Source organism: Microlunatus kandeliicorticis (genome assembly GCF_014137855.1).
GTDB classification, from domain to species: domain Bacteria; phylum Actinomycetota; class Actinomycetes; order Propionibacteriales; family Propionibacteriaceae; genus Microlunatus; species Microlunatus kandeliicorticis.
The window spans coordinates 573,178-630,026 of sequence record NZ_JACGWT010000002.1; the positions used below are offsets into that span (position 1 = coordinate 573,178).

Consider the following 56,849-nt stretch of genomic DNA (forward strand, 5'->3'; position numbering starts at 1 on the left):
GAGAGCAGCAGCTGGTCGGCGAGCTGCAGGCCCTCGACGCCCGCAAGAACGCGTTCGTCTCGATGGTCTCGCACGAGCTGCGGACGCCGCTGTCGTCGGTGATCGGGCACCTCGAGATCATCCGCAACGGCGACCTGGGCCCGGTCGACGCGCGGGTGGACCGGTCCCTCGGCGCGGTCGAGCGGAACACCCGCCGGCTGACCACGCTGATCGAGGACCTGCTGCTGCTGTCGCGGATCGAGGAGAACACCACCCCGACGGTCCGCAAGCCGGTCGACCTCGACCTGCTGGCCCGCGAGTCGGTGCAGCTGCAGCAACCGGTGGCCGACCGGTCCGGGATCACCCTGCGGCTGCTGAGCGGAGCGTCGGTGCCGATGATGCTCGGTGACCCGAACGAGATCGAGCGGGTGATCGACAACCTGCTCAGCAACGCGATCAAGTTCAGCCCGCGCGGCGGCGAGGTGCAGATCGCGGTCGGCGGCGACCCGACCGGCGAGGCGGTCGAGCTGCGGGTCACCGACCACGGCATCGGGATCTCGCCCGAGGACCAGCGGCGACTCTTCACCCGGTTCTTCCGGTCGACCAATCCCGCGGCCGAGGCCATCCCCGGGACCGGGCTGGGGCTGGCTATCTGCAAGCTGATCGTCGAGCGCAACCGCGGCCGGATCTCGGTGCAGTCGGAGCTCGGCCGGGGCACCACGATGCGGGTGGCGTTCCCGGTCACCGACCGGCCGGCCGAGCGGGCGGCGGCCGCCGTCGCCGGCTGAGCGCGGCGAGCCGCCGGCGCCCGGTGTCAGGCGAGCGCCTCGGCGGCGGGTGTGTACGGCAGGTCGTGCGCGGCGGCCACCGGCTCGGAGGTGAGCCGGCCGGCCAGGGTGGACAACCCGGCGGCGAGCGGCGGGCTGGTCCGGGCGGCTTCGGCGACTCCGCGGCCGGCCACGGTGACGAGGTAGGGGAGCGTGGCCGAGGTGAGCGCCAGCGTCGAGGTGCGGGCGACCGCGCCGGGGATGTTGGCCACGCAGTAGTGCACGACGCCCTCCTCGACGAAGGTCGGGTGCGAGTGCGTGGTCGGCCGGCTGGTCTCGAAGCAGCCGCCCTGGTCGATGGCGATGTCGACGACCACGCTGCCCGGCCGCATCGAGGCGACCATCTCGCGGGTGAGCAGCTTGGGCGCCTTGGTGCCGGGGACCAGCACCGCACCGATCACCACGTCGGAGTCGGCGACGTAGTCGGCCAGCCGGGCCCGGTTGGGCACCACCAGGTCGGCGCGGCCCTCGAAGATGTCGGAGAGGTAGGCGAGCCGGGCCGGGTTGGTGTCGAAGACCCGGACGATGGCCCGCATCCCGAGGGCGATCTTGGCCGCCTCGGTGCCGGCCACCCCGCCGCCGATGATCGTCACCTTGGCCGCCGGGGTGCCGGGGACCCCGCCGAGGAGCAGCCCGGCGCCGCCGGCGGGCGACTCGAGGTGGTGGGCGGCGGCCTGGACGGCCAGCCGGCCGGCGACCTCGCTCATCGGGGTGAGCAGCGGCAGCTTGCCGTCCGCGGTCTGCACGGTCTCGTAGGCGATGGCGTCGATCCGGCGATCCATCAGGAACCGGGTCAGCTGCGGGTCGGCGGCCAGGTGCAGGTAGGTGAAGAGCTGCTGGCCCTCGCGAAAGCGGTGGTACTCGGCCTCCACCGGCTCCTTGACCTTGACGATCAGGTCGGCCGCGGCGAACACGGCGTCCGCGTCGGGCAGGATCTCCGCGCCCGCGGCCGCGTAGACCTCGTCGTCGAAGCGCGACCCGGCCCCGGCGCCCGCCTGGACGACCACCCGGTGGCCGTGGTGGGCCAGCTCGGCCACCCCGTCGGGCTGCATCGCGACCCGGTTCTCGTTGTCCTTGATCTCGGTGGGGACTCCGACCACCAGCGCCATCTGCTCCTCCTCGGTCCGGTGCTGCGAATCTAGGACATCGCGCCGCGTCGTGCGCGTCGGCACCGGGCAGCAAACGACCGCTCGACCGGCCCGGGCTGCGTCGCCGAGCGTGGCGTCGCGGTGCGGGACCGGTCGAGCGGTCGTTTCCTGCGGTGCAGTGTCGGCTCGGTCAGCCGGCGTGGCGGCCGAGCTCGCCGAGGATCCGGTCGCCCGGACGGGCCACCGCGCTGACCGCGGTGATCTCGGCGTCCCGGAGCAGCCGCTCGGTCTTGTAGCGCCGCTGCCGGGTGGTCAGCGTGACCACGGTGCCCGGACGCCCGGCCCGGCCGGTCCGGCCGGCGCGGTGCAGGTAGGTCTTCGGGTCCTCCGGCGGGTCGGCCTGGACGACCAGGTCGATGTCGTCGACGTGGATGCCGCGAGCGGCGACGTCGGTGGCCACCAGCACCTGCACCCGACCCTCGTCGAGCAGCTTGAGGTTGCGGGTGCGCTTGGCCTGGGTCAGGTCACCGTGCAGGCTTGCGGTGGACAGGCCGCGCTCGGTCAGGGCCTCGGCCAGCGTCTCGGCGTACATCCGGGTGCGGGCGAACACCAGCGTCCGGCCGCGCGGATCCACCAGGTCGTTGATCACGTCGACCTTGTCCCGGTGCTCGATCTGGAGCAGCCGGTGGTCGATGGTGGCCGAGGCCTGGTCCTCGCCCGGCACCTCGTGGACGCTCGGGTCGGTGAGGAACTCGGCGACCAGGGCCTCGACGGCGCGGTCGAGGGTGGCGGAGAACAGCAGCTTCTGACCGCCCTCGCTGGTCTGCCGGAGCAGCCGCTGGACGGGCTCGAGGAAGCCGAGGTCGCACATGTGGTCGGCCTCGTCGAGCACCGTGATGCCCACCTCGGACAGGTCGAGGTGACCCTGCTCGATGAGGTCCTCGAGCCGGCCCGGGGTCCCGATCACGATGTCGGTGCCGCGGCTGAGCCCCTGCACCTGCTTGTACTGCGGCACGCCGCCGACCACCACGGTGGTGAACAGCCGGGCGGTCTTGGCCAGCGGGGTCACCGTGCGGTTGATCTGCATGGCCAGCTCGCGGGTCGGGGCGAGGATCAGCGCGCGCGGACGGCGGCCGTAGGACTTCTTGGCCCGACCGGCGGCGGCGATCCGGGACACCAGCGGCGCCCCGAAGGCGAGCGTCTTGCCCGACCCGGTGCGGCCGCGGCCGAGCACGTCGCGCCCGCTCAGCACCGCGGGGATGGTGGCGGCCTGGATCGGGAACGGGGTGGTCGCGCCGAGCGCGGTGATCGCCCCGACCAGGTCGCGACCCAGTCCGAGGTCGCCGAAGGTGGTGGTCTCGGCGACCGGTGCGGCCGGCTCGGCGGTGATCCCGACCGAGGCGATGCCCTCGTCGCGGGTCTCGACGACCCGCTCGCGGCGCGGCCGCTCGGCTCGGTCGTCGCGGAATCGGTCGTCGCGGAACCGATCGTTCCGGAACCGGTCCTGACCGGCACGGTCCTGGCGCGGACGGTCGTCGCGGGGACGGTCCTGGCGCGGACGGTCGTCGCGGAACCGGTCGTCGCGCGCGGGCCGGCGGGCGGCGCGGTCGGCGTCGGTCCAGCGGTTCTTGGCCGGACGTCCGGTGGAACGCGCGGACGGGCGCTCGTCGCGGCGCTCGTCCCGCCGGTCCTCCCAGCGGTCGGACCGTCGGTCGTCCCGGCGGTCGAAGGAGCGGTCGTCGCGCCGGTCGAAGGAGCGGTCGTCGCGCCGGTCGAAGGAGCGATCGGAGTAACGGTCGGAAGAACGCTCGGAAGAACGGTCGTCGCGGTCGCCCCAGCGCTCGGTGCGCTGCGGACGGGTGTCGCGACCCCAGGCGCGGTCACCCGAGCCGGTGGTCCGCGAGCCGGAGCGGAAGCCGCCGGGACGCGAGCCGGTGTTGCGGGGGCGGTTCGGGCCGCCGGCCCGGCCGGTGCCCCGGTTGGGGGTGTTCTGGGTGTTCTGCGGACGGCCGGAGCCGCGCGAGGGCGTGCGGGACGAGGACCTGCTGGCAGGCATGAAGGAAGAACGCTCGATTCGATCGAAACGGGTGCTGCGTGGACGTGCCTTCTGGGCTGGGCCCGAGCGGATCGTCGACGATCCGGGGCCGGCGGCCGAGAAGCCCACGTCACCCGATCTCGGAGCGTCAGGTGTGAGAGGTGGTCGAAAGGCCGACAGATCATGATAGGCCGTCGATGGGCCTGCGCCCAAACCCGGACGTCGTCGCCCCACAGGCTCGTCGACGAGCGACCGGTGCCGCGGTGCTTGTCAGCGGGCCGCCCGGCCTCCAAGCTTCGTCCATGGCCCTGCCCGCACCCGGTGAGACGGTCCGCCCCCCGCACCGCACCCGCCGCGTCCCGATCGGTGACTACGGCTTCCTCAGCGACGGCGAGGTCAGCGCGCTGGTCGCGCCGGCCGGGTCGATCGACTGGATGTGCCTGCCGCGCTTCGACAGCCCGAGCATCTTCGGCCGGCTGCTCGGCCGGCACGCCGGCAGCTTCCGGGTCGCGCCCGCCGACATCAGCGTCCCCGCCGACGTCCGCTACCTGCCCGGCACGATGATCCTGGAGACCTCGTGGGGCACCCCGTCGGGCTGGGTGATCGTCCGCGACTGCCTGCTGATCGGGCCCTGGCACCACGAGGACGACCGCTCGCGCACCTACCGGCGGACGCCCAACGACTACGAGGCCGAGCACATCCTGTTGCGCACCATCCGCTGCGCCTCGGGCGAGGTGCAGACGACCATGGACTGCGAGCCGGTCTTCGACTACGGCCGCACCCACGTCCGCTGGGAGTACACCGGCGAGTCCTACCACCAGGCGGTGGCCCGGGCCGAGGGCAGCGACGTCGAGGTCACCCTGACCAGCGACATGCGGCTCGGCTTCGAGGGCGGCCAGGCCAGCGCACGGACCCTGCTCAAGGAGGGCGACGTGCGGTTCGTCGCGCTCTCCTGGAACGGCGCCCCGCCGCCCACCACCTACCAGGACGCCTACCGCCGCCAGGTCTGGACCGCCCACCACTGGCAGCACTGGCTGGCCCGCGGCCAGTTCCCCGACCACCCGTGGCGCAGCTACCTGCAGCGCAGCGCGCTGACCCTCAAGGGGCTGACCTACTCACCCACCGGCGCGATCGCCGCCGCCGGCACCACCTCGCTGCCCGAGACGCCCGGCGGGAACCGGAACTACGACTACCGGTTCACCTGGATCCGGGACGCCACGTTCGCGCTCTGGGGCCTCTACTCGCTCGGCTTCGACTGGGAGGCGATCGACTTCTTCTCCTTCATCGCCGACCTGGTCGCCGGTGAGGACGAGATCCAGATCATGTACGGGATCGGCGGCGAGAAGCAGCTGACCGAGACCGAGCTCGACCACCTGCCCGGGTACGCCGACAGCCGTCCGGTCCGGATCGGCAACGCCGCCTACGGGCAGAAGCAGCACGACGTCTGGGGCGCGCTGCTGGACTCGCTGTTCCTGCACTTCAAGGCGGCCAACCACCTCGACAACCGGATCTGGCCGATCATCGACACCCAGGTGCAGCAGGCGCTCAAGCACTGGCGCGAACCGGACGCCGGCATCTGGGAGGTGCGCGGCGAGCTGCAGCACTTCACCTCGTCCAAGATCATGTGCTGGGTGGCGGTCGACCGCGGAGCCCGGATCGCCCGGATGTCCGGGGAGGACGACAAGGCGGCCGAGTGGGAGCTGGCCGCCCAGGAGATCAAGGACGACATCCTGGCCCACGGCGTCGACGAGCGCGGCGTCTTCACCCAGCACTACGGCACCACGGCGCTCGACGCCTCGTTGCTGCTGGCGCCGTTGCTCCGTTTCCTGCCGCCGGACGACGAGCGGATCCGAAAGACGGTGATGGCCATCGCCGACGAGCTGACCGTGCACGACCTGGTGCTGCGCTACAAGGTCGACGAGATCGACGACGGGTTCAGCGGCGAGGAGGGCAGCTTCACCATCTGCTCGTTCTGGCTGGTCTCCGCGCTGTGCGAGATCGGCGAGTTCGAGCGGGCCCGTCGGCTCTGCGCCAAGCTGCTGTCGTTCGCCGGGCCGCTCCAGCTCTACGCCGAGGAGATCGACCCGCACACCGGGCAGCACCTGGGCAACTTCCCGCAGGCGTTCACCCACCTGGCCCTGATCAACGCGGTGCTGCACGTGATCCGGATCGAGGAGGAGCACCAGCTGTTCCTCACCGCCGAACCCGCGGCCCTCAACGCGGGGGAGGTGCTCGGCCGCGACGGGGACGACGGCGCGGGGGAGAGCGGCGAGGCGGCCGTGCACACCACCACCGCGCACCCGGACGACGTCGACGACGTCACCCGCCCGGTCGCGCCCTGAGCCGGGCCTCCCGCGCGGTCTCGCGGGACCGATGAGTTCGTCCCGGTCGCCGGGTCGGTAGCAGTGGGGCGGCGGGCCGTCGCCGGGCGGCTGGGGGACCACCCCGGTCCCGACCCGGAACGGCCACCCGATCCGGTCCACCGCGACGGGAATGCGGATGACACTGTCTGTGCTGAGGCTTAGCGTGACGGTGTCTCCGGCACTCGTCCGGGTTCCGTCGGGCACGCCGTCGTCCCGCGCCATCCGCCCTGCACCACCGAAGGACTGATCGACGTGTCTGCCCCGACCCGACCCGACGCGACCGGCACCACACCCGGAACCATCCCTGGCCCGAGCACGGGCGGCCCCGGCGCGGCCGCGGCCGCGCCCGGCAAGCTCGCCCGGCAGGACCGCCGGATCATCGCCACGCTGCTGGTCGCCACCGTGGTCGTCATCCTCAACGAGACGATCATGGGTGTCGCGCTGCCGCGGCTGATGACCGACCTGCGGATCCAGGCCAGTACCGGTCAGTGGCTGTCCACCGCATTCATGCTGACCATGGCCGTGGTCATCCCGACCACCGGCTTCCTGCTCCAGCGGCTGAGCACCAAGACGGTGTTCACCCTGGCCATGAGCCTGTTCTGTGCCGGCACCCTGCTCGCCGCGGTCTCGCCCGGCTTCTGGCTGCTGCTGCCGGCCCGGATCATCCAGGCGAGCGGCACCGCGATGATGCTCCCGCTGCTGATGACCACGATCCTCACCCTCGTGCCGGCCGAGGGCCGCGGCGCGATGATGGGCAACGTCAGCATCGCCATCTCGGTCGCGCCCGCGCTCGGGCCGACCATCTCGGGCATCATCCTGCACTTCCTGCCCTGGCGGTTCATGTTCGTGCTCGTCTTCCCGATCGCGCTGGTCGCGCTGCTCTACGGCCGCCGCCGGATCACCCAGGTCGGTGACCAGGGCAGCCAGCGGCTCGACGTGCTCTCGGTGGTTCTCTCGGTGCCGGCCTTCGGCGGCATCGTCTTCGGGCTGAGCAAGTTCGGCGAGTCCGGCGACGGCGGGATCGTCCTCGGCGTCGTCGCCGTGGTCGTCGGGCTGGTCTGCCTGACGCTGTTCGTGCTGCGGCAGCGGGCGCTGCAGACCGGCGCCGGTCCGCTGCTCGACCTGCGCACCTTCGGCTACGTGATGTTCCGCCGCAGCCTCGGGTTGCTCTGCGTGGCCATGCTCGGGCTCTTCGGCGTGGTCATCCTGCTGCCGATCTATCTGCAGAACATCCGCCGGCTCGGCGCGCTCGAGACCGGCCTGCTGCTGCTCCCTGGTGGCCTGCTGATGGGGTTGCTCGGCCCCGTGGTCGGGCGGATCTTCGACCGGCACGGACCCAAGGCGCTGGCCGTCACCGGGGCCACCCTGCTCAGCGCGACCATGTTCGGGCTGCGCACGGTCGGGCCGACCACGTCGGTCTGGTTCCTGCTCGGGCTGCACCTGGTGCTGTCGGTCGGGCTGGCCTGCATCTTCACCCCGGCGTTCACCACCGGTCTCAACCCGTTGCCGCCGCACCTCTACAGCCACGGCAGCGCGATCCTGTCCACCCTCCAGCAGGTCGCCGGCGCGGCCGGCACCGCGCTGCTGGTGACGATCATGGCCGGCCGGATGGTGACGCTCGAGAACGACGGGGCCGCCCCGCTGGTGGCGCAGAACGCCGGCATCAACACGGCGTTCCTGGTCGCCGGGTTCGTCGGGCTGGTGGCGATCGTGCTCGCCGCGCTGCTGGCCGACCGCAAGCCCGTCGGCGCGCCGGGCGGGCCGCGACCGGTCGCGCACTGAGAGCACCGTCCAGGGCGCGTTCGACACGCTCAGGGCCCTTCGACAGGCTCAGGGCACCGTGGCCGTTTCGGGTGGCGTGAGCGACCCGACCACGGTGCCCTGAGCCTGTCGAAGGGCTTCTGAGTACTCGACGGCGGCTCAGCGGGCGTTGAGCCGGTCGATCAACGCCATCGCGTCGACCGGGGCGCGGACCTTCATGTCGTTGTCGAAGTAGACGAAGGCGTCGAGCCCGGCGGCGGTCCAGTCGCGGATCCGGGCGGCCCAGGCGTCGAGCGCGGCGGAGTCGTACCCGCTGGCGTAGAGCTCGGTGGCGCCGTGCAGCCGCGCGTAGCAGAAGTCGGCGGTGACGGCCTCGATCCGCGGCCAGTCGCCGGCGGCGTCCGCGAGCACGCAGGCCGCGCCGTGGTCGGCCAGCAGGCTGACGAACGCGGCGTTCGCGAAGCTCGGGTGACGCACCTCGAAGGCGTGCCGCAGCCGGAGGTCGGGGTCCGGGCAGCTGGTCGACCAGCGGTCCTCGGGCCGCAGCGACTTCGAGGGGCGGTCCTCGTGCTCGGCGGCCAGGGCGGCCGCCTCCCCCGCGGTCGCGGGCAGCAGCGCGAGGAAGTCGGCGACCACCGCCGGGTCCCAGGCGAGCTGCGGCGGCAGCTGCCAGAGGAAGGGCCCGAGCTTCGGGGTCAGCTCGAGCACGCCCGAGGCGAAGAAGTTGGCCAGCGCCGGACGGACGTCGCGGAGCCGCTTGAGGTGGGTCAGATAACGCCCGCCTTTCACCGCGAAGACGAAATCGGTCGGCGTCTCGTCGCGCCACGAACGGAAACTCGACGGGCGTTGCAGGGAATAGAAAGTCCCGTTGATCTCGATCGACCCGAGTCGCTCGGCGGCATAGCCGAGCTCGCGGCGCTGGGTGAGCCCGGGCGGATAGAACGGGCCGCGCCAGGCGGCGTAACGCCAACCGGAGATGCCGATCCGGGCCGTCCCCACCTCACCGGTCACGTCCGGCAGCGTCTCACCCGGCGCCCTCGACGGCGTCGCCGCGGGGTGGGTGTTCGGACACCACGGAAACGGACGGAGCGTGACGGTGCCCCGGAATCCGGCGCCGGTAATTGTACGGTTAGCACATGCCGGACACGCAGGAGCGACGAGTCGCCGTCATCATCGAGGATGACGCCGACATCCGGAACCTGCTCGCCGCGCTGCTCAACGAGGCCGGCTTCGAGACGCACCTCACCGCGTCGGGTCTGGAGGGGCTGGAGGCGGTCCGCGAGTTCGACCCCATCCTGACCACCCTCGACATCAGCCTGCCGGGGATCGACGGCTTCGAGGTGGCCCGCCGGCTGCGGGCCTTCAGCAGCACCTACCTGATTATGCTCTCGGCGCGCACCGAGGAGATCGACACCCTGATGGGGCTCGACGCCGGTGCCGACGACTACCTGACCAAGCCGTTCCGGCCGCGCGAGCTGCGCGCCCGAGTGGAGGCGATGCTGCGGCGCACCCGGCTGCAGTCGGCCAGCGCGGCCACCGCGCTGTCGGCGCAGTCGGCGCACTCCCCGGCCGACCCGGTCGCCCGCACGGCGAGCGCCACCTCGGCGATGCCCCGGCACCCGTGGACCTCGGCCGGCGACACCACGGTGGCCAACGCGATGTCCCCGGGGGTCGCCGACGGCGACGGGGACGGCGATGCCGGCTGGCTCGAGCACAACGGTCTCCGGCTCAACCCGGGGATGCGGATGGCCGAGCTCGACGGCGAACCGGTCGAGCTGACCCGCAGCGAGTTCGACCTGATGCTGGCGATCATGCAGCGCCGTCGGCGGGTGATCAGCAAGAACGAGCTGGTGCTCGAGCTGCGGGGCGACACCGACGTCGGTGGGTACGTCAGCGACAGCGACCGACGCTCGGTCGAGGTGCACCTGGCCAACCTGCGCCGCAAGCTCAACGACCCGGTCAGCTCGCCACGGTTCGTCCAGACCGTCCGCGGGGTCGGCTACCGGCTTGCGAGTCCGCAGGCCTGATCAGTCGGTCAACGCGTCGAGCAGCCGGTCGCGGACCCGGTCGGCGGCGGTGACCAGCGCGCGACGGCCCTCCTCGACCCCGGCCAACCGGCCGACCTGCAGGTCCCGACGCAGGGCCTGGGCGGCCAGCGAGACCTCGTGCGCCCCGAGCATCACCGACGAGGAGTCGAGGCTGAGCAGCGCGACCACGGCCGGGTCGACGTTGAGCTGGAGCGGTTGGCCCGGGGTCTGGGCGGCGTTCCCGGCGGCCTCGATGACGTCGAGCTCGCGCCCGATCCTCTCGATCCGGGCGGGCAGCAGGGCGAGGTAGTCCCGGATGAAGCCGCGCGCCGTCCCGCGGTCGACGTTGAGCTCGGCACAGATCCGGTCGAGGTCGACCCCCTCGCGGTCCGGCCCGGGGTCGGTCGAGGGTCGCTGACCCCGGCCGGCCTCGTCGTTCGCATGCATCCTGGTCCCGTTCCGCCGCCCGGCCGCGACCCGCCCCGGCGGGTCACCGGTCGACCGGCCTCGTGCGCCGCGGACCCCCGTCCACGGTCTCGGGTCGGTGTCGCCCCTGCGACAGCCTCACCCGGTGCTCCACTGTGGGCGCGGCGACCTAGCCGCCCCGCGTGGCCGGTGCGGCATTGGCTCAGGATTCGCGCAATTTCTGCTGTGCCCGGCAGTCGGGCAGCATGGACCGGTGAGTCTCGCCGCGCTGCTCGACGACCCGGCCCGCCGTCCGGCCGGCGACGACCCGGACGCGGTGTTCGAGGCGTTCACGGGCTGGGCGTCCGGGCGCGGGCTGAGTCTCTATCCGGCGCAGAGCGAGGCGCTGATCGAGCTGGTCACCGGCGCCAACGTCATCCTCGCCACCCCGACCGGGTCGGGGAAGAGCCTGGTGGCCAGCGGGGCCGAGTTCGCCACCCTGGCCGCCGGCGGCCGCGTCTTCTACACCGCACCGATCAAGGCGCTGGTCTCGGAGAAGTTCTTCGACGCGGTCGAGCAGTTCGGCACCGACCGGGTCGGGATGCTCACCGGCGACGCGGCGGTCAACTCGAACGCGCCGTTGATCTGCTGCACCGCGGAGGTGCTGGCCAACCTGTCCCTGCGCTCCGGCCCGGCCGGCTCCGGCCCGGACGGCATCGCCACGGTGATCATGGACGAGTTCCACTACTACGCCGACCCGGACCGCGGCTGGGCCTGGCAGGTGCCGCTGATCCAGCTGCCGAACAGCCAGTTCCTGCTGATGTCGGCCACCCTCGGCGACGTCAGCCGGTTCGCCGACGACCTCACCCGACGGACCGGACGCGCGTCGTCGGTGGTCGCCTCGGCCGACCGGCCGGTCCCGTTGCACTACAGCTACGTCACCACCACCCTGCACGAGACGGTCGAGGAGCTGGTCACCACCCACCAGGCCCCGGTCTACGTCGTCCACTTCAGCCGGGCCGCCGCGGTCGAGCAGGCCCAGGCGATGACCAGCCTGCGGGTGGTCACCCGCGAGGAGAAGGACCGGATCGCCGAGCTGATCGGCGGGTTCCGGTTCAACGCCGGGTTCGGCCGGGCGTTGTCCCGGATGGTGCGCAACGGCATCGGCGTCCACCACGCCGGGATGCTGCCGCGCTACCGGCGGCTGGTGGAGCGGCTCAGCCAGGCCGGGCTGCTCAAGATCATCTGCGGCACCGACACCCTCGGGGTCGGGATCAACGTGCCGATCCGCACCGTGCTGCTGACCTCGCTGAGCAAGTACGACGGGGTCAAGCCGCGGCTGCTGACCGCCCGCGAGTTCCACCAGATCGCCGGCCGGGCCGGCCGCGCCGGCTACGACAGCACCGGCACCGTGATCGTCCAGGCGCCCGACCACGTGGTGGCCAACGAGAAGGCGCTGGCCAAGGCCGGTGACGACCCGAAGAAGCGCCGCAAGGTGGTGCGGAAGAAGCCGCCGGAGGGGACCGTCGGGTACGGCCGGCCGACCTTCGACCGGCTGGTGGACGCCGAGCCCGAGCCGCTGACCTCGAGCTTCCAGGTGACCAACGCGACGATCCTCAACCTGATCGCCGCGCCGGGCGACTGCTTCGCCGCGAGCCGGCACCTGCTCACCACCAACGACGAGCCGCCCGAGCGGCAGCGTCGTCACATCCGGCGGGCGCTGGCCGTCTACCGCGGTCTCCGGGCCGCCGGCGTGGTCGAGCAGCTGCCCGCTCCGGACGCGGAGGGCCGGACCGCGCGGCTGACCGTCGACCTCCAGGCCGACTTCGCGCTCAACCAGCCGCTGTCGCCGTTCGCCCTGGCCGCGCTCGAGCTGCTCGACCCCGAGGCCCCGGGCTATCCGCTCGACGTCGTCTCGGTGGTGGAGGCCACGCTCGAGGACCCGCGCCCGATCCTCACCGAGCAGCGCAACCGGGCCCGTCGCGAGGCGGTGCAGCAGATGAAGGCCGACGGGATCGAGTACGACGAGCGGATGGAGCTGCTCGAGGAGGTGACCCACCCGCGACCGCTGGCCGAGCTGCTCGAGCCCGCGTTCGCCACCTATCTGCAGACCCACCCGTGGATGGCCGACCACCGGCTGTCGCCGAAGTCGGTGGTCCGCGAGATGGCCGAGCAGGCGATGGACTTCACCGCCTACGTCGGCCTCTACAGCCTGGCGCGTTCCGAGGGACTGGTGCTGCGCTACCTGGCCGACGCCTACAAGGCGCTCCGGCAGACGGTGCCCGAGGAGGCCAAGACCGAGGAGCTCCGCGACCTGATCGAGTGGCTCGGCGAGCTGGTCCGGCAGACCGACTCGAGCCTGCTCGACGAGTGGGAGCGGCTGGCCTCGCCGGAGACCCTGGTCGCCGAGGGCGCAGAGATGATGGACGCACCACCGCCGCCGGTGACCGCCAACACCCGGGCCTTCCGGGTGCTGGTGCGCAACGCGCTGTTCCGCCGGGTCGAGCTGGTCGCGCGCCGGGACTGGACCGCGCTCGGCGAGCTGGACGGCGACGCCGGCTGGGACGCCGAGGACTGGCGGGAGGCGGCCGAACCGTACTTCGACGAGCACGACCGGCTGCTCACCAGTGCGGACGCCCGCGGCCCGGCGTTGCTGATCATCGGGACCGAGGCCGGCGCCTGGCGGGTGCGGCAGATCTTCGACGACCCGGCCGGGGACCACGACTGGGGCTACAGCGCCGTGGTGGACCTCGCGGCGAGCGACGAGGCCGGGCAGCCGGTGATCACCGTGACCGACGTCGGCCGGCTCTGACCGAGCCCGCCGCCGGGTGCCACACTGGGCCGATGAGCCCCACCGGAGAACCGCCTGAGGCCGCCGAGGGCAGCGCCGACGAGCTCACCGCCGCCCCGGAGCACGAGCACCGGGTGGACGCGGACGTCACCGGGCCCCGCACCGCTCCCGAACCCGCTGACGAGGCGCGGACGGACTGGGCGCCGGGCCGGGCCACCCGACCCGAGTCGGCCCAGCCGTTCGAGCCCGAGCGGTGGCGCGCCGTCGAGGGGTTCGCCTTCACCGACATCACCTACCACCGGGCCGTCGACGCGCCGGTGGTGCGGATCGCCTTCGACCGGCCCGAGGTGCGCAACGCCTTCCGGCCGCACACCGTCGATGAGCTCTACCGTGCGCTCGACCACGCCCGGGCGAGCTCGGACGTCGGCTGCGTGCTGCTCACCGGCAACGGGCCGTCGCCGAAGGACGGCGGCTGGGCGTTCTGCAGCGGCGGCGACCAGCGGATCCGCGGCCGCTCGGGCTACACCTACGCCGACGACGAGGCGCCCGCGCAGGTCGACCCGGCGGCGGCCGGTCGGCTGCACATCCTCGAGGTGCAGCGGCTGATCCGGTTCATGCCCAAGGTGGTGATCTGCCTGGTCAGTGGGTGGGCGGCCGGCGGCGGGCACAGCCTGCACGTGGTCTGCGACCTCAGCCTGGCCAGCGCCGAGCAGGCCCGGTTCAAGCAGACCGACGCCGACGTCGGCAGCTTCGACGCCGGGTACGGCTCGGCCTACCTGGCCCGCCAGGTCGGGCAGAAGTTCGCCCGCGAGATCTTCTTCCTCGGCGAGACCTACGGCGCCGAGGACGCCCACCGGATGGGGATGGTCAACCGGGTCGTCCCCCACGCCGAGCTCGAGCGGGTCGGCCTGGAGTGGGGGGCGGCGATCTGCCGGAAGAGCCCGACCGCGCAGCGGATGCTCAAGTTCGCCTTCAACGCCGTCGACGACGGGCTGGTCGGACAGCAGGTCTTCGCCGGCGAGACCACCCGGCTGGCCTACATGACCGACGAGGCCGTCGAGGGCCGGAACGCCTTCCTCGAGAAGCGCCCGCCCGACTGGTCGCCGTTCCCGTACTACTACTGAGCACGCCCGCGCCGGCGCGGTTCCGCCGAGGACACGAGTGTGTTACGTCCCCGGACGGGGTCTGTCGCGTCGCGTCCCGGACCCGGCAGACTCCCGGCCCTGAGCTGAATGCGGGCTGAGAGCCCGCGGCAAGGGGGACCCATGGCGCTCGACTCGGCCTCGCCGATCACCCGCAGCACGCTGTTCCGCCGCAAGCCGGTCCGGCGGGCGGCCGACGGGGCGGTCGAGGGCCCCGGGCTGACCCGGACGATCGGCACCTTCCAGCTGACGATGTTCGGGGTCGGGGCCACCATCGGCACCGGCATCTTCTTCGTGCTCGCCTCGGCGGTGCCCGAGGCGGGCCCGGCGGTCATCGTCTCCTTCGTGCTCGCCGGGGTCGCCGCCGGGCTGGCCGCGATCTGCTACGCCGAGATGGCCAGCTCGGTCCCGGTCTCCGGCAGCACCTACTCCTACGCCTACGCGACCCTCGGCGAGATCGTCGCGATGGGGGTGGCCGCCTGCCTGCTGCTCGAGTACGGCGTCTCCACCGCCGCGGTCGCGGTCGGCTGGAGCAGCTACCTGCAGGAGGCGATCGCCAACCTCACCGGGTGGCGGCTGCCCGACGCGATCCTCTACGCGCCGCTCAGCGCGGTGCCGGACGCGCCGACCGGCGTGATCAACCTGCCGGCGGTGGTGCTGGTCGGTCTGTGCATGCTGCTGCTGATCCGCGGCGCCAGCGAGTCCGCCCGGGTCAACGCGATCATGGTGGTGATCAAGCTGACCGTGCTGGCCATGTTCGCGGTGATCGCGTTCACCGCGTTCCGGGCCGACCACTTCGCGAACTTCGCCCCGATGGGGGTCGGCGGCGTGGCCACCGCGGCCGGGACGATCTTCTTCTCCTTCATCGGGCTCGACGCGGTCTCCACCGCGGGCGACGAGGTCAAGGACCCCCAGCGGACGATGCCGCGTGCGCTGATCGGTGCGCTGTTCGTGGTGATCGGCTTCTACCTGCTGGTGGCGGTCTCGGCGATCGGCGCCCAGCCGTGGCAGCAGTTCGAGGGCCAGGAGGCGGGGCTGTCCCGGATCCTGGAGATCATCACCGGCACCCCGGTCTGGGCCACCATCCTCGCCGTCGGTGCGGTGATCTCGATCTTCTCCGTCACCCTGGTCACGATGTACGGGCAGACCCGGATCCTCTTCGCGATGGGCCGCGACGGGATGCTGCCGCCGCTGTTCGCCCGGGTCAGCTCGCGGACCCAGACCCCGGTGCAGAACACGGTGATCGTGGCCGTGGTGGTGGCCCTGCTCGCCGCGTTCGTCCCGCTGGACTACCTGATCGACGTGGTCTCGATCGGCACCCTGACCGCGTTCATCATCGTCTCCCTCGGGGTGATCATCCTGCGGGTGCGCGAGCCCGACCTGCCGCGCGGGTTCAAGGTGCCGGGCTATCCGGTGACCCCGGTGCTGTCGATCCTGGCCTGTGGCTACATCCTGGCCAGCCTGCACTGGTACACCTGGGTGATCTTCGCCGGCTGGGTGATTGTCTTCCTGGCCTTCTACCTGCTCTACGGGCGCCGGCACTCCGCGCTCGGCCGCGGCATCGTGGCTCCGACCGAGGGTGGGCACTGACCATGACGGTGGTGGTCGGCCACCTGCCGCACAAGGGCGGGCGTGGCAGCCTCGATCTCGGACTGCAGCTGGCGCACACCCTCGGCCGTCCGCTGGCCGTGGTGACCGTGGTGCCGCGGCAGTGGGCGACGCCCTCGCTGGCCCGGGTCGACGGCGAGTTCGCCGAGTACGCGCGCCAGGTGGGCGAGCGCGCCGAGGCGCAGGCCCGGGAGTACCTCAGCGAGACCACGGTCGAGGTCGAGGTCCGCTACGAGGCCGTCCCCGGGCGGTCGTCGTCGGCGGCGCTGGTCGAGACGGCCCGCCGGCTGGACGCGGCGCTGCTGGTGCTGGGCTCCTCGACCGACGGCGCCGAGGGCCGGATCACCGTGGGGGCGACCACCGGCAAGCTGCTGCACTCCTCACCGATCCCGTTGGCGCTGGCGCCGCGCGGCTACCGCTCGGACGCCGTCGACGGGGTGCCACGGGTGACCTGCGCGTTCTCCGACAACGACGCGTCGGTGCGGGTGGTCAGCCGGGTGGCCGAGGTGGCCCGCGGGGTGCACGCGCCGCTCCGGGTGGCCAGCTTCGGGGTCCGCGGCGCCACCATGTACCCGCCCGAGATCGGGTTGTCGGCGGAGGACTCGGTGCTGGCGGGCTGGCGCGACCAGGTGGTCGCCGCCCAGCAGCGGCTGGTCGAGCGCGGCGTGGTGGACGCCGACGTCGAGCGGGTGATCGGCACCGGCGCCGGCTGGGGCGAGGCGCTGTCGAGCATCGACTGGCACCCGACCGAGCTGCTCGCGCTGGGCTCCTCGACGGTCGGACCGGCGGCCCGGGTGTTCCTCGGGTCGCGGGCGGCCAAGATCATCCGGCACGCCCCGGTGCCGGTCGTGGTGCTGCCGGCCGGCTGAGCCGCCGCCGCTCAGAGGGTGCGGAGCCGCACCGACAGGCAGGTGACGCAGCCCTCGAGCTTCTCGAACTCGGTGATCGGCACGGTGACCACGTCGAGGCCGCGGGCCGCGAACAGCTCGGCGGTCCGCGGTGCGTCCGCCGACATGATCACCGACGGACGACCGTCCGGGCCGGGGCCGAGGTCGACCACCGCGGTGCCGTGTTCCTCGGGCACCGGCAGGAACCGGGGGAACCGCGACGGGTCGTCCACCAGCGGCGGGTGGCCGACCACCGTGCCGTCGGGCAGCGCGGTGACCCCGGACTTGAGGTGCAGCACCGCGGTCACCGGGACGCTGACGACCGTCCAGCCGCGCGGGGTGAGCAGCGCGGTCAGCTGGGCGATCCCCTCGGCGTCGGTCCGTGCGCTCGCGCCGACCCAGGCCGTCCGGCCGATCTTGAGCACGTCGCCGCCGTCGAGGTGGCCGGGCTCGGTGATCGCGGCCCGTTCGACCCCGAGCACGTCGAGGGCGGCGGCGGTGCCAGCGGTCTCGCCGCGTCGGGACGGGGCGCCGGGCGAGGTGATCACCGCGAGGTCGTCGAAGACCACCACGGTGTCCTCGACGAACACGCCGTCGGGGTGTTCGTCGGCCGGGGCGACCTCGGTGACCTGCCAGCCGCGGCGGCGGAAGGCGTCGACGTAGCCGTGCCACTGGTCGAGGGCGAGCGCGGGGTCGACCGGCACCCGGTCGAGGTGGGTGAGCTCGCCGTCGGCGAGCCGGGGCGAGGGGCGGCGGACCAGGAGACGGGGCACCGCCCCATTCTCGGTGCCGCGGCACCGATCGCCCGGGCGCGTTCTAGGGGCGAGCGCCGAGCCGGTCGACCACCAGGTCGGCGACCGCGGCCATCCCGGCGGCGTTCGGGTGGAACGAGACCCCGGAACGGCCGACCCAGCCGGTCACCCACGGTTCGCTGGCGCCGGCGTGGTGGTCCCGGCTCGCTTCGGCGGCCTCGACCAGCTCGGCTCCGGCGCGGTCGGCGACCGTCCGGTAGGTCGCGGTCAGGACGGCGGCCATCGCCTGCGCCTGGTCCCGTTGCGCCGCGGTCAGCGGCAGCGTCGGGTGCGGGTCCGGTCCGACGAGGGTCAGGTAGTCGACGATCAGCACCCGGGCGTCGGGTGCGGTGGTGTGGACGCTCTCGACCACCCGGGTCAGGGTGTCGGTCAGCCGCGCGACGGCGGCCGGGTCGGCGACGATCCGGGTCCGGGCGGTCAGCCGGGGGCCGACCACCGGCAGCCGACCGGGCCCACGGTTGACCAGCACGGCCCGGAACAGCCCGCCGACGTAGCCGAGGTCGTTCCCGCCGACGGTCAGGGTGACCAGCCGGGTGGCCGGGGTGACGCCGTCGAGCTGGGCCGGCACCGGCGTGCGGCGGAGCGGGCGGGTCCGGGTCCGTCCCGGCCGGAGCAGGTCGTCGCTGACCGCGCCGGACCGGGTGACGTCGGTCAGCACCAGCCCGAGCCGCTCGGCAACCAGGTGCGCGTAGTTGCGGCCAGACCGGCCGGCCGCCTCGTCGACCACCGGGAGGATCCCCGGTCCGGCGGCGAACGAGCTGCCGAGCGCGGTGTAGGCCGCACCCGGCTCGAGCGGGGCGGCCACCGCGGTCAGCCCGCCACGCCGTAGAGCCGGTCGCCGGCGTCACCGAGCCCGGGAACGATGTAGCCGCGCTCGTTGAGCCGTTCGTCGACCGCGGCGGTGACCAGCGTGCAGGGCACCTCGAGGTCGTCGAGCAGTCGCTGGAGCTTTGCGATCCCCTCCGGCGCGGCGAGCAGGCAGATGCAGGTGATGTGGTCGGCGCCGCGGTCGACCAGGAAACGGACGGCCGCGGCCAGCGTGCCGCCGGTGGCGAGCATCGGGTCGAGGACGTAGCACTGCCGGCCGGAGAGGTCGTCGGGCAGCCGCTCGGCGTAGGTGGACGGCTCGAGCGTCTCCTCGTTGCGGACCATCCCGACGAAGCCGACCTCGGCCGTCGGCATCAGCCGGGTCATGCCCTCGAGCATCCCGAGACCGGCGCGGAGGATCGGCACCACCAGTGGCCGCGGCGGCGCCAGCCGGACGCCGACGGCCGGGCCGACCGGGGTGGTCACCTGGTGCGGGGTGACCCGGATCTCGCGGGTCGCCTCGTAGGCCAGCAGGGTGACCAGTTCCTCGGTCAGCCGGCGGAAGGTCGGCGAATCGGTCCGCTCGTCGCGCAGGGTGGTCAGCTTGTGCGCGACGAGCGGGTGGTCGACGGTGCAGAGGTCCACGCCCGAACGGTAGTACGACCGGCCCGAGCCGGGGCGGGCGAAAGGGTCGTCGTCTGAGACCATGGCCGTGCGGTCGAGCCTCGATCGGCGGGCTGGACACGAGCCCCGGCGGCGACGAAGATCAAGTGCCGCGCGGAGCGCGGAGGATCATCGAGCGGCAGCGGGTTGCCGAGGGAGTGAGGGGTGATCGTGGCCGAGGCCGACGACGACGACTTCGAGTCGTTGGATCTGGACGACGACAAGTCCCCCGCCCTGAGTCGTGACCTGGCCGAGGCCGACGACGCCGACGACGCGGACGAGGGCGACTTCGACGACGACGACCTCGAGGACGCCGAAGAGGACGAGATCGACTACGTCATCGCGAGCTATCGCGAGGACGGTCAGGTCGTGGTCAGCGCGCTCGGCAAGGACCTGGCCAACGACCTCGACGAGCTGATCGTCCAGCTGCGCCGGCTCCCCGGGGACGCCGGGGCGATCGGCTTCGTCAGCCTGGTCGAGGAGGTCGCGGTCATCGTCCGGGTCCGCGGCCAGCACGTCCAGGTGCTGCTCTCGGACGCGGCCGCCGCGGCCGACTGGCCGATCGCGCGCGACGTCGCCGACTACCTGGGCGAGGAGATCCCCGACGAGGAGGACGAGGAGGACGCCGAGCCGATGGGCGACCTGCGGATCCTCGCCGACCTCGGGGTGAGCGAGTTCGACCTCACCGCGCTGTGCGACGACCTCGACCTCAGCAGCGAGGACCTGCTCGCCGAGGTGGCCGACAAGATCAAGATCGGCCCGCAGTTCCGCCGGGTGGCCGAGGCCGCGCTGAGTGACTGACCCGACCGGGGTCGCCGCGGCGGTGCCGGCCGGGGGCTGGCCGCCGCTGATGCGGCAGGCGCTGGCGGTCGCCGCGCGGGTCGAGCAGCACCGCGACGTCCCGATCGGGGCCCTGGTGGTCGACCCGGCTGGCGCGGTGGTGGCGACCGCCGGGAACGAGCGCGAGCTGACCGGCGACCCGACCGCGCACGCCGAGGTGCTGGCGCTGCGCCGGGCCGCGGCGGCGACCGGGAGCTGGCGGCTCGACGGGCACACCCTGGTGGTGACGCTCGAGCCGTGCACGATGTGCGCGGGCGCGCTGGTGCTGGCCCGGGTGTCCCGGCTGGTGTTCGGCGCCTACGACCCCAAGGCGGGCGCGGTCGCCTCACTCTGGGACGTGGTCCGCGACCCCCGGCTCAACCACCGGCCGGAGGTGGTCGGCGGGATCGAGGCCGAGGCCTCCGAGGCGCTGCTCCGCGGTTTCTTCGCCGGGCACCGCTGAGCGGGGCTGCGCTCGATTTCGCCCGCCCCGGCCCGAGTCGGTAATCTCTCCCGCGGTGGCGTGTCTGAGCGGCCTAAAGAGCGCGCCTCGAAAGCGCGTGAGGTGAAAGCCTCCGCGGGTTCAAATCCCGCCGCCACCGCCAGCCTGAGGAGGGCAGACGCCGACCGGTCCGTCGAGGGCCGGTCGGCGTTTCTCGTGATGGTCTCAACCATGGTCTCAACGCGAGCCGTTCGGGTCCTCCGGCTGAGCCCACAGCAGGCCGTCCAGCCGGGAGGCGACCTCACCGTGAATAGGCGCCACCACGTGCGCGTACCGACCCGCCATCGCCGTGCTCGACCAGCCCAGAAGGCTCATCATGGCCCGCTCGTGAACGCCGAGCAGGAGCAACACCGTCGCCGCCGTGTGGCGAGCATCATGGAGCCGGCCGTCGCGCACCCCTGCGGACACCAGAAGCTTCTTCCAGTTATCCCAGTCGGTCCGGGGGTTGATCGCACCCCCACATCGAGACCGCCTTCGAGGCGGACGAGGTCTGCATCGACTTCTCCGGATACACCGCCGAAACCCTGCACGCCGCCATCCAGGAACCGCTCGACAAGATCCGTGACGGCCGCCTCACGCCGCGGAGCATTCAGGTCCGGCTACTCCTGTCGGACATGTCCCAGCCCATAGCGATCCCTAGCCGAGCTGGCGACGACCCTGGTGATGACCCGCGCGTCCGCGGCCGCATGCACCGGACCGCTGAGCGCTACGCCGGCGGCATCCGCGAATCGCTAGCGGAGCTGGCACAGCTCGGATTGGTCGACCAGGCCGTCGCGCACATCCGGGTGCACGGCTCCGCCCCTCTGTTCAAGCTGTACCTGATCAATGACGCCGAGCTGTTCTTCGGCTTCTATCCGGTCATGCGTCACGACGTGACGGTGAACGGGGAGACCATCCCCACCTTCGACCCGATGGGCAAGGACACTGCCCTGTTCCACCACACCGCCACTACCGACCCCGACGCTCTCGGAAGCCAGTACGTGGCCGAGGCTGCCCGCTGGTTCGGAAGCATCTGGGACACCATCGCTAAACCGGCCACCCTGTGACCACGTCGACGCCGGCCGAGGTGCTCGCACGAACCGGCCCGATCTTTCTGGACTTCGACGGCCCAGTCACTCACCTGTTCGTTGACGGTCGGAACAAGGCGATAGCCGACCGCATGCGCGCCGTCCTCGCGCAGCTCGGGGAACCGGCCACAGACCAGGCCGCCACTACAGATGACCCGCTTGCCGTCCTCCGCTGCTCCTACGCCAACCGCAACAGCGAAACGTTCGGTGCAGTCGAGGCCGAATGCATCGCCGGAGAGGTCGACACGGTCGCCGTCACCGAGCCCACACCAGGTGCCCACGACTTCATCCGAGCCTGCCGGAAAGCTGGCCGGCCTCTGGTCATCCTCAGCAACAACGCCCCAAACGCCATCGCCGCCTACCTAGACCGCTTCGAGCTGCACGACTACTTCGCCGGAATCGTGGCCCGAGATCCCGGTAATCCCGACCTGATGAAGCCGCATCGCCACTTGGTTGACGTCGCTCTCTCCCTCGTAGATGTCCCAGCAACTACTGTCGCCTTTATCGGCGACTCCATCACAGACGTGCAAGTCGCGACTATCACCGGGCTACGCATGATCGGATTCGGGAAGAACCCTCAGCGCGCCACCGAACTCGACAGCGCGGGCGCCGAAGCACTGGCGCTGACGATGCAGGACCTCGTGTCTGAGGTTTTAGGTCAACCAACAAGCGACCCTCAGCCGCTCATGGGAAGGCCCGCTGTCGCGTGGCGATAGTTCACACCCATCGCGGCTCAACACGCAGAGGCCGCCGCCCGCTTCGCACGTCGACCATCAGGGGAACTCGCACAACCCGAATGCACCTCCAATGCTCAGGCTTACCCTCTTATCGGTGGGCAGCCGGCAAGCGTCGAGTGCTCACCAGCCACCACGACTCAAGTAGAACCGCAGGAACGGGTCCACTACGTAGGCGCGTTCGTCCTTGTAGACAAAAGCAGGATCACCCGTGCCCCGAAGTTCTTCTGCGATCTCGCTCATGCTGGTCAGGGTGCCTCCGATCTGCTGACCTTGGGGAGCGGGCGAAACGGTTGGCTCCGTCAGATATTGGTTAATCTCGGCGTATGTCGTCGTTGCTTTGGCCCCGAGCTTTTGAATCGCTCGGAAGATGCAAGCGTAGATGTCTCGCTCGATTCCGTCATCAGCAAATCGACGCATTAGTCGATTCGTCCCGTGAGGCTTCTTTCCCTCCAGTAATTTCTGGAAAATGGGCGGTCGCGTTCTCGCCGCGATGCGCTCCAAGAATGACTCCCAGTGGTCAGGAACCCGTACGAGCTGGCGGATCGTTGGACGCTGCAGTATCCCCTGAGCTGTGCAGACCTCGAAGCAAAGCTGCTGCATAAGGAACGGAGAGCCCATAGCTTCATTGCTGCACGTTCTTCCTACTTGTCCAGAGACATCCGTTAGATTGAGCGCATCAAATCCGGCTGATGCGATGAATTCAAGCTCTTGGTCGTCCCAGGGCTTAAGTTCCAGATGCCAAATCCGCCCACCTAAGTCAGGCTCAGCCACAACAGCTTCAAAAGCGTCATAAGGAACGGCGATCATTATCACAGGGCAGTGCGGGATGACGCTTTTAATCGCCCTGGCGATCTCTTTCCGGGAACCCTCCGGTACGAAGTGAAAGTCATCGATCACGATCGGGGTTGAAACGGCTCGCAGTGCCTCCCGTGCAACGTCAGCGAGCGCTCTCGTACGGCTAGCCCGCTTTTCCTCGGAGAATCCACCACTCGCTCCCGTCGAAGCACCAGCCTTCAGCACCCCTGCATTCAACTCTGCGCTCAGCCCGCCAGATCCGGCAAGGGTGTGACCAGTGCTTACCTCAAGAGTGTCCCATAGACCCAAAAAATCCACGACTCTTCTCCAGAGGTCTGCCGCCGACAACATATCTGCACCCTGGATCCAGATCGCGTTTTCTTGTGAAAGTTGACGTTCGATGAGGACGGTCTTCCCACACTTCGTCGGGCCTGATACGGATAAGGCCTTGCCGGATTGGCCGAGGAAGCTCTGAACCTCGGATTCCAGGTGTCGCGCGCTTCGTGGATTGTAGGTGAACTCGGGAGTCTCACCTCCCGCGACGAATACCGACCGTGTAAGCAGCGGACCTGTGGGCGGAGTCGAGTTCATCCACCACAGCCTACGACCCCAGGTCGTTGGCCCGACCGATGAGAGCGGTGAAGTAACTCGTGCTTCTCCTGCGGTGGACCGTCAATCACTAGGCGCGCCGCTCGGAGCTGGTTCTCCAGTAGCCCGTCGACACGCGCACGCAGCCAGCGGACCGTCGCCCAGGCTAGACCTACGTACCTGGTCCATCCGACTGAGCGTCTCGGGGAGCCGCCACAGCGTGTTCACATCGGAAGCCGGGCAGGTGGGAGAAATGTTGCGTCACTCTGTGTGTCTCTGCGCAGCTGACGAATTGGGCTCTAGAGGATCAAGGCGGCTCGCTGCGCTCCGCCGCGCCGAGCGCGTCCTCGCTCCGCTGCGGGCCGCTCGACCGTTCGTAGAATCTCCGGCGTGCTGACCTCATTGTTGCCGGGACTACGGCACCTCCGCACTCCTTTTGCCACTGGTTGCCTCTATGCGCTGTGTCTATGGCTAATCATCGCCCCCACTCTGCTGGCAGCCGCACAGAGCAACCTGGTTCTCCAGCGACTGGACTTGTTAAGTGGCTTCTTGGGAAAGTCCGCAAGTCTCGGTGCTCTAGCGTTTGCTGGCTACTTGCTGGGAACCCTTCTTGTAATTCCTGGTCCGCGCACCATCATTCCGCGAAATTCCTATTTGAGCAATTTCCGACCGTACGGAATCGACGAGTATGACGTTCGCCCGTATGAGTCAGGGCTGGCTCTATGGCGCTGGCGGTGGATTAACTTCCGCAGTTCCAAGCGGCGCATCCGCAAAGCCGTACTGTATGCATGTAAATCACTTCGTGACATCTTCCGAGTGCACTCCGGAATACGCGCAGACATCAGTAGTGCCGTAATTGACAAGCTCACTAGCTCCTATCAGCACTATCAAGACCAAATCCATACATGGGTTGCGGCGAATTTGTCGAAGCAAGTTAACAAAGGTATTGACGTCTCGTACATACTCGATCAGTCCCTTCTCTCAGGATCATTTCGGCACGGCCTGGGGGACGCAATGAGCCACCGGCATACCTTCCCTGGAGCTTACAATCAGTGGGAGTCAATGAGCCCAGAAGAGAGACAAGTAGCCGACGAGCTGGACGGGCAATCCCTCTTGGTAGTTACAATGACTAACGCCGTTGCAAACGACTTTCGCGCTTTAGAAGTTAGACTACAGATCAAACATGAGCCTCTATTCAACGAGTACGACCGACTTCGAGCTGAGGTTGAACTTCGGCTAAGCGTCTGCATACCACTGATTCTTGTTGTGATCGCTATGACCTTCTTGAACGCGAACGGCCTCTTCCTCTTTGCCCTAACGATACCTATCACCCTCTGTGTTGTCGCTCTTCGAAAGTCAGCAGAAGCAGAATCCATAATCTGGCAGACCCTACTGTTAGGAGAGATTGAGGCGCCAATCATGGTCGAATTTGGCAACATCGAGATCGAGGAAGAGAATCCGCCCAAGAACCGTATGGGTGATCAGTTCAGGCTTTAAAGATTGGTTGAGCGATTGGTGGCGCCGGAGATTCCTGCGTGAATAGAAGTTTGAGTGACCGTTTCGCGGAGGTTAAGACTTTGCTACAGATTCTAGACTATCCCTCAGTTCGGTCCGACTGGGAAGCTCAAGGGAATCATTAGACCTGGACGGCGTAGCAGCCATGTGGAGTCAGAGTTAAAAGAAGTGATGCGCAGCGTCGGGCCCGTGGTCTCATCCTTGGTCTCATTCACGGGTGATCGACGGTGTTCGCGGGGCGGGGCCAGGTACCTGATCCACGCTCAGCGGACGGTCGTGAACCCCGCTGAACGGTGGGCGGCAGACCTCGAAAGCGCGTGAGGTGAAAGCCTCCGCGGGTTCGAATCCCGCCGCCACCGCCAGCAGCACCGGACGCCGGTCAGCTCCATGTGGTTCCACCTGGGTGCTGGCCGGCGTTCTGCGTCTCCGGTGGAGCGGGGATCGGGTAGGGGAGGTTGTCAGCGGGCGCTTTCGTCGACCCATCGGTGACAGCCGTCCGCCAGACCGCTTCCTCTCCCGCCACCTCCCACTCCGCCCAGGCAGCTTCGTACTGGTGCTCCAGGCGCCGATCCGTTGATCCCATAATCGCGCGTTCGGAGGGGTCGTGGACGTCGACTCGGCGCTCCGAGCCGGCTCGAGCGTGCGCGTCGTCGGGCTCGTGGGGCCATGACGGGATTCTCATCCGTCGACCCGCTGGGCGACAGCGAGCACGGCATGGAAGCATCGATGCTCGTTGTCCGGTGACGCGAGCGGCGCGCCCGGCGGAGCGGAGGGGAACGCGGCATGCGCATCGTCCAGGTCGGACTCGGTGGGTTCGGACGCGACTGGGCCAGGAACGTCATCCCGCGGGTGCCCGAGGTGGAGGTGGTGGCGACCGCCGACGTCTTCGCGGGCTCGCGGCAGGCCGCGATCAGCGCCGGGCTCACCACCGAGGCCGACTGCTTCGAGACCGCCGAGGAGGCTATCGCGCACGCCGACGCCGAGGCGGTGCTGGTCACCGCCAGCCTGGTCGGGCACGTCCCGGCCGCCCGGGCGGCGCTCGAGGCGGGCAAGCACGTGATGATCGAGAAGCCGTTCGCCCCGAGCGTGGCCGAGGCCGAGGAACTGGTCGCGCTGGCGGCCTCGCGCGGTCTGACCATCGCGGTCAGCCAGAACTACCGGTTCTTCCCGGCCGTCCGCGCCGTCCAGCGACTGGTCGCCGAGGAGACCTACGGCGCGCTGCACGCGGTCGAGCTCGACTTCCGGCAGTTCTCCGGCGCCGACGGCCCCGGCCCGCACCACGCGCTCGCCGAGCCGCTGCTGGTGGACATGTCGATCCACCACTTCGACCTGATCCGGGCCGTCCTCGGGCGCGAGGTCACCCGCGTCGACCTGCGCACCTGGGACCCCGCGTGGTCGCTGTTCACCGGCCCGTCGGTCGGCACCGGGGTCATCGAGTCCGGCCCGGACCTGGTCACCAGCTACCGCGGCAGCTGGGTCAGCCGCGGTCCCCGGACCACCTGGGCGGGGGAGTGGCGGATGGACTTCGCCGACGCCGAGGTGTGGTGGACCAGCCGCGGCGACGGCCCCGAGGGCTGGCGCTCCGACGAGGTGCGGGTCCGCACCGGCGGCACCGTGGAGAAGCTTGAACTGCCCACGGTCGAGCGCACCGACCGGGCCGGCAGCCTGACCGAGTTCGTCACCAGCATCCAGGCCGGACGCGAGCCGGAGATCTCCGGACGTCGCAACCTGGCCACGCTGGCCACCACCTACGCGGCGGTCGAATCGGCCCGCACCCGCGGACCGGTCACCCTCTGAACCCGCGGTCGCGGAGCGCGGCCAGGATCCGTTCCGCGTTGACCGGGGGCGGGGTGTTGGTGGTGTCCAGCGTGATCGCCTCGGTGGCCGGCGGTGCGAACAGCCGGGTGGTCTGCCGGTAGCGCCGGTAGCCCTCCGGGTCGGCGCCCTTGCGGAGCGCGATCCGGTCCGGGTTGGCGATCCGGGACACCTCGACGTCGATGTCGCAGTCGAGCACCACGGCCAGGAAGACCGATCCCCGCCGCCCCGCCAGGCCGCGGATCTGCGCGTACTCCTCGCCACCGGCCGCGTCGTCGAGCAGCACGTCGGTGAACACGTAGCTGTTCGTGGCCGGCGCGAGGTCCTCGATCGTCCCGAGCACGGCCTGGCGGATCGGCACCACCCGTTCCCAGATCTCCGGCGGCAGCGGCGCGACGCCGTCCCAGCGGAACAGCTCGAGCAACGGACGGTTGATCAAGGCGTTGTCGACGAGGACGCCGTCGAGGAGGGCGGCCAGCTCGGCGCCGACGGTCCGCTTGCCCATCGCCGGGTAGCCGAGCATCAGCACCACGCAGGTCCGCGAACCGTCCACGTGCGGACCCTAGCCGGGCCCGGCTGCGGTGCTGATCATGCGGTCGACGAACCCGGCGGCCGGGTGTCACGCGGGTTTCTTTCGGGTGACGGCGTGACGCCGCGATTGGTCTCGGAGCGTTCGACCCGGAAGGATGTGTGGATGATCGACCTCGACGCCCTCCTGCTGGAAGGCGCCGTGGTGGTGATCGCCGCCATTCTTGCTGCCCGCGTCGGTTCCCGCTTCGGCCTGCCGGCGCTGCTGCTGTTCCTCGGTCTCGGCATGGCCATGGGCGACGCCGGACTCGGCATCCGCTTCGACGACGCCTCGCTGGCCCGGGCTCTCGGCTTCGGCGCGCTGGTGCTGATCCTGGCCGAGGGCGGCCTGACCACCCGCTGGGCCGACATCCGCAACTCGATCGGCATCGCCGGTCTGCTGGCCACCGTCGGGACCTTGATCAGCGTCGCGCTGATGGCCCTGTTCGGCCACTTCGTGCTCGGGCTCGACGTGTGGATCGCGATCCTGCTGGGAGCGGTGACCTCGCCGACCGACGCCGCCGCGGTGTTCGCCGTGCTCCGCCGGGTCCCGCTGCCGCACAAGATCCGCGGCGCGCTCGAGGCCGAGTCAGGCCTCAACGACGCTCCGACCGTGCTGCTGGTGGTCGCGGCCAGTACCGCCGCCCTGGCCGGGAGCGGCGGCGAGGAGCACACCAGCCTCGGCGTCGTCCTCGCGCTGATCCCGGCCGAGATCGTCGGCGGTGTGGCCATCGGACTGGTGCTCGGCTGGCTCGGCGTCCAGTTGCTCCGCCGGGTCGCGCTGCCGTCGTCCGGTCTCTACCCGCTGGCCGCGCTGGTCTGGGCGGTGTTCGCCTACGGGGTGGCCGCCGAGATCCACACCTCGGGCTTCGCCGCGGTCTACCTGGCCGGGCTGGTGCTCGGCAACGCCAACCTGCCGCACCGCGCCGCCACCCGGTCGTTCGTCGAGGGGATCGGCTGGGTCGCGCAGATCGGGCTGTTCGTGATGCTCGGGCTGCTGGCCTCGCCCGGCCGGATCACCTGGAGCACGGTGGGGATCGCGCTGGCCGCCGGCCTGTTCCTCACCTTCGTGGCCCGCCCGCTGTCGGTGTTCGCCAGCGCCGTCTGGTTCCGGGTCCCGCTGGCCGACCAGGCGTTCCTGTCCTGGGCCGGGCTCCGGGGTGCGGTGCCGATCGTGCTGGCCACCATCCCGCTGGCCGAGGGGGTGCCGGGCGCGACGCTGCTGTTCGACGTGGTGCTGGTCTTCGTCATCGTCTTCACGCTGCTGCAGGGGCCGACGTTGCCGTGGCTGGCCGACCGGCTCGGACTGACCCGGCGGCTCGAGCCGAGTGACGTCGAGGTCGAGGTCGCACCGCTGGACAAGATCTCCGCCGACCTGCTCCAGGTCACCGTCCCGTTCGGGTCCCGGCTCAGCGGGATCGAGGTCGGCGAGCTCCGGCTGCCGCGGCACTCGGTGATCTCGCTGATCATCCGCGACTCGGCGCCGATGGTGCCGGTCGACCGCGAGCGGCTCAAGATCGGGGACGAGCTGTTGATCGTCACGCCGAGCGCGCAGCGCGAGCAGACCGAACGCCGGCTCCGCGCCCTCGGCCGGCACGGTCGTCTCGCGCGCTGGCACGCGGCCGAGCCGGACGAGACCCCGCGGCGGGTCCGGAACCCGTTCGTCCGCCGCGAGCGGGAGCGGGACTAGCCGGCCTGTTTCGCCGAGGGGCTGGCCGACTCCGCCGGCAGGCAGACGGTGTCGCTCGAGACCGGGTAGGACGTCTTGGCCTTGCCGTTGAAGCCGCCGTACTGGCTGCCGACCATCACGTCGACGGTCCGGTCAGCGCGTCCGTCGGCCTTGACCGTGGCGTTCTTGAAGAAGCTCTTGACCAGCAGCACCTCGGGGTTCTTGGCCCCGTTGCCGATGATCACCGTCTTCGTCACCTTGGTGTCGGTGTTCTGCGGCGGCAGCGTGTTGAACTTCTTGTTGCGCAGCTGCTGGCTGACGTCCCCGGCCAGCCCGCGCTTGTTCCCGCCGTTGAACACCTGGACGGTGACCTGGCTGCTGAGCAGCTGGCGCTTGGTCACCTTGGTCGGCACGCACGGCGTCTGCGGGGCGGGCGGCGACGGCTTGATGATGTTGTTCCAGCCCCACCACGCGCCGTAGCAGAGGATGGCCAGCAGCACCAGCAGCGTCAGCGGGGTGCGGATGACCCGGAACACCCGACCGATCACTTGAGCTCCAGCACCCGGGCGTGCATGGTCTGGCGTTGCTGGAGCGCAGCCCGGAGCGCCCGGTGCAGGCCGTCCTCGAGGTAGAGGTCGCCCCGCCAGGAGACGACGTGGGCGAACAGGTCGCCGTAGAAGGTCGAGTCCTCCTCGAGCAGGGCCTCCAGATCCAGGGTCCGTTTGGTGGTGACCAGCTGATCAAGGCGCACCTGGTGCGGAGCAATGGCAGCCCACTGCTTCTGCACGTACCCGTGGTCCGGGTACGGGCGTACGTCACCGACGCGCTTGAAAATCACCCGGTCACTGTAGCCAAGCCGGTCGGGGCCACCCGAGCACGACATCGTCACGATTCGGTCCCGGCCGGGCTCCGACCCGGCTCGTCCGGGACCTCCGGGCCGGTCGGAACCCGACTCCGGAGTCCTCCCGCGCGCTCGCGGGCGCTGTGGCACGCTGAGCCCATGAGCGAGGCGAGCAACGCCGACGAGGTCACCGAGATCCGCGCCGGCTACACGTTCGACGAGGCCGCGATCGACCTCGGGGTGCTGATGGAGGCCGACCAGCCGGTGCCCGACGCGCGGGTGCGGATCCCGCTGTCGATGCTCAACCGGCACGGTCTGGTCGCGGGGGCCACCGGCACCGGCAAGACCAAGACCCTCCAGGTGCTGGCCGAGCAGATCTCAGCGGCCGGCGTCCCGGTCTTCGCGGCCGACGTCAAGGGCGACCTGTCGGGCATCGCCTCACCGGGTGAGGCGAGCGACAAGCTGGCCAAGCGGACCGCGAAGATCGGTCAGGACTGGCACCCGCAGGGCGCCCCGACCCGGTTCCTGGCGCTCGGCGGGCAGGGCATCGGGCTGCCGGTGCGGGTGACCATGAGCGCCTTCGGCCCGGTGCTGCTCTCCAAGGTGCTCGAGCTCAACGAGACCCAGGAGTCGACGCTCGGGCTGGTGTTCCACTACGCCGACAAGGCCGGGCTGCCGCTGCTCGACCTGTCCGACCTGCGCGCCGTGCTGCAGTTCCTCACCTCCGACGAGGGCAAGGCCGAGCTGTCCGCCATCGGCGGGATCTCCGCCTCCACCGTCGGGGTCATCCTGCGGTCGTTGATCAACTTCAGCGACCAGGGCGCGGACGCGTTCTTCGGGGAGCCCGAGTTCGACACCGCCGACCTGCTGGCCCTCGACCCGTCGGGCCGGGGCATCGTCACGCTGCTCGAGCTGCCCAACCTGCAGGACCGGCCGCAGGTGTTCTCCACCTTCCTGATGTGGCTGCTGGCCGACCTGTTCCACGACCTGCCCGAGGTCGGTGACGCCGACAAGCCCAAGCTGGTCTTCTTCTTCGACGAGGCGCACCTGCTGTTCACCGGTGCCTCGAAGGCCTTCCTCAACTCGATCACCCAGACGGTCCGGCTGATCCGCTCCAAGGGCGTCGGGATCTTCTTCGTCACCCAGACGCCCAAGGACGTCCCCGACGACGTGCTGGCCCAGCTCGGCTCGCGGGTGCAGCACCAGCTGCGCGCACACACCCCGAACGACGCCAAGGCGCTCAAGCAGACGGTGGCGACCTTCCCGAAGTCGCACTACGACCTCGAGTCGGTGCTCACCGAGCTGGGCATCGGCGAGGCCATCGTCACCGTGATGGACCCCGACGGCGCCCCGACGCCGGTGGCCTGGACCCGGATGCTGGCTCCGCAGTCGCTGATGGCGCCGACGCCGGCCGACCAGATGCAGGCCAGCGTGCAGAACTCGCCGCTGGCCGCGAAGTACCTGCAGCCGATCGACCGGGAGTCCGCCCGGGAGATGCTGGCCAAGCGGCTCGACGCCGGGTCGCGGGCCGCGCAGGCCGAGGCGCCGGCCACCGCTCCGCAGGCACCGGCCCCGCAGCAGCGTCGTGAACCGGCGCCACGGGCGCGCCAGGAGAAGGGGATGGTCGAGCAGATCGTCAACTCCCCGATCGTCCGCGACCTGGCCCGCACCGCCGGCCGGGAGATCTTCCGCGGCCTGTTCGGTACCGCGCGCCGGCGTCGCTGAGCTCGCCCGGCCGGTGCCGGTGCCGACAAGGGGACGTCCCCGCCACCGACGCGGGTGTGGAACCGCGCTGGTGACGGGGACGTGAGGGTCGGGCCCGGCTCAGACACCGAGCAGAGCGCGGAGCGCGCGCAGCCGACGGGCCACGGCCACGGGCCGTGGCTGCGGCCGTCGGGCGTCTCGACGCGCCTGCGCGGCGGCACCGAGCTGCGCGTGCCGGAGCGCGGCACGCCGGCTCCGGTCGCGTTCGGACCCGACCAGGACGAGGGCATGGTGGACGTGCATGGTGATCACTCGCTTTCGCGGCAGGCCGGGACCGCCGGGCGCGCGTGGGCGGCGCCAGGATCGTGCGGTACCGGTGATGGGTGAGGACGCAGGGCTGAGGCAGGTCAGCCGGTCTCGTCGCTAAGCGACGACGGCGACGCCTCTGCGGGCGTCGAACGGAGTCATGATCATCACGTCGACACCTCCCATCCGAGTGACGGCGCCGGTCTGCGGCGCGAGGGCGGCCGGGCGGGATCGCCCGACCTCGAGCAGAACACTACGGGCGGGGTTCCGAGCCCCGCAAAGGATTTATGCGCCGAGCATCCGGGCGAGCGCGTCGCGGGCGGCGGCGTTGCGGGCAGCAAGATCACGGAGCACGGCCGCCAGGGTGGCCACCCAGGCGTCGATCCCGATCTCCTCGCGGCTGATCACCACGCCGCGGACGACGCGCTGCCGCTCGGCCCGGACCGGCCCGCCGCGGCCCTTGGCGTGGGACAGCCGAAGCTGCAGGTCGCCGGCGCTCACCGTCACCGCGACCGGGGTGCCGTCGCGGCCGGAGAGCCGGTCGCCGAACGAGCGGGACCGCTCGACCTCGACCAGCCCGGGCGGCAGGGCGTCCCCGAGGGTGGCGGTCAGCACCCGGACCAGGGTGTCGACCTCGGCGGCGTCGGAGCGCAGCGCGGCGGCGATGAGGTCGGTCGACCCGACCGGGTCGAGCTGGTCGTCCGACGGCTCCGGGTTCTCGAGGGTCACGTCACCACCGTAAGGGCCGGTGCGGGTCGGGCGGCGGTCAGTCGACCAGCGGGAGCACCAGCTGCGGCGTCTCGATCACGTGGTCGGGACGCAGCGGGCGCACCGCGGTGCCGATGGCGAAGAACTCGGTGGTGTGCCCGCCCCACTGGTGCGGCAGCGACAGCAGCTGGACACCGACGATGCCCTCGGCCATCAGCTGCTCGGCCTCGGCCTGCATCCGGCTCATGGCCAGCTCACGGGCGTCGTAGAGCGCCTCGGTGAACTGCGGGATCTCCACGTTCTGGCCGATGTTGCCCATCGACTGGAAGAAGCCCTGGTGGGCGATGTGGTAGACGCAGGTGCCCATCACCATCCCCAGTGGGGCGTACCCGGCCTGCACCAGGGTCCAGAAGTCCTGCCCGGACAGGTCGGAGGTGAAGGGCTGGTTCTTGTTGTTGCGCCAGCTGCCGCCGGTGGGCGGCGGGTTGTCGGCCTTGACCGCGGTGCCGACGGCGATGAACTCGGCGATGTCGTTGCCGAACTCCTTGAACTCGATCTCCAGCCGGACCGCGACGATGCCGTCGGCGCCCAGCGCGTCGGCCTCGGCCTCCATCCGGGTCATGGCGAGCTCCCGCGCGTGGTACATCGCTCCCGACAGCCGGTCGAGCTCCTGATTCTTGCTCCACGAGCGGGCCTGGAAGCCGACGTGGTAGATGCTCGACCCGAGCACCAGCCCGAGCGGTCGGAAGCCCGCCTCGCGGACCAGCAGGAACTCGTTGACCGACAGGTCGGAGGTGAACAACCCGCCCTGCGGTCCCTGGCCGCCGCCCGGACGCATGTGGGCCAGCCGGTTCAGCGCGTCGGTCGGGATGCCCATCTCGTTGTGCTGGACGCTCATCGGTTCCTCGTGGTCGGTAGTTGATCGGTCGTTGGTCGGTCGTGGTCGTGGTCGGGTCTGCGGCTCAGCGGCGGCGGGTCGGGATCATCCCGCCGAGCGGGACCAGCGTGCGGCTGTCGGTCAGCGGGTGCGCCTGCCGGGTGTACCGGGCGATCGCGGTGCCGACCATCAGCGACTCGGCCACGTGGTCGCGGTGGTTCTCACCCGGCTCGACCTCGAAGATCCGCAGGGTCATCGCGGACGAGATGAACCCGTCGCTGCGGAGCCGCGCGGCCTGCTCGGCGATGTCGGTGCGGACCACGTGCCGGACGTAGGTGATCAGCTCGGTGTAGCCGCTGATCTCGGTGTTGCTCCAGCTGCTGGCCTGGCCCATGGTGCGCCAGTCGTCGTGGCGGATGGCGAGGTCGAAGGCGTAGAGCAGGCAGTCGGGCACCCAGCCGGCCAGCAGCAGTTTGGCCACGTCGCTGCCGGACAGGTCGGTGGTGAACGGCCGCGCCGGTCGGGTTGCCGTGCGGCCGCGGACGGCGGTGCCGATGGCCATGAACTCGCGGGCACCGTCGAGCATGCTGACGCTGAGCCGGATCCCCACCACGCCGTCGGCGCCGAGCGCGGCCGCCTCCTGGAGCAGCCGGGACAGCGCGGTGCCGTAGCCGCGGCGGATCGCGTCGGCGTACGGCCGGAAGGCGGCGAACCGGCTGTCGCGGGTGCCGATCACCGGCGGCGGGGTGCTGTAGCCGCCGAGCATCCCGCCGAAGCCGCCGCCGTAGCCCATGCCCATCCAGCCACAGCCGCCGTAGCCGGACCAGCCGACGCTCTCGACGACGCAGCCCATCACCTCGCCGACGGCGTCGAAGCCGACCGAACCGAGGCCGACGGTGGCGTCCGTTGAGAGCAACGAGGTGCGGACGCCGTCGGCGCGGGCCCGGTCGATCCGGGCCTGCGCGACCGGAGGCAGCCCCCGGCCGTCCCACTGTGCCATCGCTGATCCGCCTCCTCGGCCGCCCGACCGGACGACCCGCCACCGATCGTGCCACCCGCCCGGGTCGGCTCCGCCGGCACCGCAGCCTCACCTCAGGATTTGCTTCAGAAAGCCGCAGGATCGGCCACGGACGGGTTGCGCGAAACCTGAGCGGATCAGGGGGAAGACCCTGATCCGCACTGAAGGTGGGGGGTCCAGGATGATGGTCATCGGGATCAAGGGTTCGGGGGGACCCGAGGATCCTGACCGGGACGGTGCTACCGGGGGGAGAGTGCCGTCCCGGGTCTACGTCGGGCGCCTGTGCAGAACGGGGGGACTGCACGGACGCCCGCGCCGGAGGGAGATCCGGTGGAAGTACGGCCCGGACGGGCCGCGTGGAGAGGGCAGAAGATCGCCGGGTGACTGGGAACCCGGCGATCCCAGGTCGAGGGGCCGGGACGTTCGTCGTCCCGGCCCCTCGTCGCGTCCCGGCTCCACGTCGCGTCCCGGCTCCCGGGCCTGCTTCCCCGGCTGCGACCATGCCCGGGTGAGCGATGCCGCCGACCCCGGAGCAAGCCCGGCAGCCGGTTCCCCGACGACCCCCCTCGAACGGCTCGCGACGCTGCTCGGGCTGCCCGGACGGGCCGCCGACCTCGCGGCCCTGCTCGACGAGATCGTGCCGCTCCGGCACCGCGCCGACGACCAGGGGCTGCCGGCCGCCCTGCTCCGGGTGCTCGACCAGCGTCCCGACCGACGGACGGCCTGGGCGGCACTGCTGAGCACCGTGCTCGGAGCCGGACCCGGCGCACCGGACCTGCGTCCGCTCGACGACGACCCGGTCGGACGCGACCTCGCCGAGCTGGTCAGCGCCACCGCCTGGGCCGACCGGGCCGACGGTGGCGACGAGCGGCTGTGGGCCGAGCTGGGCTGGACCCGGTTCGTCGACGACGTCCGTCCGCCCGAGCCCCCGGTGGTCCCCGGCACCGGCGCGGTGCTCGGCCCCGAGGCGCTGCCCGGGCTCGCCGACCGCTACGACGCGGTGGTGATCGGGTCCGGCGCCGGCGGCGGCACCGCGGCCGCGCTGCTGGCCGAGTCGGGCCGGACGGTGCTGGTCGTCGAGGCCGGCGCGGCGCCGTCGCGCGAGACCCTGGCCACCGGTCAGCTGCGGAACCCGCGGATGGAGTGGGGGCTCCCGATGCCCACCCGCTCCGCCGACCCGGCCGACCGGCGAATCCGTCCCGGTGCGGACGGCACCGGCGAGGCGGAGGTGGCTCCCTGGGCTGGCGGTTGGTTGGCCAACGCCCAGACCCTCGGCGGCGGCACCCGGGTCTACGGCGCGCAGGCGTGGCGGTTCGGTCCCGAGGACTTCCGGATGGCCGGCACCTACGGCGTCCCCGACGGCAGCGCGCTGGCCGACTGGCCGATCGGCTACGACGACCTCGAGCCGTGGTACGCGCGGGCCGAGTGGGAGGTCGGGGTCAGCGGCGACGACCGGGCCGGGCCCTACGACGGGCACCGCTCGCGGCCCTACCCGATGCCGCCACTCCCCGAGGGGCCGACCGCGACCCGGCTGGCCGCAGCCGCCGACCGGGTCGGGCTCGGCGTCCGGGCCGTGCCGTTGTTGATCAACTCGGGCCCCTACCTCGGCCGCCCGGGCTGCGTCCGCTGCCGGGCCTGCGTCGGGTTCGCCTGCCCGGTCGAGGCCAAAAACGACAGCCGCAACACCATGCTGGTGCGGGCGCTGGCGACCGGGCGGACCACGGTGATCACCGGCACGCGCGCGACCCGGATCGTCGTCGACGTCCACGGCCGGGCCGCCGGTGTCGCGCTCTCCGCCGGCCCGGCCGGGCCGCGCCGGGTGATCGACGCCGCGACGATCATGGTCGGCGCGGGCGCGGTGGAGACTGCCCGGTTGCTGCTGGCCAGCGCGCACGACGGCGAGCCGCAGGGGATCGGCAACCGGCACGACCAGGTCGGCCGGCACCTGCAAGGCCACCTGTACGGCGGTGCGTTCGCGCTCTTCGACGAGGAGGTCGACGACCTGCTCGGACCGGGCCCGTCGGTGGCCACCACCGACCTGCGGCACGGCAACCCGGGCATCGTCGGCGGCGGGATGCTGGCCGACGAGTTCACCCTGCCGCCGGTCAACCTCTACGCCCACCTGGTCGCCCTCGGGGTGGTCCCGCGCTGGGGCGGGGACAGCATCGCCGGCGTCCGGCGCTGGCACCGCCGGCTGCTCCGGATGATGGGCCCGGTCCAGGAGGTGACCAGCGCCGACTCCCGGGTGCGGCTCGACCCGCGTCGTGTCGACGGTCACGGGGTGCCGCTGGCGGTGCTGTCCGGGGGACTACACCGCGAGGACGAACGTGGCCGGGCCTTCCTGGCCGGCCGGGCCGCCGACTGGCTCACCGCCGCCGGAGCCGCACGGGTGTTCCCGATCGCCGGGCCCGCGGGTCCGGGGCCGAGCGGCGGTCAGCACCAGGCCGGCACCTGCCGGATGGGGGCGGATCCGGCCGCATCGGTGGTCGACCCCGACGGTCGGGTCTGGGGCCACGACAACCTCTACGTGGTCGACGGCTCCAGCCACGTCACCAACGGCGGGGTCAACCCGGTGCTGACGATCTTCGCCAACGCGATGCGGATCACCGACCGGCTGGTCCGGGCTGGCTGAAGGAGCCTCCGACCCGCCGCATGGCTCTGGCCGCCGGGGCACCGTCGGAGGATCATGATGACGTCGGCCCGACCAGGGTGGCCGGGCCGCCGACGAGGTGTGCCATGGACGTGTTCGCCTGGATCTGTGCCGTCGCGCTGGCGGCGACCTTCCTGGTCGTCGGGGTGATGAAGCTGGTCGTCCCGCGCGAGAAGTTGATCAGCATGCGCAGCTTCGGCTGGGCCGCCGACTGGTCGTCCCGGGACATCCGCGGGATCGGCCTCGCCGAGACGCTGGGGGCGATCGGGGTGATCGTCCCGTGGGCCACCGGGATCGCGCCGGTGCTCACCCCGATCGCCGCGGTCGGTCTCACCCTGATCCAGGTCGGGGCGTTCCGCACCCACTGGCAGCGGGGTGAGAAGCGCGAGGCCTGGGGCAACGTGTCGCTGCTGTCGCTGGCCGTCGTGGTCGCGGTGATCAGGTTCATCCAGCTCTGAGTCGCCGCGCCGGGACCCGGGGTCAGCGGCGGCGTCCGGTGAAGTGGTCCATCGTCCGGTTGATGCCGAACAGGTTCACCACGGCGTCGAAGAGCGGGACCGGGAGCAGCCGCAGGGGCGCCAGGGCGTGCACGATCCAGGGCAGGTAGAGCTTCTCCCGGCCGTTCTCGAGGGCGTCCATGATCTTGGTCACCACGTCGTCGGGTCGCAGGATGGGCAGCAGGGCGGGGAACCGGGTGCGGACGCCGTCGAACATCCCGGTGTCGATGTAGTAGGGGCAGACCAACAGGGTGCGGACCCGGCTGCGGTCGCGCTTGAGCTCGACCCGCAGCGACTCGGTGAAGCCGACCGCGGCGAACTTGCTGGCCGCGTAGTCGGTCTGCCGGGCGACGCCGACCAACCCGCCGGCGCTGGCGACGGTGACCACCGTGCCGCGGTCGCGGCTGATCATGGCCGGCAGGAAGGCGCGCACCACCCAGTAGTGGGCGAGCGTGTTGACCGCGAAGGTGCGTTCGATGGCCTCGTCGTCGGCGTCGAGCAGCCGCTTGCCGCTGACCACCCCGGCGTTGTTGATCACCACGTCGACCGCAGCGGTCCCGGCGGCCGCGGCGCCGACCGCCGCCCGGTCCGAGACGTCCACCGATCGGGCCTCGGCCCCGACCCCGAGGGCGCGGGCCTCGTCGCGGACCCGGTCGAGCGCCGTCGCGTCGAGACCCCACAGCACCACCGAGGCGCCGCGTCGGGCGGCCTCGAGCGCCATCAGCCGGCCGATGCCGTTGCTCGCGCCGGTCACCAGCACCCGCTGCCCCCGCAGCCGATTCCTCATCGCCCCTCCGTCGTCCCGGCCCACCCGGTCCGCCGGGGACGATACGTGATCGGCGGGACGCGCCGCCGCGTCAGCCGACACGCACCCGGCGGGCCGCGGCGAAGGCCGCCGCGATGACGAAGCCGGCCACCGCCACCAGCCCCACGGTGGCCAACGACATCGCGACCGGATGGGCGGCGAACCACGACGGCAGCCGCCGGCTGGGGACAGCGGCCGCGCCGACCAGGGCGGCCGCCAACCCGATGTAGTTGCCGATCATGAACCCGCGGTGCCGGGCGATGTTGCCGCGGCGGGCGGCGACGATGCCGAGGGTGACGCTGACCAGCACCCAGGTGGCCAGCACCCGCAGGAAGATGGCGACCGGGTCGGCCCAGGTGCCGAACCCGAAGGACACCGCGGCCAGGAAGAGCATCAGCCCCGCCCAGACCCAGCCGACCGTGCGGTGGACGGTGTCGCCGCGGACCCGGCGGGCGACCTGGAAACCGCCGAGCGCCAGACACAGCACGGCGGCGACCGCGTGGGCGGCGATGACGGGCGTCCAGGCCGGGAGCACGGTCAGGAGTCTAGGGACGGACCCGTCGCCGCGGGCCGGATCACGGGATCCAGCGCACCGCCTCGATGAACCGCTCGCTCTCGGCGCCCGCGTTGGCGTAGTACACGGTGAGCACGGTGTCGCCCAGCAGCACCGACCGCGGATAGCCCAGGTCGGCCACCGCGCAGTCGTCGGTGAGCACCAGCGGCTCGGACCACGACCGGCCGTCGTCGGTGCTGACCACCGCCCGCAGGCCGAAGGGGGACGACCGGTATCCGTAGCTGATCACCAGCCGGCCGTCGGGCAGCGCGACCAGGGCCGGTGGGTTGCCGCCGGGGCCGGTGTCGTCCACCGCGGTGCCGAGCAGCGACCAGTTCGCGCCCGCGTCGGACGAGCGGTGGACGTCGATCCAGTGCCGGTACGGCTCACCGGGTCGGTCGGCGGGGCCGGCGCGGCGGACCGCGGTCAGCACCGAGCCGTCGGGCAGCCGCCGCGACGAGGGCATGATCGCGAAGCCGGTCGGCTCGGGCCCGACCCAGCCGGCCGGGTGGAAGGACCGGCCGCCGTCGTCGGTGCGGACCGCCAGCACCCGGCCCTCGGCGCCGTCGCTCTTGGGGACGGTGAGCTGCAGCAGAGCCGAGCGCTCACCCAGCGGCACCACGTCGGTGCGGGCGGCGATCCCGCCGGTCCCGGGATCGGGGAGCAGGAACGGCCCCGACCAGTGCCGGGCCCGGTCCCGGCTGACGTAGAACCACGACCAGGAGCCGCGTTCGAGACCGGTCCGCGCGCAGAGCAGCACCGTCTCGGGGTCGGTGAAGTCGACCGGCTGCTCGAGCGGGACGAAGTCGTCCCGGCCGACCCGTGGCCCGACCCGGAGCCGCGGCTCGACGTGCTCGTCGGCCGACAGCGACCGCGCGCCGGTGGGGATCGTGCCGGTGAAGGGCTCGGTGGTCCAGGTGCGGCCGCCGTCGTGGCTGCGGGCCTGCACCGGCTCGAACGGCCGGCTCAGGTCGCGGGCGTGCAGACCGTCGAGCCGTCCCGTCCAGCCGACCGCGAACACCGCGACCACCTCGTCGCCCCAGCACCACATCCCGTAGTTGGCCGGCCACCCGGCAAACCGCCCGGGCTCGCGGTGGACCAGCGAGCGCTCGACCCTCACGTCCGGCACGGTCGAGCTCCGTCGTCGCCGGGGACGGATCGGGGCAGCCAGACCCGCAGGGTGGTCGCGCCCCGGTTGGCCCACCGGGCGTACGGGATCAGCCGCAGCTCGACCGGACGCGGGCCGGGTCGGTCCTCGGAGTCCGAGGAGGCGGTCCCGGGGTCGGACGCCGGACCGTAGGGCCAGACCGGCCGTGGCGCACCGGCCGCCGTGCCCCGGACCACCACCGCGGTCGTGCCGCCGAGCAGGGTGTCCTCCACCGCCACCCGGGGCGCCGGGTCGGCGGCGAGCGCGACGTCGAGCAGGTCGACCCCCTCGGGCAGGTCGACGCCCTCGAGCGCGTAGACCACCGGCCCGCGTTCGACCGCGCGCTGGCCGGCCACCGCCTCCACCCGCCGATCGGCCGCGGTCAGCCGGACCGCGAGGTCGGGCTCCAGCACGACCTCCTGGCCCGCCCGCAGGCCGCTCGCGGCCAGCCGGCCGCGCGCGTCCGGCTCGGCGGCGCGGCGCTCGCCCGCGGCCCACCAGCCCGTCCGCACGGCCGCCGACCAGGACGGCAGTCGCAGCTCGAGGGTCCAGTCGGCGGGAGCGTCGAGCACCCGGACGGTCACCGTGGGCTGGTCCGGGTAACGGGTCCGGACCTCGAGCTCGACCGGCCCGGCGGCCAGCGTGGTCCGCAGCTGTCCCGGCATCAGCTGGTCGATCCGCAGGGTGTCGTCGTCGGCGGTCACGGTGGCCACCGACCACCCGAGCGAGGAGATCGTCCGCATCACGTTGGGCGGGCAGCAGGCGGTGTCGTACCAGGGGGCACGGGTGCCGAGCTCGTCGCGCTCCTGCACGGGCCGGTCCTCGGCGGGAACGGGGCCGGGACGGCGCCTCAGCAGCGGGTTCTGGTACCAGAAGTGGGTCCGGTCGAGCGAGGTCGAGGCGGCGAACCCGTTGTGCAGCACGCGTTCGGCGAGGTCGGCGTAGCGGGCCTCGCCGGTGGCCAGGGCAAGCCGCTGGCTCCACATCAGCAGGCCGATCGCCGCGCACGACTCGGCGTAGGCCCGGTCGGGCGGCAGCTCGTAGGCCTCGCCGAGCGCCTCGTGGAAGTGCCGCGACCCGATCCCGCCGGTCAGGTAGGTCTTGGTGGCCACCAGGTCGTCCCAGAGCAGCCGGGTGCGGTCGAGCAGCTCGGCGTCACCGGTCTCGACGGCCACGTCGGTGGCCCCGGCCGCGAAGTAGGCGGCGCGGACCGCGTGGCCGGTCAGCTCGGTCGCCTCCCGGATCGGGACGGCGTCCTGGACGTACAGCCGGCCGAAGTGCCCGGGCCCGAGGCTGCTGTGCCCGCGGCGGTCGACGAACAGCCGGGCGAGCTCGAGGTGGCGCTGCTCGCCGGTCTCGCGGAACAGCTCGACCAGCGCCAGCTCGATCCCGGGGTGGCCGTCGATCCGCGGTTCGCCGTGGGGCCCGAACCGGTCCCACAGGTGATCGGCGAACCGGCGCGCCGCGCCGAGCAAGCGGTCGTCGCCGGTGCCGCGGTGGACGGCCACCGCCGCCTGCACGAGGTGCCCGCCGGTGTACATCTCGTGGCCGAAGGCGAAGTCGGTCCAGCGGCGGTCGCGGGCGCGGGCCTGGAAGTGTGAGTTGACGTACCCGTCGGGTGCCTGGAGCGCGAGGACCAACTCGCTGACCTCGTCGAGGAACGCCTCGAGCTCGGAGTCGGGGGTGTGGGCGAGGTCCCACCCGATCGCCTCGACCACCTTGTAGAGGTCGGAGTCCATCCAGTGCACGCCGTAGTAGGGCTCGCTGCGGCCGGCGATGGCGGTCCGGAAGTTCTCCAGATAGCCGAGGTCGGTCAGCCAGCGCACGCCGTGGTGCAGCGTGGTCGTCGAGTTCGCCCGCCGCCAGTCACCCCAGAACCCGCCCTCGAGGTCGAACCAGACCGGTCGTGCGGCGCCGATCGCGGTCGGGGTCGGGCGGAGGGGGCCGGCGGCGACGCGCGACACGGGGACTCCTGCACTGGATCCAGACGAGGTGGGCGGCGCCCGCGGCGGGTCCCCGCACACGGGCGCCGCGTCCCACCCATGGCAGAGCACGACCGGCAGGGGTCGAACCCGCACTCAACCCTGTCGCAGGTGTTGCGTGCGCATCCGCCGTCGGCTCTCGCGCCTCGGAGGGGGAGGGCTGGATCAGCATGCCAAAGATCGCGGGGTCTTGCAGCCGTTCCGGCAGGTCGGTGGCGCGAATCCGGCCTGATCCGTCGGTCCTGCACCGCCGACCGCGCACGGAACGGCGGCTTGATGCGGTCACTTCACGCGTCAGACGTCGCCGGCGGCTCGTCGGTCATCGAGTCGCGGTTTCGTGCGGTCCCGGATCGAGCGAGCATCTGGTGGGTACCGCGGAGGCGGACGATGGTGTGCAGCGCGCAGAGCGCGAACATGACCACGACGGCGAGCACGAACAACAGCACCGACAGCTCGTAGACCTCGGCCAGCTCCCAGGTCTCCTTGAGGGCGATGAAGAAGGCGCCACCGGCGACGAACAGCCACCCGGTCGCGGTGTTGGCGAAGGCGACCATCCGCTCGAGCTGGTCCTGGGTCATCACGGCCATGATGCGACGCCGGTACTCGGTCTGCCGCCGGCGCTGCAGGACGTAGCCGACGGGCGGCAGCAGCCACCACCAGGGCGACGGACGCTCGGGCACCTCTACCGTGTCGATCTGCGCGCTGAACGCGTCGCGCTCGAAACCCTCTTCCTCGAGCTCGGTGGCGGCCTGGTAGATCGGCCCGGCGAACAGCAGCCAGGCGCCGACGAAGCCGCACCACGCGATCAGCAGATGCATCGGCCGATCCTACGGTCGGCCACCGGGGGTTGCGGGTGACCGAGAGCGGCGGGGAAATGGCGGAGGATGCGGGATTCGAACCCGCGAGGGCGTGAACCCAACCCGCTTTCCAAGCGAGCGCCATAGGCCTCTAGGCGAATCCTCCGCAGGGGAGGTTACAAGGTGCGGCTCGGCTTCGGCGAATCGTTCCGACGACCCGGCCGCCCCCGCGGACCCGCTACACTCGACGCCGGTCCCCCGCGTGGCGATACCTCACCCAACTCCCCCAGGGCTTGACGGCAGCAAGGGTAAGTGAGCTCTTTCGGGTGCGCGGGGGATCTTCTGCGTCCCGACCCGGTGCCGTTCGCGGTCCGCGTCTCAGCGGTGCAGGGCGAGGATCCGGTCGAGCTCGGCCCGACCGCCCAGCTCGCGGAAGACCTCGGCCCGCAGCCCGACCGACCGGGCGCCCTCGACGTTGTCCTCGCGGTCGTCGACGAAGAGGGCTTCCTCCGGCGCCACGCCGAGCTCCCGGACGACCGTCTCGAAGTACTCGGGTCGCGGCTTCCAGCTGCCGAGCTCGCAGGAGTAGAACTGCGCGTCGAACACGTCGCCGTAGTGCAGCTCGTCGCGCATCAACCGGGCGCGGACGTCGTGCTGGTTGGTGGTCAGCGCGCAGAGCAGGCCCTCGCGGCGCAGCTCGGCGATCGCTTCGAGCATCCCGGGGTCGGTGACCAGCCGGTGCCAGACCTCGAGCACCGTCTCGACACCCACCGTCACGCCGAACTCGGCCATCACCGGCAGCAACGTGTCGCGGAACCCGGCCTGCCCGCGCACCGGTGCCATCTCGGCGGCCATCAGCGCGTCGACGAAGGTGTCGGGATCGTCCGGGGCCATCGCCCGCAGGTCGTCCACCCAGCCCGACGGCGTGGACTGGATCACACCGTCCGCGTCGAAGAGGACCGCCTTCAGCTGGGTTGGCACCGGCCCATCATGGTCGACCGGCGACGCCGCCCGGGACCGGGTCCCACCGCGCTTCTCGCGGGCACCGGCGCTGTCCGACCCACGGCATAAGGTGCTCCCCGTGGAGGACGTGCCGTTCGACGAAGCCCTGATCGAGGCGCCGCCGAGCCCGGCCGGCCCGCCGCTGGCCCTCTACCGCCGCTACCGCCCGGACACCTTCGCCCAGGTCATCGGGCAGGAGCACGTCACCGAGCCGTTGCAGCGCGCGCTGGTCAACAACCGGGTCAACCACGCCTACCTGTTCTCCGGGCCGCGGGGCTGCGGCAAGACCACCTCGGCCCGCATCCTGGCCCGCGCGCTCAACTGCGAGCGGGCGCCGCGCGCCGAGCCGTGCGGGGAGTGCCAGTCGTGCCGCGACCTGGCCACCGGCGGCCCGGGCAGCATCGACGTGATCGAGATCGACGCGGCCAGCCACGGCGGTGTCGACGACGCCCGCGACCTGCGCGAGCGCGCGTTCTTCGCCCCGGTCTCCAGCCGCTACAAGATCTACATCGTCGACGAGGCGCACATGGTGACTACGGCGGGGTTCAACGCCCTGCTCAAGCTGGTCGAGGAGCCGCCGCCGCACGTCAAGTTCATCTTCGCCACCACCGAACCGGACAAGGTGATCGGGACGATCCGTTCCCGCACCCACCACTACCCGTTCCGGCTGGTCCCGCCGCGGGTGCTCGGCGGCTACCTGACCGAGGTCTGCGGCCGGGAGGGGATCGCCGTCGAGAACGGGGTCATCCCGCTGGTCGTCCGGGCCGGGGCCGGCTCGGTCCGCGACTCGCTCTCGGTGCTCGACCAGCTGCTCGGCGGTGCCGACGAGCAGGGCGTCTCCTACGCCCACGCGGCCGCGTTGCTCGGCTACACCCCGGACTCGCTGCTCGACGAGATGATGGACGCCTTCGCGGCCGGCGACGCGCACGGCGTCTTCGCCGGGGTCGACAAGGTCATCGAGGTCGGCCAGGACCCGCGTCGGTTCGCCGAGGACCTGCTCCGCCGGCTCCGCGACCTCGTGATCGTCGCCGCGGTGCCCGACGCGCTGACCTCCGGTCTGGTCGACGTGGCCGACGACCAGGCCGACCGGCTGAGCAGCCAGGCCGCTGCCCTGGGCGCCGGCGAGCTGACCCGGGCCGCCGAGGTGATCGCCGCCGGGCTGACCGAGATGCGCGGCACCACCGCGCCCCGGCTGCACCTCGAGCTGATGTGCGCCCGCGTGCTGCTGCCGGGCAGCGACGTCGACGACCGCGGCATCCACGCCCGGCTGGACCGGCTGGAGCGCCGGATCGGAATGGGCGCCGAACAGGCCTCGACGCCCACGCCGCCCGCCCGCAAGCCCGCTGAGCCTGTCGAAGCACCGCGCGTCGAGCCCGCTGAGCCTGTCGAAGCGCCGCCCGCCGAGCCCGCTGAGCCCGCCCGCAAGCCCGCTGAGCCCGTCGAAGCGCGAGCTGCCGCGCCCGCTGAGCCTGTCGAAGCACCGCGCGCTGAGACCGCCCCACCGCGCGCTGAGCCGACCTCACCGCGTGCTGAGACCGCTCCACCGCGCACTGAGACCGCCCCATCGAGCGCAGAGCCCGCCCCACCGCGCGCTGAGCCCACCCCACCGCGCGCTGAGCCTGTCGAAGCGCCGCCCGCGGCACAAGCCCAACCGGCACCGATCCAGCCCGCACCGACCCAGCCCGCGCGCCCGACCCTCGGTGTCACCGACGTCCGGCGGCTCTGGCCCGAGGTGCTCGAGGAGGTCAAGGGCCGCCGTCGGTTCACCTGGATCCTGCTCAGCCAGAACGCCCAGGTCGCCGAGATCCGCGACGGCACGCTGGTGCTTTCGATGCCGAGCGCGGGCGTTCGGGAGAACTTCGCCCGCGGGGGCAGCGAGGACGTCCTCCGCGAGGCCCTGGTGGTCGTGCTCGGCGCTGACCTGCGGATCGAGACGATGGTCGACCCCGCAGCCGGCGGCAGCCGTCCCGAACGGGGGAGCGGTCCGGCAGCAGCTCCCGCCGAACGCGCCGGCGCTCCGACCGCACGGACCGACCCGTCCGGTGCACCGCCGCCCGAGCCGTCCGTCGAGCCACCGTCCGACGACTGGCCCGAGCCGGTCCGTCCGCCCGACGCATCCAGCCACCCACCCAGCGATGCGTCCTCCGACCCGTCCCCTCACGCGGACTCCCACGCGGCCCCGGCGGAGAGCTCCGCCGGTCCGCCGTCGGGTCCCGGTCCGGACGTCTCGGTCTGGGGTGCCCGCGAGCCCGCGCCGTCCGCACCCGCGTCGGCGCCGCCCGCGGCTCCGAGCCCCGGCTCACCCGGGTCCGCCCCGGATGCCGCGGCTCCGGCCCCGTCCGCCGGGCCGGGTTCACGGTCGGCACCCGGTGGGCAGCCCGCGGCCCACGGCCGTGAGGGTGCCGACGCGCCAGGCCGACACCAGTCGCCGGGGTCGGCCGCGTCCGCTCCGCGCGCCGGTCGGCGTCCCGTCCCGCCCGCCCCGACGCCGCGGGCCGACGAGCCCGACGAGGGCACCGACCGCAGCGACGAGGACCTCGATGACGTGGGCGAGTCGGGCGCGGAACTGCTGGTCCGCCACCTCGGCGCCGAGATCATCGCCGAGGAAGAGGTCCCGCGCTGAGCGCTGCGTGTGCGGCCGCGCCGGCGTGAGCGCGGCACGTAGGCTGGCGGGGATCCCGAGCGTCCGCCCGCAGCCGCCCACCGCGGCGCGGTCGAGGGGCGCCGACCAGCGGAGGTAGGAGAGCGATGACCAGCCAGCACCCGGACGACCGCCCCGAGCAGAACACCGGTTCGCCGGCCGTTCCGGGCCCGGAGTCCTACGGTCTGCCGGGGATGCCGACCGGCGGGATGCCCGACATGTCGGGGATGCTCGCGCAGGTGCAGGCGATGCAGAGCCAGCTCGTCCAGGCCCAGCAGGAGCTGGCCGAGACCGAGCTCACCGGCTCCGCGGGCGGCGGACTGGTCACCGCCACCATCTCGGGCACCGGCGAGCTGCTCAACGTCACCATCGCGCCGCAGGCCTGCGACCCCGAGGACACCGAGTCGCTCGCCGACCTGGTGGTCGCGGCCGTCCGGGACGCCAACACCAAGCAGCAGGCGGTCGCCGCCGCCAAGATGGGCCCGCTGGCCGGCGGGCTCGGCGGCCTGGGCTTCTGAGCCCGACGGCCCCCAATCCGACGAGGACGACGCGATGTACGAAGGGCCGGTTCAGGACCTGATCGACGAGCTCGGGCGGCTGCCCGGGGTCGGGCCGAAGAGCGCCCAGCGGATCGCCTTCCACATCCTCGCCACCGACGCGGCCGACATCACCCGGCTGTCCGACCTGCTCCGCGAGGTCAAGGAGCGGGTCAAGTTCTGCGAGGTCTGCTTCAACGTCAGCGAGGACACCCGCTGCCGGATCTGCCGGGACCCGCGGCGCGACCCGACCGCCATCTGCGTGGTCGAGGAGTCCAAGGACGTGGTGGCCATCGAGCGGACGCGCGAGTTCCGCGGCCGCTACCACGTGCTGGGCGGGGCGATCAGCCCGATCGACGGCATCGGCCCTGCCGACCTCAAGATCCGCGAGCTCTGCGAGCGGCTCGCCGACGGCACGGTCACCGAGGTCATCCTGGCCACCGACCCCAACCTCGAGGGCGAGGCGACCGCCACCTATCTCAGCCGGTTGCTGCTCCCGATGGGCGTCCGGGTCAGCCGGCTGGCCAGCGGGCTGCCGGTCGGCGGCGACCTCGAGTACGCCGACGAGGTGACCCTGGGCCGGGCCTTCGAGGGACGGCGGTTCGTCGAGGCCTGACGGCGACGGAGGTTGGGCTCCGGCCGGTGGTCAGCGGCTGACCAGCAGCTGGTGGTCCTCGTCCGCGTAGGCCTCGGCGACCATCCGCGAGCGCCGCGCCTGCAGCCAGACGCCGAGCACCCCGCCGTCGATGAGGAAGATCAGCATCGGCACCGCGAACAGCCGGGTCGACTGACCCAGTGGCTCGTGCAGACCGACCACCGCGAGCAGCCCGCGGAGCAGCATCACGATCACGAACCCGGCCACCGTGCCGAAGACCCAGCCGAGCGCCGGGCTCGAGCTCCGGGTGGTCCGGCCGAGCAGCCAGCCCACCACCAGACCGAGCAGCGCACCGAGCACCGCCGACGACGGCAGCCCGTAGGCGGTGAAGTACATCACCGAGGTGACCCACTCGGCCGGCTGCGGCATCAGCCCGATCGCCGCGGTGCCGCGGATCCCGTCGACGTTGACCTGCCAGACGATCAGGGCCAGCAGGTAGGTGAAGGTGCCGCAGAACCCGATCGCCGCTCCCGGGAGCGCGGCGAAGGTGCCGAAACCGACCACCCGCGGCGGCGTGGCGCTGCTCATGCGAGCGGTGTGGGGTCTTCGCGGTGCTGCACCCCCAATTTCTCGCACGCCTCGTTGAGAACTTCCTGAACCACGACGGTGTCGTCCAGCGGCATCACGGCGCTCTCGGTCCGTCCGGCGGCCAGGCACGCCCCGACCTCGAGGAACTCGTGGCTGTAGCCGGTGCCGAGCGGCGGAGCCTCGATGGTCTCGGGGTCGTGGCCACGGCGGTGCAGCACGATCGCCCGCGGGTGGTGGAACCGGGGCAGGACGTCGATCCAGCCGGCGGTGCCCTGGATCCGCGCCGCCCCGGGCGTCTGGCCGCGGAGCGAGATCAGCAGCGACGCGGCCCGGCCGTCCGCGTACCCCAGCAGCAGCCCGGCCTCGGCGTCGACACCCGTCGGGGCCAGCGAGCCGGTCACCGCCACGGTGTCGGGGTCGCCGAGGACGTGCTGGGCCAGCGACACCACGTAGACCCCGAGGTCGAGCATCGCGCCACCGCCCTGGGCTGGGTCGAACAGCCGGTCGTCGGGGTCGTAGGGACGGTCCACGCCGAGATCGGCCTGCACCTGCCGGACCTCACCGATCGCTCCGTCCGCGATCAGCTCGCGAGCCCGGACGACGGCCGGCTGGAACCGGGTCCACATCGCCTCCATCGCGAACACCCCGAGCGAGCGGGACAGGTCGCGGATCCGCCGGGCGCCGGCGACGGTGGCGGTGAAGGTCTTCTCGACCAGGATCGCCTTGCCGGCGCGCAACGCGGCCTCGGCGACGACCAGGTGCTGGGGGTGCGGGGTCGCCAGATAGAGCGCGTCGACGACGTCGGACTCGACCAGCTCGCGGTAGGAGCCGAAGGCGTGCGGGACGTCGTGCTCGGCGGCGAAGGCCCGCGCCCGGTCGATCGACCGCGAGGCCACCGCAGCCAGCTCGGCGTCGGGGAGCAGCGGGAAGTCGCCCACCACCTTGGCCGCGATCCGGCCCGGCCCGACGATGCCCCAGCGGACGGTCTGCGCGCTCACCGGCTCAGCGTAGGGCGGGACGGTCGGGCCCGGGGCCGTCCGGTCAGCGGCGGCGGCCCTGCCGGTAGCGGCCGAACCCGCCGGTGATGAACATCGGGATGAAGATCAGCCACCACAGGTTCCACTGGTTGGTGGCGAACAGGATGATCAAGGTCGCGGGCCAGGCGACGGCGGCGATGGTGGCCAGCACCGCCTCGTAGCCACGTCCCGGAGCTGCGGGGACGGCGTTCGGACGGACCGCGGGGGTCGCGGCCCAGGTCGGTGCCGGCGGCGGCGTCGCGGGCTGGGGCCGGGACGGCCGGGGTTCGGGCAGGTCGACGAACAACGGATCGAGGTCGGCCTGCACCTTGGCGGCCAGCGCGGCGGTGATCCGCTCGTCGAACTCGTCCTGGGTCAGCCTGCCCTGGGCCATGTGCTCCTGCAGGCACTCGACGGCGCGGTCTCGCTCGGCGTCGCCGATCCGTTGCGGAACAGGCTGGTCGGTCACGATTTCAGTATGGCGCGGTGCCGGGCCGGTCCCAGGTGGCATCTGTCACGTCCTGTGCCCCAGCCGTGCGCGCGACCCGGCTGCCCCTGAAGCGGCTAAGACGTTCGGCTCGCGCGCCGCGCTGCGCCGTAGAGTTGCCCCGCCGGTGCCGTCCGCGGCCCGGGTCCAGCCAGTGGCGATGCGGAGGGGTGTGGCAGACGACGTGAGTCGCGTGGTCCAGAAGTACGGAGGGTCCTCGGTCGCCGACGCGGACAGCATCAAGCGGGTCGCCAAGCGGATCGCCGCCACCAGGGCCGAGGGCCACGAGGTGGTGGTGGTGATCTCGGCGATGGGGGACACCACCGACGACCTGATGGACCTGGCTCTCCGGGTCTCCCCGCAGCCGCCACCGCGCGAGCTCGACATGCTGCTCACGGCCGGCGAGCGGATGAGCGCCGCGCTGCTGGCCATGGCCATCGCCGACCAGGGGATGACCGCCCGGTCGTTCACCGGGTCGCAGGCCGGGGTGATCACCACCGGCACCCACGGCAACGCGCGGATCATCGACATCACCCCGGGCCGGATCGTCTCCGCGCTGGAGGCGGGCGACATCGTCATCGTGGCCGGTTTCCAGGGCGTCGCGCAGGACACCAAGGACATCACCACGCTCGGCCGCGGCGCCTCCGACACCACCGCGGTGGCGCTCGCCGCCGCGATGGACGCCGACTACTGCGAGATCTACACCGACGTCGACGGGGTGTTCACCGCCGACCCGCGGATCGCGCCGAACGCCCGCCGGATCCCGAGCATCAGCTACGAGGAGATGCTCGAGATGGCGGCCTGCGGGGCCAAGATCCTGCACCTGCGCTGCGTCGAGTACGCGCGCCGCGAGAACGTGGCCGTCCACGTCCGCTCGTCGTTCTCCACCAAGGACGGCACCTGGGTCAAGGAACTCGAGAAAGGGACCGCGATGGAACAGGCGATCATCTCCGGGGTCGCGCACGACCGCGGCGAGGCCAAGATCACGATCGTCGGCGTCCCCGACCGGATCGGCGAGGCGGCCCGGATCTTCGAGGCGATCGCCGCGATCGACGTCAACATCGACATGATCGTCCAGAACGTCTCCGCGGTGTCCACCGGCCGCACCGACATCTCCTTCACCCTGCCCAAGACCGACGGCCAGAAGGCGATCGACAAGCTGCGCGCGCTCAAGGACTCGGTGGGCTTCGACACCCTGCTCTACGACGACCAGATCGGCAAGGTGTCGGTGATCGGGGTCGGGATGCGCTCCCACCCCGGCGTCACCGCCAAGTTCTTCTCCGCGCTGGCCGAGGCCGAGGTCAACCTCGAGATGATCTCCACCTCGGAGATCCGGATCTCGGTGGTGGTCGACGAGGCCGACGTGGACCGTGCCGTGCGGGCTGCGCACACCGCGTTCGGGCTGGACAGCTCCGAGCAGGCCGTGGTCTACGCCGGCACCGGCCGCTGACGTGCTGTCGTCGCTGCTGACGGCGCTGGTGGCCCTGGCCGGTCCTGTCGTGGTGCTGGTGCTGGTGATCACCCGGGCCCACGGTCGCGCCCGCAGTCTGGGCATCACCGGCGCCGTCCTGCTGCTGGTCAGTGGCCTCGTGCAAGTGACCGTGAGCCGGCTGCTCCCGTTCATCACCCAGCAGCTGAACCTCCCGATCAGCACCTACGGCCTGCTGCTGGTGCCCGGGTCGCTGCTCTCGGTGGCCGGCGTCATCCTGCTCGGCGCGGCGATCGCGGCGGCCTTCCCGCGCCGCGGCCCGTCCCAGGGCTACCCCGGCGGTCCCGGCGGACCGGCCGGCTTCACTCGCTGAGCAGTTCGGGCTCGGTCTTCGCGCGCACCTCGTCGGGCTCGACCCCGGGCGCGCACTCGACCAACCGCAGGCCGTCCGGCGTCACGTCGATCACTGCCAGATCGGTGATCACCCGCTGCACCACACCGCGCCCGGTATAGGGCAGCGAGCACGTGCGGACCAGCTTGTACGAGCCGTCCTTGGCGACGTGCTCCATCAGCACGATCACCCGGCGGGCGCCGTGCACTAGGTCCATCGCCCCGCCCATCCCCTTGATCATCTTGCCGGGGATGGTCCAGTTGGCGATGTCGCCGTGCTCGGACACCTGCATCGCGCCGAGGATCGCCGCGTCGATCTTGCCGCCGCGGATCATCCCGAACGAGGTGGCCGAGTCGAAGAACGAGGCCCCGGGGCGGACGGTCACCGTCTCCTTGCCGGCGTTGATCAGATCGGGGTCCTGGTCGCCCTCCCAGGGATAGGGGCCCACGCCCAGCAACCCGTTCTCGGACTGCAGCACCAGCTCGACGTCCTCGGCGACGTAGTTGGGCACCAGCGTCGGAAGTCCGATGCCCAGGTTGACGTAGCTCCCGTCGGTCAGCTCGGCGGCCGCGCGAGCGGCCATCTGCTCGCGGCTCCAGCTCATCGGTCCCCTCCGGACTGCTGCGCGCTCCCGGTGTCCGGACGCGGGCGGACGGTGGTCCGCTCGATCCGCTTGTCGGCGGCCTGCTCGGGCGTCAGCGGCACCACCCGGTGGACGAAGACCCCAGGGGTGTGGACGTGCTCGGGATCGAGCTCACCGGGTTCGACCAGCTCCTCGACCTCGGCGACCGTGATCCGCCCGGCCATCGCAGCCAGGGGGTTGAAGTTCTGCGCCGACCGTCGGTAGACCAGGTTGCCGTGCCGGTCGCCCCGCCAGGCCCGGACCAGCCCGTAGTCGGCGACGATCGCCCGCTCCAGCACGAAGGTCTGCTCGCCCTCGGCGGTGGCGAAGGTGCGGGTCTCCTTGGCCGGCGAGGCGACCAGCACGGCGCCGTCGGGCCCGTAGCGCCAGGGCAGGCCGCCGTCGGCGACCTGGGTGCCGACGCCGGTGGCGGTGTAGAAAGCCGGGATGCCTGCTCCGCCGGCCCGGAGCCGTTCGGCCAGCGTGCCCTGCGGGGTGAGCTCGACCTCGAGCTCGCCCTCGAGATAGCGGCGCGCGAACTCCTTGTTCTCCCCGACGTAGGAAGCGACGACCCGGCGGATCCGGCCGGCCTCGAGCAGCCGGCCGAGGCCCCAGCCGTCGATCCCGCAGTTGTTCGACACCACCTCGAGGTCGCGGGCCTCCTGACCGATCAGCGCCTCGATGAGCACGCTGGGGATCCCGCACAACCCGAAGCCGCCGACCGCGAGCGAGGCCCCGTCGGGGACGTCGGCGAGGGCCGCGGCGGCGTCGCTGACCACTTTGTCCACGTCGCGCACTGTAATGCGGCAGGTCCGGTCGGGCGCCGCCGAGACCGCGGTCGCCGGTGGCGGGCGGGGAGCCTCAGGCGCCGTTTACAGCCCTTACCGAAATCCGTCGAAACCCGCCCGCCGACCGCGCATCTGTGCCACGATGGCGGACGAGCAGGTGATCGGGGGCTCACACCACCGGCGCAACCCGCTCGTGCGCGGTGCGCACGTGCGTCGGGGTCCTCAGCCTGCACCTGCTCGTCCGGAGGTTCGCGTCCGGTGGCGATCACGCCCCCCGGATCTCCCGACCCGGGTCCGGCACCGCCGTCCAGCGACGGTGCCGGACCCTCGGGCCGAGCCCGACCGACTGGCTCCGACCGGGGTTGTCGACCGGGGGACGGTCGCATCGGAGCCACGGGATGGTGGGTGTCACCCCGCGGTCAAGACCTGGCGGACGCTCCGGCGAGCGTTCCGGGTGTCCTCAGCGGTGGTAGTGCGCCGCCCAGGCGATCTGGACCTCGCTGCTGGCCGGCGTGAGCGCGTTGGGGACGCCACCGGGCACCGTCTCGTACTGCCGGGCGCTCCCGTTCGGGTCGAACGCGCCGGTCTGGAAGCCGAGCCACATCTTCTTGGTGGTGACCGGCACGTCGGTCAGCACGCCGGAGACCCGGTTGCCGTCGATCGTGAAGATCATCTGGTTGTCACCGAAGATCACGCCGTACGTGTGCCACTGGTGGGTGTCCACGTACTGCTTGCTCATCTTCTGGTTGTTGTTCGCGCCGTAGTGGTAGAAGCTGCCGACCGTGCCGTTGACCCGCCCCTCGGCGATGTCGACCTCGGGAGGCCAGCTGCCGTCGGCGGGGTAGAGCAGGAAGGCGTAGCCGATCCCGGTGGCGCGCGGCATCTTCGCCCGCACCTCCCACTTGCCGCCCGAGGCGGCGAAGCTGCGGCCGCTGCTGATGCCGGCCGCCGACCAGGCCCCGTTCGTGTAGCGGGTCCGCAGGGCGAGGACGCCGTCGTGGGTGTAGGCGTTCTCCGGCTTGTAGACACCCATCGCGCCGTGGCCGACGGGCTGGTAGCCGAACCCGTAGCGGCCCCACTGGGCGCTGCTGAGCGGGCCGTTGAAGTCGGCGTGCCAGTCGCGCTTCCAGGTGGCGTTGGCCAGGGCGGTGGCGGAGGAGGGGATGACGGCGGCGTTGCTGTCCGTGACCGCCTGGGAGGGGACGGCCGTGGTGAGGGTGATCGCTGCGGCTGAGGTCACCGCAGCCAGGCTGTAAGCCTTGACTGAGGATTTCTTAGGGAGGAGCACGGGAGGAGCATGGCATAGACCATCTACACGCGTGAAATCCCCGGGATCGATCGTTGAGCAATGAATCAGCTGAGAATCCCTCAACCGCCGCACGGCCGGGACCGACGACCGCCGGTGCGTGCCAGACTCTCGACGTGCCGTTCGACCCGCTCTGGCAGTCCCTCGAGGAGATCGGACGGGCGTCGGCCGGCGGCTACCGGCGGTTCGCCTGGACCCCCGAGGACGCGGCGCTCCGCGAGTGGTTCACCGCGCAGGCGACCGACCGCGGGCTGGCGGTCGAGCCCGACCGGGCCGGCAACCTCTGGGCCTGGTGGGGTGACCCGGACGACGCGCTCCGCCACGGACGGCCCGGCGTGGCCGTCGGCTCGCACCTGGACTCGGTGCCCGACGGCGGTGCCTTCGACGGACCGCTCGGGGTGGTGTCGGCGTTCGCCGCGCTCGACCTGCTGCAGGGGCGCGGGTTCCGGCCCGCCCGTCCGGTCGCGGTGGCCTGTTTCGGTGACGAGGAGGGCGCCCGGTTCGGTGTCGCCTGCGCCGGGTCGCGCGTGCTCACCGGGGTGCTCACCGCCGACCGGGCCCTCGCGCTGACCGACGCCGACGGGGTCACCCTGGCCGACGCGCTGACCCGGGCCGGGCAGGACCCGGCCGGCTGGGGGCCGGACCCGGTCGCGCTGGGCCGGATCTCCTGTCTGGTGGAGCTGCACGTCGAGCAGGGTCGCGGTCTGGTCGATCTGGGACGGCCGCTGGGGCTCGGGTCGCGGATCTGGCCGCACGGCCGGTGGCGGTTCGACCTGCACGGTCGCGCGGACCACGCCGGAACCACCCGGTTGGTCGACCGGCGGGACCCGATGCTCACGCTGGCCGTGGTCGTGCAGCGGATCCGGGCGCTGGCCGAGCGGCACGCGGTGCTGGCCACCTGCGGCAAGGTGCGCGTCGAGCCCAACGGCGTCAACGCCATCCCTTCCCGGGTCACCGGGTGGCTGGACTGCCGCGGCGACGACCCCGAGGCCGTCCGGACGCTGGTGGCCGAGCTCGGCGCCGAGGTCGCCGAGCTGGGGGGCGAGCTGTGCGAGGAGTCCTGGACGCCACCGACGCCGTTCGACCCGGGGCTGACCGCCCGGCTCGCCCGGGTGCTCGACGACCCGCCGGTGCTGCCGACCGGGGCCGGTCACGACTCCGGGATCCTCGCCCAGGCAGGGATCCCGACCGCGATGATCTTCGTCCGCAACCCGACCGGCGTCTCGCACGCTCCCGACGAGCGGGCCGAGCCCGACGACTGCCGGACCGGGGTGGCCGCGCTGGCCGACGTCCTGGCCGAGCTGGCCGGCACGTGATCACCGCGGTCTTCGCAGCCGACGCGCTGCTGCCGGACGGCCCCGCGCGCGACGTGCGGATCGAGATCGACGCGGGCCGGATCAGCACGGTGACCACCGACACCGAGCCGGGCGACGCGCTCCGGCTGCCCGGGGTGTTGCTGCCCGGCTTCGCCGACGTCCACAGCCATGCGTTCCACCGGGCGCTGCGCGGCCGCACCCACGACGACGGCGGCACCTTCTGGACCTGGCGCCGGCTGATGTACGCCGTGGCCGCACGGCTCGACCCCGACCTGATGCTCCGGCTGGCCCGCGCGGTGTACGCCGAGGCCGCGCTGGCCGGGGTGAGCGCGGTCGGCGAGTTCCACTATCTGCACCACGCGCCCGGCGGCGTCCGCTACGCCGACCCGAACGCCATGGCCGAGGCGCTCCGGCAGGCCGCCGCCGATGCGGGGGTCCGGCTCACCCTGCTCGACACCGCCTACCTCGCCGGCGGTCTGGACCCTTCGGGTCACCGGCCGCTCGACCCGGTGCAGCAGCGCTTCTCCGACGGTGACGTCGGGACCTGGGCGGCGCGGGTGGCCGCGTTGCCCGACTCGGCGGGGCTGCGGGTCGGGGTGGCGATCCACTCGGTCCGCGCGGTCCCGGCCGGCGACCTGTCCGCGGTCGGGTCGTTCGCCCGGAGCGGCCTCGGCCGGGGCGCCGACGACCCGCGTCCGCTGCACGTCCACCTGTCCGAGCAGCCGGCCGAGAACGCCGCCGCGCTCGGCTTCTACGGCCGGACGCCCACCGCGCTGCTCGAGCGGGCTGGTGTGCTCGGCCCGGGGACGACCGCGGTGCACGCGACCCACCTGACCGAGGCCGACGTCGCGACGCTGGGCGCGCACCGGACCGGCGTCTGCTTCTGCCCGACCACCGAACGCGACCTCGCCGACGGCATCGGTCCGGCCCGGTTGCTGGCCGACGCGGGCTGCATGCTCAGCCTGGGCAGCGACCAGC

53 protein-coding genes, 2 tRNA genes and 1 other RNA gene (2 of these 56 only partly in view) are annotated in these 56,849 nt (G+C 71.9%); 27 read left to right on the forward strand and 29 right to left on the reverse strand.

Features of this window, described 5'->3' with window-relative positions; genetic code table 11:
- On the forward strand, positions 1–767 hold the 3' portion of the coding sequence (locus FHX74_RS07420) for an ATP-binding protein (protein ID WP_182559436.1). It extends 1,456 nt beyond the left edge of the window; 767 of the gene's 2,223 nt are visible here — the last part of the coding sequence; its start codon lies off the left edge, out of view; its stop codon occupies positions 765–767.
- 26 nt (positions 768–793) lie between these two features.
- On the opposite strand, the gene ald is transcribed toward FHX74_RS07420, so the two are convergent.
- Entirely contained in the window at positions 794–1,915 is a 1,122-nt protein-coding gene (gene ald / locus FHX74_RS07425) for an alanine dehydrogenase (protein ID WP_182559437.1), read from the reverse strand.
- A gap of 169 nt (positions 1,916–2,084) precedes the next feature.
- On the reverse strand, positions 2,085–3,950 hold the full coding sequence (locus FHX74_RS07430; protein ID WP_182559438.1) for a DEAD/DEAH box helicase: 1,866 nt from the start codon (positions 3,948–3,950) through the stop codon (positions 2,085–2,087).
- Positions 3,951–4,231: 281 nt separating this feature from the next.
- Here FHX74_RS07430 and FHX74_RS07435 point away from each other — a divergent pair, with 281 nt between their 5' ends.
- Together FHX74_RS07435 and FHX74_RS07440 are read left to right on the forward strand one after the other, a co-directional pair.
- Entirely contained in the window at positions 4,232–6,271 is a 2,040-nt protein-coding gene (locus FHX74_RS07435) for a glycoside hydrolase family 15 protein (RefSeq protein ID WP_182559439.1), read from the forward strand.
- 273 nt (positions 6,272–6,544) lie between these two features.
- Positions 6,545–8,074 (forward strand): DHA2 family efflux MFS transporter permease subunit, encoded by a 1,530-nt coding sequence (locus FHX74_RS07440; RefSeq protein ID WP_328823690.1) that lies wholly within the window; start codon positions 6,545–6,547, stop codon positions 8,072–8,074.
- A 138-nt stretch (positions 8,075–8,212) separates the two neighbouring features.
- Here FHX74_RS07440 and FHX74_RS07445 read toward each other — a convergent pair whose 3' ends face one another.
- On the reverse strand, positions 8,213–9,064 hold the full coding sequence (locus tag FHX74_RS07445) for a DUF72 domain-containing protein (RefSeq protein WP_328823691.1): 852 nt from the start codon (positions 9,062–9,064) through the stop codon (positions 8,213–8,215).
- A gap of 125 nt (positions 9,065–9,189) precedes the next feature.
- On the opposite strand from FHX74_RS07445, the gene FHX74_RS07450 reads away from it, so the two are divergent.
- Positions 9,190–10,080 carry a response regulator transcription factor gene (locus FHX74_RS07450; RefSeq protein ID WP_182559440.1) on the forward strand — a complete coding sequence of 297 codons (891 nt, stop codon included), beginning with the start codon at positions 9,190–9,192 and terminating at the stop codon, positions 10,078–10,080.
- On the opposite strand, the gene FHX74_RS07455 is transcribed toward FHX74_RS07450, so the two are convergent.
- Positions 10,081–10,527, reverse strand: coding sequence for a hypothetical protein (locus FHX74_RS07455; protein ID WP_182559441.1), 447 nt, complete (start codon positions 10,525–10,527; stop codon positions 10,081–10,083). It lies immediately after the preceding gene.
- Positions 10,528–10,759: 232 nt separating this feature from the next.
- Between FHX74_RS07455 and FHX74_RS07460 the strand changes: the two genes are divergently transcribed.
- From FHX74_RS07460 to FHX74_RS07475, 4 genes are all read left to right on the forward strand, one after another.
- The gene (locus tag FHX74_RS07460) at positions 10,760–13,297 is read left to right on the forward strand and encodes a DEAD/DEAH box helicase (RefSeq protein ID WP_328823692.1); all 2,538 of its coding nucleotides are present in this window, start codon (positions 10,760–10,762) and stop codon (positions 13,295–13,297) included.
- Between the two features lie 32 nt (positions 13,298–13,329).
- On the forward strand, positions 13,330–14,400 hold the full coding sequence (locus tag FHX74_RS07465) for a 1,4-dihydroxy-2-naphthoyl-CoA synthase (RefSeq protein ID WP_182559442.1): 1,071 nt from the start codon (positions 13,330–13,332) through the stop codon (positions 14,398–14,400).
- Positions 14,401–14,541: 141 nt separating this feature from the next.
- Positions 14,542–16,008 carry an amino acid permease gene (locus tag FHX74_RS07470; protein ID WP_182559443.1) on the forward strand — a complete coding sequence of 489 codons (1,467 nt, stop codon included), beginning with the start codon at positions 14,542–14,544 and terminating at the stop codon, positions 16,006–16,008.
- 2 nt (positions 16,009–16,010) lie between these two features.
- Complete coding sequence (locus FHX74_RS07475) at positions 16,011–16,895, forward strand: universal stress protein (protein WP_182559444.1); 885 nt, start codon at positions 16,011–16,013, stop codon at positions 16,893–16,895.
- 11 nt (positions 16,896–16,906) lie between these two features.
- Here FHX74_RS07475 and ddaH read toward each other — a convergent pair whose 3' ends face one another.
- Genes ddaH through upp form a run of 3 tightly spaced genes read right to left on the reverse strand, consistent with a single transcriptional unit; the run spans position 16,907 to position 19,177 of the window.
- On the reverse strand, positions 16,907–17,686 hold the full coding sequence (gene ddaH, locus FHX74_RS07480) for a dimethylargininase (RefSeq protein ID WP_182559445.1): 780 nt from the start codon (positions 17,684–17,686) through the stop codon (positions 16,907–16,909).
- Positions 17,687–17,729: 43 nt separating this feature from the next.
- Positions 17,730–18,530 (reverse strand): SGNH/GDSL hydrolase family protein, encoded by an 801-nt coding sequence (locus FHX74_RS07485; protein ID WP_182559446.1) that lies wholly within the window; start codon positions 18,528–18,530, stop codon positions 17,730–17,732.
- A gap of 5 nt (positions 18,531–18,535) precedes the next feature.
- Complete coding sequence (gene upp / locus FHX74_RS07490; RefSeq protein ID WP_182559447.1) at positions 18,536–19,177, reverse strand: uracil phosphoribosyltransferase; 642 nt, start codon at positions 19,175–19,177, stop codon at positions 18,536–18,538.
- Between the two features lie 189 nt (positions 19,178–19,366).
- Here upp and FHX74_RS07495 point away from each other — a divergent pair, with 189 nt between their 5' ends.
- From FHX74_RS07495 to FHX74_RS07505, 3 genes are all read left to right on the forward strand, one after another.
- Entirely contained in the window at positions 19,367–19,996 is a 630-nt protein-coding gene (locus tag FHX74_RS07495) for a tRNA adenosine deaminase-associated protein (protein WP_182559793.1), read from the forward strand.
- 49 nt (positions 19,997–20,045) lie between these two features.
- Complete coding sequence (locus FHX74_RS07500; RefSeq protein ID WP_182559794.1) at positions 20,046–20,477, forward strand: nucleoside deaminase; 432 nt, start codon at positions 20,046–20,048, stop codon at positions 20,475–20,477.
- 54 nt (positions 20,478–20,531) lie between these two features.
- Positions 20,532–20,619: transfer RNA gene (locus FHX74_RS07505), tRNA-Ser, on the forward strand.
- Between the two features lie 74 nt (positions 20,620–20,693).
- Here FHX74_RS07505 and FHX74_RS07510 read toward each other — a convergent pair.
- Positions 20,694–21,026, reverse strand: coding sequence for a tyrosine-type recombinase/integrase (locus FHX74_RS07510; RefSeq protein WP_182559795.1), 333 nt, complete (start codon positions 21,024–21,026; stop codon positions 20,694–20,696).
- A 176-nt stretch (positions 21,027–21,202) separates the two neighbouring features.
- On the opposite strand from FHX74_RS07510, the gene FHX74_RS07515 reads away from it, so the two are divergent.
- On the forward strand, positions 21,203–21,562 hold the full coding sequence (locus FHX74_RS07515; protein ID WP_182559448.1) for a hypothetical protein: 360 nt from the start codon (positions 21,203–21,205) through the stop codon (positions 21,560–21,562).
- Positions 21,559–22,299 (forward strand): HAD family hydrolase, encoded by a 741-nt coding sequence (locus FHX74_RS07520; protein WP_182559449.1) that lies wholly within the window; start codon positions 21,559–21,561, stop codon positions 22,297–22,299. The genes FHX74_RS07515 and FHX74_RS07520 overlap by 4 nt, the downstream gene beginning before the upstream one ends.
- 141 nt (positions 22,300–22,440) lie before the next feature.
- Here the strand turns inward: FHX74_RS07520 and FHX74_RS07525 are convergent, their stop codons facing one another.
- The gene (locus FHX74_RS07525; protein ID WP_182559450.1) at positions 22,441–23,706 is read right to left on the reverse strand and encodes a P-loop NTPase family protein; all 1,266 of its coding nucleotides are present in this window, start codon (positions 23,704–23,706) and stop codon (positions 22,441–22,443) included.
- Positions 23,707–24,093: 387 nt separating this feature from the next.
- On the opposite strand from FHX74_RS07525, the gene FHX74_RS07530 reads away from it, so the two are divergent.
- Positions 24,094–25,200: a hypothetical protein gene (locus FHX74_RS07530; RefSeq protein WP_182559451.1), complete on the forward strand. Its 1,107-nt coding sequence runs from the start codon at positions 24,094–24,096 to the stop codon at positions 25,198–25,200.
- 801 nt (positions 25,201–26,001) lie between these two features.
- Entirely contained in the window at positions 26,002–27,015 is a 1,014-nt protein-coding gene (locus tag FHX74_RS07535) for a Gfo/Idh/MocA family protein (protein WP_182559452.1), read from the forward strand.
- On the opposite strand, the gene FHX74_RS07540 is transcribed toward FHX74_RS07535, so the two are convergent.
- Positions 27,005–27,586 carry an ATP-binding protein gene (locus tag FHX74_RS07540; RefSeq protein WP_182559453.1) on the reverse strand — a complete coding sequence of 194 codons (582 nt, stop codon included), beginning with the start codon at positions 27,584–27,586 and terminating at the stop codon, positions 27,005–27,007. The genes FHX74_RS07535 and FHX74_RS07540 overlap by 11 nt on opposite strands.
- Before the next feature lie 141 nt (positions 27,587–27,727).
- Here FHX74_RS07540 and FHX74_RS07545 point away from each other — a divergent pair, with 141 nt between their 5' ends.
- Complete coding sequence (locus FHX74_RS07545) at positions 27,728–29,290, forward strand: potassium/proton antiporter (RefSeq protein ID WP_182559454.1); 1,563 nt, start codon at positions 27,728–27,730, stop codon at positions 29,288–29,290.
- Here the strand turns inward: FHX74_RS07545 and FHX74_RS20200 are convergent.
- Both FHX74_RS20200 and FHX74_RS07555 read right to left on the reverse strand, forming a co-directional pair.
- The gene (locus tag FHX74_RS20200; protein ID WP_182559455.1) at positions 29,287–29,817 is read right to left on the reverse strand and encodes a LytR C-terminal domain-containing protein; all 531 of its coding nucleotides are present in this window, start codon (positions 29,815–29,817) and stop codon (positions 29,287–29,289) included. The two genes, FHX74_RS07545 and FHX74_RS20200, sit on opposite strands and share 4 nt — an antisense overlap.
- On the reverse strand, positions 29,814–30,107 hold the full coding sequence (locus FHX74_RS07555) for a type II toxin-antitoxin system VapB family antitoxin (protein ID WP_182559456.1): 294 nt from the start codon (positions 30,105–30,107) through the stop codon (positions 29,814–29,816). Before FHX74_RS07555 ends, FHX74_RS20200 begins: the two co-directional genes overlap by 4 nt.
- Positions 30,108–30,269: 162 nt before the next feature.
- Here FHX74_RS07555 and FHX74_RS07560 point away from each other — a divergent pair, with 162 nt between their 5' ends.
- A complete protein-coding gene (locus FHX74_RS07560) occupies positions 30,270–31,835 on the forward strand; it encodes a helicase HerA-like domain-containing protein (RefSeq protein WP_182559457.1) in 1,566 nt (521 codons plus the stop codon).
- 99 nt (positions 31,836–31,934) lie between these two features.
- Here FHX74_RS07560 and FHX74_RS07565 read toward each other — a convergent pair whose 3' ends face one another.
- From FHX74_RS07565 to FHX74_RS07580, 4 genes are all read right to left on the reverse strand, one after another.
- Complete coding sequence (locus tag FHX74_RS07565; RefSeq protein ID WP_182559458.1) at positions 31,935–32,117, reverse strand: hypothetical protein; 183 nt, start codon at positions 32,115–32,117, stop codon at positions 31,935–31,937.
- A gap of 288 nt (positions 32,118–32,405) precedes the next feature.
- A complete protein-coding gene (locus tag FHX74_RS07570; protein WP_182559459.1) occupies positions 32,406–32,849 on the reverse strand; it encodes a hypothetical protein in 444 nt (147 codons plus the stop codon).
- A 37-nt stretch (positions 32,850–32,886) separates the two neighbouring features.
- A complete protein-coding gene (locus tag FHX74_RS07575) occupies positions 32,887–33,726 on the reverse strand; it encodes a heavy metal-binding domain-containing protein (protein ID WP_182559460.1) in 840 nt (279 codons plus the stop codon).
- A gap of 64 nt (positions 33,727–33,790) precedes the next feature.
- Positions 33,791–34,705 carry a heavy metal-binding domain-containing protein gene (locus FHX74_RS07580; protein ID WP_182559461.1) on the reverse strand — a complete coding sequence of 305 codons (915 nt, stop codon included), beginning with the start codon at positions 34,703–34,705 and terminating at the stop codon, positions 33,791–33,793.
- Positions 34,706–35,231: 526 nt separating this feature from the next.
- Between FHX74_RS07580 and FHX74_RS21060 the strand changes: the two genes are divergently transcribed.
- Positions 35,232–37,355 (forward strand): GMC oxidoreductase, encoded by a 2,124-nt coding sequence (locus FHX74_RS21060; protein ID WP_220483589.1) that lies wholly within the window; start codon positions 35,232–35,234, stop codon positions 37,353–37,355.
- A 104-nt stretch (positions 37,356–37,459) separates the two neighbouring features.
- Positions 37,460–37,831, forward strand: a complete 372-nt coding sequence (locus FHX74_RS07590; protein ID WP_182559462.1) for a DoxX family protein — start codon at positions 37,460–37,462, stop codon at positions 37,829–37,831.
- 22 nt (positions 37,832–37,853) lie between these two features.
- Here the strand turns inward: FHX74_RS07590 and FHX74_RS07595 are convergent, their stop codons facing one another.
- From FHX74_RS07595 to FHX74_RS07620, 6 genes are all read right to left on the reverse strand, one after another.
- On the reverse strand, positions 37,854–38,657 hold the full coding sequence (locus tag FHX74_RS07595) for an SDR family oxidoreductase (protein WP_182559463.1): 804 nt from the start codon (positions 38,655–38,657) through the stop codon (positions 37,854–37,856).
- A gap of 70 nt (positions 38,658–38,727) precedes the next feature.
- Positions 38,728–39,210, reverse strand: coding sequence for a DUF2306 domain-containing protein (locus tag FHX74_RS07600; RefSeq protein WP_182559464.1), 483 nt, complete (start codon positions 39,208–39,210; stop codon positions 38,728–38,730).
- Positions 39,211–39,250: 40 nt separating this feature from the next.
- Entirely contained in the window at positions 39,251–40,357 is a 1,107-nt protein-coding gene (locus FHX74_RS07605; RefSeq protein ID WP_220483590.1) for a sialidase family protein, read from the reverse strand.
- Positions 40,345–42,339, reverse strand: coding sequence for a glycoside hydrolase family 127 protein (locus tag FHX74_RS07610; protein WP_182559465.1), 1,995 nt, complete (start codon positions 42,337–42,339; stop codon positions 40,345–40,347). The genes FHX74_RS07605 and FHX74_RS07610 overlap by 13 nt, the downstream gene beginning before the upstream one ends.
- A 305-nt stretch (positions 42,340–42,644) precedes the next feature.
- The gene (locus FHX74_RS07615) at positions 42,645–43,175 is read right to left on the reverse strand and encodes a hypothetical protein (protein WP_182559466.1); all 531 of its coding nucleotides are present in this window, start codon (positions 43,173–43,175) and stop codon (positions 42,645–42,647) included.
- A gap of 57 nt (positions 43,176–43,232) precedes the next feature.
- A tRNA-Ser gene (locus FHX74_RS07620) sits at positions 43,233–43,320 on the reverse strand.
- 83 nt (positions 43,321–43,403) lie between these two features.
- On the opposite strand from FHX74_RS07620, the gene ffs reads away from it, so the two are divergent.
- Positions 43,404–43,500, forward strand: an RNA gene (gene ffs / locus FHX74_RS07625) — signal recognition particle sRNA small type.
- A gap of 32 nt (positions 43,501–43,532) precedes the next feature.
- Here the strand turns inward: ffs and FHX74_RS07630 are convergent.
- Positions 43,533–44,135: an HAD family hydrolase gene (locus FHX74_RS07630; RefSeq protein WP_182559467.1), complete on the reverse strand. Its 603-nt coding sequence runs from the start codon at positions 44,133–44,135 to the stop codon at positions 43,533–43,535.
- A 100-nt stretch (positions 44,136–44,235) separates the two neighbouring features.
- Here FHX74_RS07630 and FHX74_RS07635 point away from each other — a divergent pair, with 100 nt between their 5' ends.
- The 3 genes from FHX74_RS07635 to recR all read left to right on the forward strand — a co-directional run bounded on the left by FHX74_RS07635 (position 44,236) and on the right by recR (position 47,949).
- Complete coding sequence (locus FHX74_RS07635) at positions 44,236–46,779, forward strand: DNA polymerase III subunit gamma and tau (RefSeq protein ID WP_328823695.1); 2,544 nt, start codon at positions 44,236–44,238, stop codon at positions 46,777–46,779.
- Positions 46,780–46,991: 212 nt separating this feature from the next.
- Positions 46,992–47,315, forward strand: a complete 324-nt coding sequence (locus FHX74_RS07640; RefSeq protein ID WP_182559798.1) for a YbaB/EbfC family nucleoid-associated protein — start codon at positions 46,992–46,994, stop codon at positions 47,313–47,315.
- Between the two features lie 34 nt (positions 47,316–47,349).
- Positions 47,350–47,949, forward strand: coding sequence for a recombination mediator RecR (recR, locus tag FHX74_RS07645; protein ID WP_182559469.1), 600 nt, complete (start codon positions 47,350–47,352; stop codon positions 47,947–47,949).
- Positions 47,950–47,979: 30 nt separating this feature from the next.
- On the opposite strand, the gene FHX74_RS07650 is transcribed toward recR, so the two are convergent.
- The 3 genes from FHX74_RS07650 to FHX74_RS07660 are packed head-to-tail and all read right to left on the reverse strand — an operon-like array spanning position 47,980 to position 50,001.
- Entirely contained in the window at positions 47,980–48,516 is a 537-nt protein-coding gene (locus tag FHX74_RS07650) for a hypothetical protein (protein WP_182559470.1), read from the reverse strand.
- On the reverse strand, positions 48,513–49,514 hold the full coding sequence (locus FHX74_RS21065) for a Gfo/Idh/MocA family protein (protein ID WP_182559471.1): 1,002 nt from the start codon (positions 49,512–49,514) through the stop codon (positions 48,513–48,515). The genes FHX74_RS07650 and FHX74_RS21065 overlap by 4 nt, the downstream gene beginning before the upstream one ends.
- Before the next feature lie 43 nt (positions 49,515–49,557).
- On the reverse strand, positions 49,558–50,001 hold the full coding sequence (locus tag FHX74_RS07660; protein WP_182559472.1) for a DUF1707 SHOCT-like domain-containing protein: 444 nt from the start codon (positions 49,999–50,001) through the stop codon (positions 49,558–49,560).
- A gap of 202 nt (positions 50,002–50,203) precedes the next feature.
- Here FHX74_RS07660 and FHX74_RS07665 point away from each other — a divergent pair, with 202 nt between their 5' ends.
- Positions 50,204–51,469 carry an aspartate kinase gene (locus FHX74_RS07665; protein WP_182559473.1) on the forward strand — a complete coding sequence of 422 codons (1,266 nt, stop codon included), beginning with the start codon at positions 50,204–50,206 and terminating at the stop codon, positions 51,467–51,469.
- Position 51,470: 1 nt separating this feature from the next.
- A complete protein-coding gene (locus FHX74_RS07670) occupies positions 51,471–51,821 on the forward strand; it encodes a hypothetical protein (protein WP_182559474.1) in 351 nt (116 codons plus the stop codon).
- Here the strand turns inward: FHX74_RS07670 and FHX74_RS07675 are convergent.
- From FHX74_RS07675 to FHX74_RS07685, 3 genes are all read right to left on the reverse strand, one after another.
- Entirely contained in the window at positions 51,811–52,443 is a 633-nt protein-coding gene (locus tag FHX74_RS07675) for a CoA transferase subunit B (protein ID WP_182559475.1), read from the reverse strand. The two genes, FHX74_RS07670 and FHX74_RS07675, sit on opposite strands and share 11 nt — an antisense overlap.
- The gene (locus FHX74_RS07680) at positions 52,440–53,249 is read right to left on the reverse strand and encodes a CoA transferase subunit A (protein ID WP_182559476.1); all 810 of its coding nucleotides are present in this window, start codon (positions 53,247–53,249) and stop codon (positions 52,440–52,442) included. Before FHX74_RS07680 ends, FHX74_RS07675 begins: the two co-directional genes overlap by 4 nt.
- 460 nt (positions 53,250–53,709) lie before the next feature.
- Entirely contained in the window at positions 53,710–54,489 is a 780-nt protein-coding gene (locus FHX74_RS07685) for a glycoside hydrolase family 16 protein (protein ID WP_182559477.1), read from the reverse strand.
- A gap of 182 nt (positions 54,490–54,671) precedes the next feature.
- Here FHX74_RS07685 and FHX74_RS07690 point away from each other — a divergent pair, with 182 nt between their 5' ends.
- Both FHX74_RS07690 and FHX74_RS07695 read left to right on the forward strand, forming a co-directional pair.
- Positions 54,672–55,871, forward strand: coding sequence for an allantoate amidohydrolase (locus FHX74_RS07690; RefSeq protein ID WP_182559478.1), 1,200 nt, complete (start codon positions 54,672–54,674; stop codon positions 55,869–55,871).
- Positions 55,868–56,849 carry the 5' portion of a formimidoylglutamate deiminase gene (locus tag FHX74_RS07695; protein ID WP_328823696.1) on the forward strand. Its footprint extends 380 nt past the window's final position, so only the first 982 of its 1,362 coding nucleotides appear in the window; the start codon lies at positions 55,868–55,870; its stop codon lies off the right edge, out of view. Before FHX74_RS07690 ends, FHX74_RS07695 begins: the two co-directional genes overlap by 4 nt.

Coding starts and splice junctions, on each gene's coding strand:
- FHX74_RS07595 (WP_182559463.1), bottom strand. CDS start 38,657: ATGAGGAATCGGCTGCGGGGGCAGCGGGTGCTGGTGACCGGCGCGAGC.
- recR (WP_182559469.1), top strand. CDS start 47,350: ATGTACGAAGGGCCGGTTCAGGACCTGATCGACGAGCTCGGGCGGCTG.
- FHX74_RS07500 (WP_182559794.1), top strand. CDS start 20,046: ATGCGGCAGGCGCTGGCGGTCGCCGCGCGGGTCGAGCAGCACCGCGAC.
- FHX74_RS07515 (WP_182559448.1), top strand. CDS start 21,203: ATGCACCGGACCGCTGAGCGCTACGCCGGCGGCATCCGCGAATCGCTA.
- FHX74_RS07565 (WP_182559458.1), bottom strand. CDS start 32,117: ATGCACGTCCACCATGCCCTCGTCCTGGTCGGGTCCGAACGCGACCGG.
- FHX74_RS07455 (WP_182559441.1), bottom strand. CDS start 10,527: ATGCATGCGAACGACGAGGCCGGCCGGGGTCAGCGACCCTCGACCGAC.
- FHX74_RS07465 (WP_182559442.1), top strand. CDS start 13,330: ATGAGCCCCACCGGAGAACCGCCTGAGGCCGCCGAGGGCAGCGCCGAC.
- FHX74_RS07650 (WP_182559470.1), bottom strand. CDS start 48,516: ATGAGCAGCGCCACGCCGCCGCGGGTGGTCGGTTTCGGCACCTTCGCC.
- FHX74_RS07435 (WP_182559439.1), top strand. CDS start 4,232: ATGGCCCTGCCCGCACCCGGTGAGACGGTCCGCCCCCCGCACCGCACC.
- FHX74_RS07545 (WP_182559454.1), top strand. CDS start 27,728: ATGATCGACCTCGACGCCCTCCTGCTGGAAGGCGCCGTGGTGGTGATC.
- FHX74_RS07525 (WP_182559450.1), bottom strand. CDS start 23,706: ATGAACTCGACTCCGCCCACAGGTCCGCTGCTTACACGGTCGGTATTC.
- FHX74_RS07675 (WP_182559475.1), bottom strand. CDS start 52,443: ATGAGCTGGAGCCGCGAGCAGATGGCCGCTCGCGCGGCCGCCGAGCTG.
- FHX74_RS07615 (WP_182559466.1), bottom strand. CDS start 43,175: ATGCATCTGCTGATCGCGTGGTGCGGCTTCGTCGGCGCCTGGCTGCTG.
- FHX74_RS07575 (WP_182559460.1), bottom strand. CDS start 33,726: ATGAGCGTCCAGCACAACGAGATGGGCATCCCGACCGACGCGCTGAAC.
- FHX74_RS07640 (WP_182559798.1), top strand. CDS start 46,992: ATGCCGACCGGCGGGATGCCCGACATGTCGGGGATGCTCGCGCAGGTG.
- FHX74_RS07560 (WP_182559457.1), top strand. CDS start 30,270: ATGAGCGAGGCGAGCAACGCCGACGAGGTCACCGAGATCCGCGCCGGC.
- FHX74_RS07475 (WP_182559444.1), top strand. CDS start 16,011: ATGACGGTGGTGGTCGGCCACCTGCCGCACAAGGGCGGGCGTGGCAGC.
- FHX74_RS07590 (WP_182559462.1), top strand. CDS start 37,460: ATGGACGTGTTCGCCTGGATCTGTGCCGTCGCGCTGGCGGCGACCTTC.
- FHX74_RS07535 (WP_182559452.1), top strand. CDS start 26,002: ATGCGCATCGTCCAGGTCGGACTCGGTGGGTTCGGACGCGACTGGGCC.
- FHX74_RS07580 (WP_182559461.1), bottom strand. CDS start 34,705: ATGGCACAGTGGGACGGCCGGGGGCTGCCTCCGGTCGCGCAGGCCCGG.
- ald (WP_182559437.1), bottom strand. CDS start 1,915: ATGGCGCTGGTGGTCGGAGTCCCCACCGAGATCAAGGACAACGAGAAC.
- FHX74_RS07470 (WP_182559443.1), top strand. CDS start 14,542: ATGGCGCTCGACTCGGCCTCGCCGATCACCCGCAGCACGCTGTTCCGC.
- FHX74_RS07450 (WP_182559440.1), top strand. CDS start 9,190: ATGCCGGACACGCAGGAGCGACGAGTCGCCGTCATCATCGAGGATGAC.
- FHX74_RS07430 (WP_182559438.1), bottom strand. CDS start 3,950: ATGCCTGCCAGCAGGTCCTCGTCCCGCACGCCCTCGCGCGGCTCCGGC.